This window comes from Methylobacter tundripaludum SV96 (assembly GCF_000190755.2).
Classification (GTDB): domain Bacteria; phylum Pseudomonadota; class Gammaproteobacteria; order Methylococcales; family Methylomonadaceae; genus Methylobacter_A; species Methylobacter_A tundripaludum.
In genome coordinates this window covers 2,515,636-2,573,306 of record NZ_JH109152.1, presented here as the reverse complement: position 1 = coordinate 2,573,306, position 57,671 = coordinate 2,515,636, and the positions used below count along the sequence as shown (strand labels likewise).

Here is a 57,671-nt window from a genome sequence, read left to right as displayed (position 1 = left end):
AACAGCTCGCCATAACTTTCAAGAGTAGCGCGGAACGCAACACCCGCTTGCTCGCTCATCCCGGCCTTGGTATAAAAAACGGCAATAAATATCCAGATGAGACTCGCCGCAAACACCATCGGCTTGGATTTTTTTAACTCAGTCACTTCCTCGGTCATGGCAAGGATGTAGGCAACGGCAAAAACTGTCAAAGCCAAATAACCGGCCCAATGCTGAGTCAAATCTAATGGCTGTACTTGGCTAATAGCGCCTGCTTCATCGGCAGCCATTGATAAGAAAGGAAAAAACAGGGCAAGTAGGATCGGAATATATTTTGAGCAAAACGGCATTTTTATACCTTAAATGACTGGCAAAATTTGAACAAAAGCTGTTGATTTTTCACGCATCGCGAAGTCGTTTTCACCGAATGCGTTTAAATTTCAATAAGCGATAACGCATTGCTTAATGCAACAAAATGGGTAAAAAAGCTTCAAAAGGCAGGATTCGCATAGGGCTTTTCGAACAAAAGGGCTAAAAGTTAATCGCTTAATATACACTGATCTAGGGGATCGACACCACAGCCCCCATACGCACCGAATAAAATTAGACTGAAAGCCGTCCTTAATCAATGAGTTAATTTGTATACAAAGTGTATATAAATTATTAACAAACCACGAAGAATACGGATTTTCACGGAGGCTTCCTCCCGTTTCTTCGTGGCTTTATGTCTTAAGTTACTGCGGGGAAATTGACTACTGTTTCTCAGTCACGAACGCTATTTTAGCAATCCCGGAATGTTGCACAGTCGCCATGACTTCGGCAACCTTCGAATAAACAACATCCTGATCGGCATATAAATGCAAGCCGATTTCAGGATTTTTTAAAAGCTCTGCCTTCAATGCGCTCTCCAATGCGGCATGGTCGGCGATTGGGAGCTTATTCAATGTGATAACCCCCTGCGCATCGATACCGAGCTGTAACGGTTGTTCTTTAATATCCGCGGTGGTCTCAGCGGTTTTCGGTAAAGTAACATGCACGGATTGCGTGAGTAACGGCGCGGTCACTAATAAAATAATCACCAGCACCAGCATTACATCGACGAGCGGCGTGACGTTAATGTCGCTCATAGCTCCTTCATCTTCCGATTGCGGTTTAAAAGCCATGTCTACTCCTTACCGTTGACATTCGCACTTGAGGCGATGTGCATAAAACTGACGACAAAGTTTTCCAATCCGGCACGTTGCTGTTTAACCCGGCGCAAAAAAAAGTTATAGGCTAATACCGCCGGCACCGCGACCGCGATACCGATTGCCGTAGCGACCAACGCGTCGCCGATAGGGCCTGCCACCACATCCAGACTGGTTGAACCGCTGGCAGTAATCTCATGCATCGCGTGCATAATACCCAACACCGTGCCGAACAAGCCGACGAACGGCGAGGTGCTGCCGATACTGGCAAGCATGGTCAGGCCGCTTTCCATTGCGTGTTGCTCTTGCTGCATTTGAACAAGTAGTGAATGTTCAAGTAATTCAGACGGAACGCCGCGATATTTAAGGCTCTGGCCCTCAGACTGCTGACTTTCGCTCATCCATGCAAAACCTTGCTGTGCAATCCGCGCTTGCGGCCCTCTGGCTATCTCGGCAGGCAACGTTTTCGCCTGCTCCAGATTGGCCGCATCCCAAAATACCTTGTTAAAAGCCCGGTTATAAAAGCTATTCTTGGTGAACTGCCAGATCTTGAAAAGAATCAATGTCCAGGTGACCACTGAGAAGGCCAGTAACGTGTATAAGGTACCGTCGATAATAACTTCTGGCGCAATATGATGGGGCATTAAGATCTCCTTTTTTAATTATTCAAATAAACACAGGGGCGCAATCATCTAACTGATCGCTATTTTTTAAGTTCATACCAAAACCGCTGAATATCAGTCCCGGTATGTCCAATGTAAGTCCGTAAAGCGTAAACCGATTATCTTGTTAATTTAAATTGCAACGTCTGAACAGCACGCTGCTCAACCGCTACACCGTCAACTATTTTTTCCTTGAAGATCCATTGATTAATCGCTTTCAACGCAGCCTCATCAAAGATTTCCTCGGGTTCCGCCTCAACAACTACGGCATTTTCAACGGTACCGCTCGTGGTAATAGTAAATTCGATTTTCACCCAACCTTCGATATGGCGGTTAGCCGCCCGCGCCGGGTACTTGGGAGGGATTCGTTCCAATGGAATCACGCCGGTGCTGATTCTCGGTTCGCTGCTGACTACAGCAGGAGGAGCAGGCCGACTGACCGCTTGTGGTGGCGCTGAGACTGGAGGTGTCGGCGCGGAATTGGACGGCACCGGCTTTTCTTCAGCAATGGTCTGCGGTTTCGGTAGCTCCGCCTGCTTGGGAATCACCGGCATTTTCTTCTTGACCGGCTGTTTGACGGGTTGTTTTTTCGGCGGTTCCGGTTTTGGCGGCACCGGTTTTGGGGGCGCCGGCGGTGTAATTTCGGCTTTTTGACTCGGCGTAGAAACTAGCGAGACCTCCATCACCATCAGCGATGGCGTTTTGGGTTTCTCGGTGGGTTTTAAAAGCCAAAGCCCCGCCCATACATGCAACAGCAGCACTAAAATCAACAGCAATCCACCCATAAAGCGCGGATGTTCTTCGCCGGTTAAGGCTGCAAATAATGATGGTTTTTTTTGCACTAACGAACTCGCCTCGTCACCCGAAGGCGTTAAATTCCGGTCGGCCACGCCGCCATCATGGCTGTTAAATAAAAACATAGAGGATATTACCTTTTAAACATCGATTGTGCGTTTGTTATGTTCAGATTCCGGACAACGAGGTCTTAGCTGTATTTTACTCTGTACGGTCACAGCCGTCGTTGCGGAAAATGAAACGCTTTAAATAGATTGAGCCTGTTTCAGCCATTTAACCCGTACAAACTGCCAAACCATCGGCATGAACGACACAAAGACAATACCCAAAACAATCTTCTCGAAATTGTGTTTAACCCATTCATTCGAGCCTAAGAAATATCCGGTTAAGGTGATACTGGAAACCCATAAGGTCGCACCGATAATGCAAAAAACAATGTATTTTGAGTATTTCATGCTGCCTGCACCGGCGACGAAAGGGGCAATGGTGCGAACGATCGGGACGAAACGGGCCATAATAACGGCTTTGCCACCGTGTTTTTCGTAGAACGCTTCGGTTTGGGTAATGTATTCCCGTTTAAAAAATAAAATCTGCTCACGGGATTTAACGAACTTACTAAAATGCTTGCCGACATAATGATTGACATTATCGCCCAGCAAAGCCGCGCCAATCAGCAACGGAATAATGATTTGAATATCCAGTTTCCCGGTCGATGACGCCAACAGCCCCACCGCAAACAATAGAGAATCGCCGGGCAGCAGCGGCATAACGATTAAGCCGGTTTCGACAAAAATTATCGCAACCAAAATCCCATAGGTAAGCATCTCGTAATGCGCCAGAAAATCTTGCAGCGTCGTCAGCGGGTCTTTGAGCAAGTGTAATAAAAAGTAAATAATTTCCATAAAAGTCAGTTGTTATCTCGTTAAAGTGGGGACATCATAAAGTATTGTTTTCATACCTTGACGACTATTTATTATCAATCGGTTTTAAACGCTATTTTACGGCCTTCCGAATTGCTTGCGTAAAATTATCAGCGCCAGTAGTAACAAAATTCCGCTCAGCGACTGTCTCAATATGACCGTCCACACTGTTTCAGCCGTCGGCAAAGGTTTCATTACCGGCAGTTGCTGATGATCCGACGACGGTATACCTTGCTGCGCCATGATTCCGGGAACAAAAAACACCCGCCACCGGTCTTCAAATTGATTGGCCGCTTCAATGTATTCGGCATAACGGGGCGCATCGATGCCCGCCAAACGGTCGGCCGCCAACACGGCGGACAGTCCGGGCGAAAGCGCGGACCATCGCTCCATAAACTCAAAATGCGCTTTCCGAACCTCATCGAAGCGATACATCAGCGGCCGCACCTTGCCATCAAGCTCCAGGTTAGCGGGCAGACCGGCAATCTCGCGGGACGGTTCTTTTACAAGCGCGACTTCAGGATGCGCCCGATACCAGGCCGACAGCAAGTCGGCTTGTTGTTTGGAAGTTTGCGCCTGAACACGGCGAATATCGACAATTGCCTCAAGCCGCGAGGGCATGGGTTGCATGCCGTCCGCCGCCCAGCTCAAACCCGCCGGGACCGCAAACGTCGTGACTAACCACACGCCTAACAAGCCCACCGCCGCTGCGCCCGATGAAACAGGCAACAACAGAAACAGCCCGGACATCGCAATCCATACCCCGGTGAACACGCCGACAAAAATCAGCCAGTGCGTTGTCGCGTAAAGGGTCGAACCGGAGTCCAGCATAAACGCAAGTAGCGATGCCGCAACGGCGGGCATCAACACCACCGCCAGACGCACGGCGAGCGCGGCAAATACCAACTGCCAGGGACGGGGCATTTGCGCGCACACCAAACGCCACACGCCCCGCTCCCGATCTTCCTGCACCAGACCGTAAGTCAGGGCTATCACGGTCAACGGCAACAATAACGCGAGTATGCTTGCAAAATCGAGCAAGCCCAGCTCGCGCAGCAACGGATTGAACAGCTGATCGCTGTTGCGGCCATCGGTATAGCGGCTGCGGGTCGAGATGCGCAGTTCGGAACCGAGCAGATCCATTTGCCGCACGCTCAATGCCAAACCGCCGAGCGCCGGAAGGCGCACGATTGTACTATCAGCCAACTTGGCTGTGTCGCCTGCTTTGCCGATAGCGGGCGCATCGTGCATTTCCGCCCGAACCTGACTGTTACCGGTTTGGTGTTGCGGCTGCAACGCTTTGGCACGAAACTCGCTGGCGGCCAGCCCCGACCATATCGCGCTGGCCGCCAGCAGGGCGAAGAATGCTGCAATAACCCACAGATTGACCGGGTTACGGATAAAGCGCAGCCACTCGGCTTGTAACAAACTCATATCAATTCGTCCACGAAAGGCACGAAAAACACGAAAGCCACCAAATAAATCGACAGCTTATATTGGTAAAGCCACTCACTCTTTGGTGAATAATTTACAGCTGCATAGTCCATTAAATATTTTCGTGCTTTTTGTGTTTTTCGTGGATCAATTGCTGTTTTTAGGATCATGGTTTCAGCCTCTTCGCGGAAAACAGCAACCACGTCAGCGCGGCAACCAACCAAGCCAGCAACACCAGCAGCTCGGCCAGCGCATGATGCAGCGCAAAGCCCACCGAAGGCGGCGCATAACTGAATGCCATAACGCTGCCCCAGTCGGTATCATGACCCTGTGCGCCGCGCTCCGTGCCGTGACTGCGTTCGCGATCCCAGTCGTCGGTCAGGCCGATAAAATAATGGCGGTAATGTTCGGCGGCATCCTCAAAATGCCGTTGATGCGCCAGATCCATGCCCGACAATGTCATCGACACCGAGCGCATCGCTATGCTCGGACCGAGCAGCGAGGCGATATGGATAAACCGGCCCTGACGCTCGAACGCATCCCGCAGCCTGTCGAAATGCAGGGCGTGGACTCGTTCGGAATAACCGTCGTTAAAATTGCGGTTGAGTGCGGCATAGCCTACCGGCAAGTCCTCAACCCGCGCCACGCCATACTGCTTTAACACCTGAGCCTTGAATAAGGCCTCTCGTGCATCATGATCGCCATCGTTATCCAAACCTTGCTGAATATCTTTTTTGATTCCCGCCCAAAACGCCGTAGCGCCGGGCGTCGGAACCATCATTTCTGCGGCTGCCGCGCCCAAGCGCGGGGCAATCAACACACTGCCCGACCAGAATGCCAGCAGGGTGAACAAAGCCAGGCGGCTGCTTTTGAAATGGATCGACGTGGACATTGCCAAGGCCGCGAATACCGCGTAATAGATAAAAAAAGTGCCGCTCAACGTAAACAGCCTGAGTATATCGTCACCGGCAAGATCGAAATTCTGATACAAAATAACGATCGCAACCGCCATTGCCGGCATCAACACCGCAACAAAAGCCAGTAACAAACCGATAAACTTGCCCAGCAACAGCTTGGTCGCCGACACCCCCAAACTGTGCAACATGCGCAAGGTGCCCTGCTCCCGTTCCTGGGTCACCGCATTGAAAGCCAGCGCAATAACCAATAGCGGAAGCAGCGCATATAACACAAAACCGGCGCTGGCCTGCCCGAAGCGGCTGGCTAAGCCCTGATCGGCCGCCGGGCTGAAACGCGCGCCGTTGCGCTTGTGCGGCTCCAGCCAGAGCGTCTGGCCGGTATATTGCCGCAATCCGGGATCTACCGCAGCCAGCGGCGAATCCGGCTTGAACACATAAATACCGAAATGCGCCGCCGCATGCGGATTCTTGACGCCTTGCGTATCCCATTGTTCCTTGGCGGTGGCGCCCACGGCTTGCTTTTCCTGCTGCACCTGTTGATGTTCGGCGACGGAAGCCAGAAAAAATCCGGTCAACACGGCGAATACCGAAAATGCCAACACCAGCAGTCTTCCGTCGCGCAGCACAGCCAGCAGCTCCTTGTGAACGATCGCAATAATCAAAGCAAGCCCCGCGCGTGCGCCAGATATTTGTGCTCCAGCTCATCATGCGCCACGGTGTGCGCATCGAACTCTTCAACGAGGCGACCGGCTTTCATGATACCGATACGGTCGGCGACCTGTTTGGCGTTAAACAGATCATGGGTCGCCATCAACACTGCCATGCCCAAATCGGCTGCTGCCCGTACCCGCTGGGCAAAATCATTGGCCGCACTGGGATCGAGCCCGGAGGTCGGCTCATCCAGCAGCATGACTTTCGCCTGTTTTGCCGAGGCAATAGCCAAACCGACTTTCTGGCGCATGCCCTTGGAATAAGTCGAGACTCGCCGGTCGTGGGCATCGGTTTGCAAGCCGGTATTCACCAGCAGGTCGTGCGCGTGTTGCCGGGATAAGCGAATATTAGCCAACGTACAGAAAAAGCGCAGGTTTTCCAGGCCGCTCATGTATTCGTAGAGCGCAACATTTTCCGGCAAGTACGCGACCTTGGCACGGACCACGGCTGGATTTTGCTCGGGCGACTCGCCGTCAATAAAGACATTGCCGCCGGTCGGCCTGTTGAAACCCAGAAAGGTGTTGATGGTCGAGGTTTTGCCCGCGCCATTGCCGCCCAACAAGGCATAGACGCAACCTGCCGGAACCGACAAATCGAGCCCATCGATCGCACGATGGTTTTTATAATTGACCACCAGTTGTCTGGCTTCAAGCAGAGTTTTATTTGGCAACATAATTAGTTTCGGCTTAAGGTGATTCCCGAGAAAGAAGAGCCCATCAAGAATCTGGTCCGTAGGAAAAAGCACAGTCCACGAAAAGCACGAAAGACACGAAATAATCGTGTTGGGGGATTTTCGTGCTTTTCGTGTCTTTCGTGGACAATGCTTTTGGCGGCTTCATTACCTGCCGGAACCGACAAATCGAGTCCGTCAATCGCCCGATGGTTTTTATAATTGACCACAAGTTGTCTGGCTTCAAGCAGAGTTTTATTTGGCAACATAATTAGTTTCGGCTTAAGGTGATTCCCGAGAAAGAAGAGCCCATCAAGAATTTGGTCCGTAGGAAAAAGCACAGTCCACGAAAAGCACGAAAGACACGAAATAATCGTGTTGGGGGATTTTCGTGCTTTTCGTGTCTTTCGTGGACAATGCTTTTGGCGGCTCGTGCTAGTTCCCAAGCTCCAGCTTGGGAATTCAGTACGGGAAGCTCCAGCTTCCAGTCTCGCGAAGCTACGACTGCATGGATGCAGGAGGTAGAGCAACGCAGGAGCGGTTGCCGAGAGCTTCGTCCTCTGGGTTCCCAAGCCGGAGCTTGGGAACCAGCGTAAAATCAACCATATTGCCCCTACTCAATAGGCCTTAATTGATAATCCTGCTGCTGGGTTTTCCAGGAAAGATAGATCTTCTGCCCGTCACTGACCAGAAATGGCTGATCGCCGGACTTGGCAGTTTGCGCAATCACTTCCGGCTTCGACCAGCTTTTGCCGTCGTCGGCGGATTTCATCAGCTTGATAATATTGTTAGTGCCGTTAAACTCCTGCCAAACCACATTGACCCGCGAACCTACAGCCAACACATGCGGATGGCCTGCTCCTTCTTTGCCGAAGTTAACCGGCGTGGAAAAATGCCGCCCGGCATCGGTCGAATAGGCATAAAACAAGCCTTGGTTGGTGGCGGAATTGCTAAACCATACCGTGTGATAAATGCCGGAATCGGAAATCGACAAGCCGGGGCCGTGATGCGGACAGGCATCGATTTTCCAGTCGTCCCGTCCTACGCGGTGGGTATCGCCGGGAGTTTTCCAGTCGACAAACTTAACCAGCGCATGATCGCGGATGCCGCCTTCGAAAACATGCCGCCAAGTCACGACCGGCGTATTGTCGGGCGCTATTGCGGTATCCAATCGGCAGCACTGGCAAGTATGGGTAGCGATTCTTTTATTGGGATAAAAATGCTGTCCGCCATCGTCCGACCAGCTGTAATACAGGGAAGAACCCTCAAATTGCTTGCCGGCTTTTTTTGCTTCTTCAACGTCGCGGGCATCCAGCCAGGCGATAAAGATTTCGCCGTTTTTGCCGATCGCCATGCTGTCGAAGCGATGGCTGATGATGTCCCGGTTATCGTTGACGGTAACCGGCGCGGAAAAATGCTGTCCGCCGTCAATCGAACGGCTAAAACGGATATGGCCGCTATGTTTAGCCTCCAGCTTTTGCGTCCAGGTTAAGTAAATAGCGCCCTTGGCATCCAGCTTTATTTTCGGGCGATATTCGCCTTTGGCTTCTATTTTTTCGGCGGCGGCATTGACCAGCACCGGCGCGGTAAAGCTTAAGCCCTTATCTTCCGATGATTGCACGTATACATGATCATTGTTTACCCAGGTAATCCATAGCACGCCCTTGCCGTCGAAAGTGGCGCTTATGGTTTCGGCGCATTGGTTTGAGGGCGACGCGCTGGCATCAGCGCAAGTGCCTGTTGCTTCCGCCGAATGATGATGAGCGTGCTGTTGAGTGGCATCGTCTGCGGCCTTTACAGTCGGGTCATTGGCGCAGCCGGAGACGGTCAGCGCGGCAAGAAATAGAAAAGAGATAAGGGATTTCATGAATTACACCGAATTAAAAAGTCGAGCTGAATTATAAAGAGAAAGCCGGACAGAGAAGAAAAATATCTTTTCAGCCTTTATGCAGTAAAGCCGGGCTCTTAAAAAGCCCGGCTTCATTGTTTTCTCTCTATAGTTAAGTTATTAATAATTATATTTTAACTCAGCAAAGTAAGTGCGCGATGGGAACGGATGAAATAACCAAACTTCCTGATTGTTGACGTTATCAATACCGGCCGAAGCACTGACTTGCTTGGTGATTTGATATTTTGCATGTAAATCGACAATAAAATAAGCGGTACCGCCCGCCCCATAGGTTGCGGCATTGATGTCGCTATTATTCAATTGGCTAAACTGCGGACTGCTGTAACGACCGCTTACCGAGGTAGTCAACTTGTCGGTCGGCCGATAACCAATGGTTGCGCTGGCGCGCCACTCTGGAACTCTAGGTTGGCGTTTGCCGGTCGATGGGACTAAAGCATTAGGATTGGTGGCGAGGGCGGTCGCTTTTTGGGCGGCGGTTTGAGCAGCAGTGGCGGCGTCAGCAGCAGAATTTTCGGTAATTTCGGAATTCGTCCAGGTCGTGTTACCGGAAAGATCTAGGCCCTGTATACCGACATCACTAGCTTCACCGGCAAATTCGATACCGTACGTTTGAATTTCCCCGACATTTGAAGGCGTACTGGAAATAGCTCCGGTGGATAAAAGGGTTTGCTGAGAAAAAATGGCATCCTTTACGCGCTCCTGGAATAAGCTAAGACGCAATTTGCCTTGATCCAGGAAATATTCCCCGGAAAGTTCGGAAGACAGCGCTTCTTCGGGTTTTAAGTTCGGATTGCCATTGACAATATTCGTTATCCCGCCCACAGTCGTCGTCGTCGTTTGAAACAGCTCCGTCACGGTAGCAAAGCGATAGGCTTGGCCGATGGATAAACCTGTTTGCACACGGTCTAAAGGCTTCCAGGTCAGCTTGGCCTTGGGCGAAAATTCCAGTTCATTGCGCTCCGCCTGATTGAGCGATTTGAGTACGCCGTTAGCTATAGCCTGATTAAGTCCATCGTAAGCGTGCCAGCTTTCCACGCGGCCACCCAGAGTCAGGTTCCAGTCTTTATTAAAGTCCCAAGCATCCTGCAACCAATAACCTTCGGTTTGGGTCTTGCCTTGCGAGTTGGAGCTAATGGCGCCGGTATCGTTCGATTGCCAGTTGGCAACGGTATAAACCGGGTTATCCAAATTATATAAATCGTGGTGAAAACCGAAACTAACCTCATGCTTACCCAATAAATCGGCGCCGGGACGCCAGATCCCCTTGGCATCGGCGGTATGCCAACCGGTTCCGGTCAAGCTGGTCACTGTGCCGGTGCCATTTCTGGCAGCGAGTGTAGGCGTTTGTGTCGATGTGCGGCTAAGATCCGTGCCGTATTCAACGACGCTGCCGGCCAAATCCCAGTCGAATACCCCACCGGTGTTGGATTTAAGATTCATGCCGTGCGACCAGTGCATTTGCTCGGCCCTGGTTTCTGCGAAATTAGCTGCGTAGCGCCTTCCACCAATATTAACGTTGCCGCTATTGACCACATTGCCCGCTCTATCACGCAAAAAACTGTTAAAACCGGCGTTGTTATCGTTCTGCCATAATCCCAGCGTGTACGCCGCATGGATAGTCGGGGTGATATCGTAGCCGAGTTTCCATTTGAAGTTGTCCTGCACCGTATGGTTAAGCGCCGACTCGCCCAGCACTTGAGCGCTAACCCCGTACGGGTTTGAGTTTGCAATAGCCCCCGTTACCACTGTGTCCGCACCTGTTGCATTACCCGTTGAAAGAGGATTCACAAAAGCTATAGGCTGGCTGTGGCTATCCAGGTGACTGACATCAAAACGGAATGACAAATCTTTGTAGCGATCGCCTACATTGAAAGAATATTCCTGGCTATCGAAGGTCTTTTTCTTGCCATAAAAGCTATAATCCTGCCAAGTCGATTTTATATCGCCGCCAGCCTCGAATTTCTCCGGCATACGCGTAGTGATGTCGATCACGCCGCCCATCGAATTTCCTGAATAGGCCGCTGAAAACGGCCCATACATTACATCGACCCGTTCAATTTCCGAAGGCGATACCATATTCCAGCGCGGCGAGCCGGTGTTGCCGTTGTTATTGCCCAGCAAGGAGGACAACAGGATGCCATCAGCATAAATCAAGCCTCGGGCACTCGCGCCTGTGCCTGAAGTACGCCAGCCCACCGGCGCATTGGTGTCTCCGATATAACGCTTGCGCACTTGAATACTGGGCAGGTATTTAATAGTATCCTCGGCAGTCATCGCGTTGACGGTATTGTCGAGTTTTTCGCGAGTGACGCTTTCCGTAGTCGTCGGAAGCTTGTATCTTTCCTTGGCGGTCGGCGCTATTTTTTCGGTTACCGTCATATCCGCCATCACCGCTTTGGATTTGTCCACGGGAGCTTTTTTTCCGTCAACGTTTTGCTTGGTTTCGGCTGCGGCGAGCGGCGTTGCTACTATCAGCAAGCAGATCAAAGCCCGTCGGGGGTTAAGCGGATAAGGCGGTTTTGAATGTGTCATGGAGTCCTCCTAAAAATTATTGTTATTAGATGTAGCATTGAAAGGCAGCACATCCTTGTGCCGCCAAAAAAACTATTTCATAGGTGCGGTTAATATTTCAGCGACGCACTAACAAAATAAGTGCGTTGCGGGTAAGGATGGTTTTCAAAGGCATTGGCGTCAAAAACGTTATCGATCCCCGCTGAGAGGGTGCTTTTCAGTTTTGGGTTAATCGGCAATTGATAAGAGGTTTTTAAATCGACAAAAGTAGATTCATCGGTGCCGCCCATAACATTGGCCGCAGTGTCGGTATTGGTCAAAGTTTGAAACGAATCGCTACGATAACGGACGCCCACTGACGCGGCCCATGGCTGCGTAATATGATAAGTTGCCGAGCCGTTGATTTGCAGTTGGGGCAAGCGATCCCACTCTTTGCCGGTGTAGTTGACGCTGTTAGTGCCGATAGGGTTATGTTTGGTGATCTGCTTATTCATTATGGTGGTATTAGCCATTAAATCTATCGGCAGATTAAACACCTCGTTCTGTTGATAAGTCAGATCCACGCCAATGGCTTCGGTTTGGTCAATCGGCTGAAAAGTCGTTGTCGTCTGGCCGTTGATGGTTACTTGGGTGCTGTTAATTTCATTGTTGATTTGATCAAAAAAGAAATTGGCGCGCAGATAACCTCTGGGAATATCGTACTGCGTCATGAAGTTATGGAAATAACCTGCCTCAGGCCCCAAACCGGGAGCAGAAAAAGTCGCGCTGTTAAGCCTGGATAAGCTGGCGAACATTTCTTCGGCAATCGGGAAGCGATAGGCTTTTGAAAACGAATAGCGGAAAGTCCAGTTGTCTGGCGAATATTCCAGCGACGCTTTAGGCGAAATACGGGATGCATCGCGATCGGCATAGTTTTGAATATTGTTTGTCGCGCCAAAAGTACGTACATGTCCGTCAATGGCTTGCCAGTAGTCAAACCGTCCCCCGGCCATTACGCTCCAGTCGGGCAAAAATCGCCATTCCAACTGCGAAAAAGCGCTGTTGGTTTGAGTTGCGCCGCCGCTGTCGTTGGTTTTAGCGCCGACAGCTCCAGTCTTATAATTATTGCTGTCATAGACATCCAGGTTCAGGCTGGCATGGTTAAACTGATAGCCGCCCATAAAAGACAAATCATCCCTGCCCATGAATTTGTCGGTCGCCAATTTCAGGTCGTAAGTGGCCCACCAGGGTTTTTCATCGGAAACCTGGCCTTTGTTTTGGTTTAACGGATGGTTGGGATTGAGGTTTGAACTGATGGTTCTGTCCTTGAATGCATCGTAGTAACTGGCGGTCGTATCGATGCTCCAGTTATCCGATATTTTGCCTTTTAAACCCAAGCCATAGTTTAACGCCTGACGCTCCGAGTCGCTGACCGAGAAAACCGAACCGGGAACGGCAAACCGTTTCCCGCCGGCTGTTCTGTAGTTTTGACTGGCTGACAGTCCTGCGGCGGTAGCTCCTCCCCATACTTTATTGCCAGCTGCGTCCCTTAATAAACTGTTTGGGTCGTCAACTTTCCCTACGCGATCTTCATAGGCAATGGTAAAGCGTCCTTGCAGCTCTTCGGTAAAGTCATAAGCGAATTTGGCCTTAAACAAATCCGTCGTTTGTTGGGCAACGCCGATGTCACCGTAGGCAATCGCCGGGGCTTCTGTCGTTGTCTGGTAACCCTCGCCTCCGGTCACTGCCGTTCCGCCTGCTGCCGTCGTTAGAGCGGCCGCATTGATGGTCTGCGGCTGCCCCTCGTTTTCGAAACGGTTATAAGAGGCCCAAACGCTGAACTTATCAATCCGGTCGCCTGCTGAAATAAAGGTTTTATAGCCCATTAACGTTTCATTGCGCCCTGACCTGTGCATATTCTGAAACATGCCGGTAGCATCCATTTGGGCTTCAAATTTTTCCGGCATTTTAGTGTTCAGGTTAATCACGCCGCCCATTGAGTTACCGCTATACTGCGATGAGAACGGCCCATAAAGCACTTCCGCCGAATCGATTTCGCTCGGTGATACCATCGACCATCTGGGCGCTCCGCTGAAACTGGTGCGCAAAGGATTGTGCAACGGCATTCCGTCAGCGTAAACCATGCTGTGTGCGGTTTGGAACGAATTTGAAGTACGTATGCCCAGGGTGCCGTTCGGATCGCCCATAAACCGTTTGCGGATCAGTACGCCTGGCGCATATCTAACAGTATCCTCAACCGTTGTCGCATTCACTTTTGTTTTAACGTCCGCCGCGTCAATAGTATAGGTAGGCGTTGCCTTGGCGGTATCCGGAAACTTTCTATCAGTCGCAGTGCCGTAGGTCACCATCTCCTCGCCTTGATATTTATCGGATTTTGTCTGGGCCTGTTTATCTGTCTTTTTAGCCTTGGCAGGTTCGGCAGCAACTCCGCAGCCTAAATAAGTTATTCCCAGCAATAGTAGATACTTTTTCATTATTTTAATTTTTATAGTCATGGGTGGCCTGTTCATGACAGCACATTGCATGCCAAGCCACCAAGCCCACGGTAATACCCGCTTTCAGCGGCTACCGTCGTTGATCTTTTAATTTATCGTAATCAATTACTTACTCGTTAGTTGTGAATCGATTTTGCTGTCTATTATTTTGATGCGCCTAGCCTGTGCAATCGATACGCTTTTATCGCGGGGCGGTGTTTCAATGGAAGTGCGTCATATAACCTGTTTTTAGTGTGTTAAATAACACAGTTTAATTAAATAACAGACTTAATCAGCCGCTCGCCAGACTCCACCTCCAAAAACAGGGCTCTATCTTAAAAGCCGCGGTTGGCCCACGAAAGACATTGGATAAATCGGTGGCTGCATGGCACCGTCATTCACTCTCTGGGTGGCGATCTATAACGGGGGTATCTCTTTTAAAGATTTTCGTGCTTTTGGTGTTTACCCTGGATTAAATAATTTTTCCAGGCTTATTTATATAACAGCGTCACGATACAGCGCTGTCCGCATAAGTTTCCTCAACACCCTATTTATTAGTAAATTTATCGGTTTAATTAAGCGAAATCTTGCAACGCTGATGTGGCCTACAGGCTTACGTATACAAATAACCCGGTTTATATCCTGAGCGGTCAATTTGATTTTGCTCGGGACCAATTGGCCGGACTTGGGGTAGCCGTGTTTAAGGCGGCAAGAACTCTAACAAAAGAACTTTAAAATCGGTTAAAATGACAAATTCTGACAATAATCCTGTGACGGGTTGATAGCTTTCATGCATACAAAATATAACACTGATGACTTGAGAATTTGCGGGACTAAGGAAGTTATTGCCCCTGTTCAAGTTCATACCGAAATGCCGATTAGCGAGGCGGCGGCACAAACGACTGCACTGGCCCGGCAGGACATCCACAAAATACTGACCGGTCTGGATGATCGACTGGTCGTGGTAGTGGGCCCTTGCTCCATTCATGACCCGATAGCGGCGCATGAATATGCCCGGCTTTTGAAGGCGGTTAAAGACGAGCTGGAAGATGATCTGGTAATCGTGATGCGGGTCTATTTTGAGAAACCGCGCACTACGGTCGGCTGGAAAGGCCTGATTAACGACCCTGACCTGGATTCCAGTTTTAATATCAACAAAGGCCTGCGCATCGCCAGGCGCTTGTTGCTGGATATTAATGAAGTGGGCGTTCCGGCTGCAACTGAATACCTGGATTTAATCACGCCGCAATATGTTTCGGACCTGATCGCGTGGGGCGCAATCGGTGCGAGAACCACCGAGAGTCAGGGACACCGCGAACTGGCGTCGGGCGTATCTTGTCCTATCGGCTTTAAAAATTCCACCGACGGTACGATAAAAATCGCCATTGATGCGATAGGCGCGGCGATGAGTCCGCATCACTTTATCTCGCTGAATAAAGCCGGTCATTCGGCTATTTTCTCAACCACCGGCAATGAAGACGTGCATATCATTTTAAGAGGCGGTAATGATCGCCCTAATTATGATGCGGTCAGTGTGGAGCAGGTCGCTGAGGGCTTGGTGAATGCGGAACTAAAGCCGAATATCATGATCGACTTCAGTCATGCCAATAGCTTGAAACAATGCCAGCGGCAGTTGATCGTCGGCGACGATGTCGCCCAACAAATCACCAACGGCGACCACCGGATTATGGGCGTGATGATCGAGAGCCATCTTAAGGCAGGCAGCCAAAAGGTTGTTGACGGTCAGCCGCTAGTCTACGGCCAAAGCATTACCGATGCCTGCTTGTCCTGGGATGATACCGTTCCGTTGTTAAGAGAGCTGGCGCAAGCGGTGCAAAAACGCAGAACCGTGGACACCAGCCGGAGTTTAAGCAGATGATGATTTATGTGAACGGCGAAACCCGCGACTGCGCTGAAAACAGCAAGGTTGCCGATGTGGTTGCCGAGTTGGGCTTAACCGGCAAAAAAATTGCGATTGAATTGAATAAGGAAATTTTGCCGTTCCAGCAATACGATACCCAAGTATTACAGACCGGAGATCGCCTGGAAATTGTCCATGCGATTGGCGGCGGACAGGATGATTCCTTTGTGCTAGCCGGGGTAAAGTATCATTCAAGATTGCTGGTCGGCACCGGCAAATACAAGGATATGGAAGAAACCCGTTTGGCCATCGAGGCCAGCGGCGCACAAATTGTGACAGTGGCGATTCGCCGCACCAATATCGGCCAGAATCCCGGCGAGCCTAATTTACTGGATGTCATTTCGCCGGATAAATACACCATCCTACCCAATACCGCCGGTTGCTATACCGCGGAAGATGCGGTAAGAACCTGCCGCCTGGGCCGGGAATTGCTCGGCGGACACAAGCTGGTCAAACTGGAAGTGTTGGCCGACCAAACCACCTTGTTTCCTGATGTGGCGGAAACCTATATCGCCGCCGAACTGCTGGTCAAAGACGGCTTTGATGTGATGGTGTACACCAATGACGACCCGATTGCCGCCAAACGGCTGGAAGAGATTGGCTGCATCGCGGTCATGCCGCTGGCCGCGCCAATTGGCTCCGGCTTGGGGATCCGTAATCCCTATAATATTCTGACCATTGTTGAAAATGCCAAGGTGCCCATTTTGGTTGATGCGGGTGTCGGCACGGCATCTGATGCTGCGATTGCGATGGAGCTGGGTTGCGACGGCGTATTGATGAATACCGCGATTGCCGCCGCTAAAAATCCGATACTGATGGCTTCGGCCATGCGCAAAGGCATCGAAGCGGGTAGGGAAGCGTTTTTAGCGGGACGTATGCCAAGAAAGCGTTTTGCTTCCGCCTCATCGCCGATAGACGGCTTGTTTTTTTAATTGCATAGAGGCTGCTCTCCTCATAAGCATCAACTTAACAAAACATATCACCACGAACGACTGCATGGATGCAGGAGGTAGAGCAATGCAGGAGCAATTGCCGAGACACGAAGTTTTTACTTTGATTTTTCTTCGTGAACTTCGTGTCTTCGTGGTGAATTATTCAATCTGTTTTTTATTGATTGAATATACGGACCTTCTGCTTAAGTTGATGTGTGTGGAGCTTCGAATCCATCCCTACCCCTGATCATAGTATTTTTATGCTTTCTACCGAACAATCTCCCACGCACAGAATCCGCAGCTTTATCCGTCGGCAAGGACGAATCACCCAAGGCCAACAATTGGCTCTGGATAATCATTGGGACAGGTATTGTCTCGATCCTGATGCCGACTATGATTTTAACCAGGTTTTCGGCCGTGCAGCGCCGTTGATTGTTGAAATAGGTTTCGGCACCGGCGACAGCCTGGCGAAGATGGCGGCAGCCAATCCTGATAATGATTATATCGGCATTGAAGTGCATAAACCGGGTGTCGGGCATTTAATGCTACTGTTGGATCAACAAGGCCTGACCAACGTCAGGATCTATTGTCACGATGCGATTGATATTATTGAACACAAGGTTGCCGATAACAGCTTAGCCGGCGTACATTTGTTCTTTCCCGACCCGTGGCCGAAAAAGAAGCATCATAAACGGCGTATCGTCCGCCCCAGTTTTGTTGAATTATTAGCCCGGAAATTGCAGCTAAACGGTTATTTTCATGCGGCAACCGATTGGCAAAATTATGCGGAACACATGCTGGAAATATTGTCGGCAGGAGCGGGTCTTGGCAATGCCAACCAAACCGGCGACTATTGCGAACGCCCTGAATACCGCCCGTTAACAAGATTCGAGCAGCGCGGTTTACGCTTGGGGCACGGCGTTTGGGATTTGATTTTTAGAAGAAAATGAACAGAACCAGGATGGGTTTCGGCTAACGCTTCTATCCATCCACAAGCTAACAGCTTGAACCTTATGCCCGTTTAGCTGCCGACATCCAGCTGCATCGCGTTAATGATGATAGCCAATTCCTCGCTTTGCCGTTTTAACGGCCCCAGCTCCGCTTCAAGGCTGGCAATGTTTTCTGTAATGCTGTCTTTCGATTCGTTGATTTTTCTCAACATTTGCAGACGGCCTTCAATTTGTTTTTTATGATCTTTAATTTGATGCATCAAAGGCGTTAAAACGCCGTTACTCCAGGTTGTAGCATCGGCATGCGCTTGTCTGAGTATGTTTCTGGCTTTAGCGATCAGGGTGCTGTAAAGCTTGTTGATAACAATGCTTTGTTCCGACATCGTGGTTTTGGCGCTGGAGCGGAAGGCCTCGCCTTCATCAAAGATTTGTTCCAGTTCAATCTGGTATTGCTTGATCGAAAACAGCTGCGGTTCGATCTCCTTAAAACCGTATTCATCCTTAAACTTTTTGTGTATCGCCTTGACCAGACGTCTAGTTTCGTTAGTAATATCGACAGAGTCCTGCAACAGATCGCGCAATTCATCAAACAATTTACGAATATTCTGCTTCATGCCGTAGGTTGTCAGGCTCTTTGCCATGTCATGTTTGGTGGTTTTGATGATGCCATCAATTTTTTCTTTGGCGAATGAATCAATCAGCATCTGGGCTTGAACGGCAAAAACCCGGCGACTGGCCTGAAAGTTTTCAACATTGGCCATGTAAAGATTTTGTCGATCCCGCGTCTCGGCCATCAATTTACCGGTCATATCCGCGTTTTGGAAATCGATTTTTTTGAATTCATCAAGCTGTGCAACAGCATTTGCGAATGAAGCGCCTGTTAAGTTGGACGATTCATTAACCAGAAAACCAATGTCGCGAGTAATGGTTCCCAGTAGAATGTTTTTGCGCTGTTTTAAAATATCGTTGGCCAGGTAGTTTTCCAATGCGGCCAGACGGCTTTTCTCAAGCAAAGACTCATCGGATTTAACCTTGGCAAGCAGGGCTTGTTTGGCTGAAACGGGAAAAATGACGTTCTCGTTTACTTTTAAAGTAGTCGCCGAGGTTTTTATTTGCGAGCGAATGGAATCGTCATAGCCGTTTTCATCGGCAAGATCATCCCACATCGCATCGATTTTATTCATCACTACGGCTAAACCCTGTTTACTGCCGCCACGATTATGACAAACATGGTTGTGCCACATTTCCAGGTCGCTTTTGGTAACGCCGGTATCGGCAGCCAGCACAAAAATAATGGCCTGAGCGTTGGGCAACATGCTTAAGGTCAGCTCCGGCTCAGTTCCAAGAGCATTTAAGCCGGGCGTATCAAGTATCGACAAGCCTTCTTTTAATAACGGATGGGGAAAGCTGATCAAGGCATGACGCCAGCAGGGGATTTCAATTTTCTCCGGATTGATGATGCCCTGCTCTGCCGCTTCACGCTCGTTCCACAGGCCCAACTTATCGGCGATGTCCCGATCGACCTGCTTGGTAGCGACCAATTCCTTAAACGCTTCCTGCATTTGCGTAGGCGAATCGCAGTCAAGGTCAATCTGGGTCCAGCGATCGGGGTTCTTCTTGAATTCAGCCAGTGAAATGTCTTCAAGGCGGCTTTCGATATTGAGCAAACGGATATAATTGCCGCCTTTTTCATCGTGAAAAAGTTCGGTAGGCGACATGGTGGTGCGCCCCGGCGAAGACGGGAGCAATCTGACGCCTGTTTCGGCAAAAAACAGGGCATTGATCAGCTCGGTTTTGCCGCGGGAAAATTCAGCAACAAAAGCCAGCGTGATCTTGTCCGATTGCAGGCCATCAAGAATATTTAAAATGGTATCGGCACTGTGAGGATCATTCATGCCATAGCGACTACGCCATTGGTGATACATTTCTACAGCTTGAACCAATTTTGCACGCCATACCGAATATTCGTGCATTTGTTCTTTAAATTCCATATTCCTCATGGTACGCCTTTTGTTACTAACATGATTTTATAAGTTAGTCGAAATATCAGATGACGGTAATTTTTGGATAATTGTAGTCTATATCTTAAGAACTGTTAGCTTAAGATGTTTATTTTTTGAGTGGACAGGTGCATTTATTAAATACCGTAAAGATGCTGATAAGCTTTTATCGCGTCGAGCAAAGATGCTTCTACATCGGCATCAGCCGTTAGATATTCAATAATATTTGCCAGGGTAATGATCGCAATCACCGGCATTGCAAATTGATCTTCAACTTCCGATATAGCGGAAACGTCATTTTGGCCTTTTTCCTGCCTGTCCAGGGCAATTAATACGCCCGCCGGTGTTGCATGGGCATTTTTTATGATGTCTACGGATTCCCTGACCGAAGTACCGGCCGTAATCACATCATCAAGGATAAGTACCTTGCCCTGTAGCGGCGCGCCCACCAGGCTACCGCCCTCGCCATGATCTTTTGCTTCTTTGCGGTTGAAGGCGAAGGGAATGTCTTCGCCGGTTAACCCGGCATAGGCAATCGATGTCGCACTGACCAGCGGGATGCCTTTATACGCAGGACCGTAAAGGATATCCGGCTTAATATCGGATTGAATTAATGCCTGAGCGTAAAACTGTCCCAGCTTGCCCAACTGGGCGCCGGTATTGAATAAACCGGTATTGAAGAAATAAGGACTGGTTCGGCCTGATTTTAACTGGAATTCGCCGAATTTTAGTACGCCGCAATCCAGCGCATAGGAAATAAAGTCTTTTTGATAATCAAGCATGATAGTTATGGGTAGTGAGTTTGCAGAGGGTTAAGGAATGAATTGTAACTACTCAACATCGTTAAATCCAATGGAACGCAGACGACGCAGATGAATATGATAAATACAGATTTTAAGAAAAATCTTATTTAATCATAACTATCAGCGTCATCTGCGTTCCATTTTTGTCGACTAAGTAGTAACGATGAATTTCTCTAAAATATTGTCCAGAAAGTTCCAGCCTTGTTCTGAGCAATAATAGTGATTGTTTTGCCGGATAAGCAAATTTTGCTTCACGCAGTCGGATAAGGCAGGCTCCAGTGTCGTTGCCGCAAGGCCGGTTGCCGCCTGATAGTCTTCCAGCATAAACCCCCGCTTCAGGCGTAAATGGTTCATGATAAATTCCAAAGGCAAATCCGCTACAGCAATAACGTCGGCCCCGCCGTTTTTATGCGAGTTGCTTAAATACTGCTCCGGGCTTTTGGGCTTAAAACTGCGAACAATGGATTGCGGCAAACTTTGGGTGATTTTCCCGTGTGCGCCCGCGCCTATACCCAAATAATCGCCAAACTGCCAATAATTTACATTATGGCGGCATTGCAAGCCTTGTTTACTGTAAGCCGAGACCTCATATTGTTGATAGCCGTGCTCCGCCAATAGCTGCTGACATTCCTTTTGCGTACGAAAGATTGTTTCATCATCGGGCAGTTTGGGCGGAAACTTGTGAAACCAGGTATTAGGCTCCAACGTTAGCTGGTAAAAGGAAATATGGGTAGGCTTGAGACTTACCGCCGTTTGTATGTCTATTTTACTGCTTTCAGGAGTTGCGCCCGGCAAGCCGAACATCAAATCCAGGTTGAAATTGTCAAAACCCGACTGGCGGGCAATATCGGCGGCATGAATGGCCTCCTGCGCCGAATGGACGCGACCCAGTTTTTTTAATAAGGGATCGTTAAAACTTTGTATGCCGATCGATAAGCGGTTGATACCCAACGCCCTGAACTCAGCGAATTTATGGCTTTCAAAAGTGCCTGGATTGGCTTCGAGGGTAATCTCCAGCCCCTCTTCAAGCCGCAGCTGTTGCTCTATGCCGCGTAATAACCGGTTAATCGCTTCAGGCGAAAACAAACTGGGCGTACCGCCGCCGATAAAAATGCTGCTTATCGGTCTGGTGATATTATAGCGCTCTATGTCGAGGGCTAAATCATCCAGCAATGCGGCTATATAGGCCGATTCAGGCAGTTCGGATTTAGCCGCGTGTGAATTAAAATCGCAATAAGGGCATTTTTTAATGCACCAGGGAATATGAATATAGAGACTAAGCGGCGGCAAGAGATTTTTGACTAAATGGTTTAAAATGGCTGTCAGTTTAACACGAGAGCCGCTGATGAATAAGACACCTTGTCGACTTTAAAGCCTGCACGAAGCTTAAGTAGAACTTAACTTTGCTTGATTACGCTTATACTTTTTTGTTGATAACTAACTACTTTTAAAGCGAGAGCATATGCGACTGTTACTGGTTGAAGACGACGAAATACTGGGCGAAGGACTGGTCGAAGGTTTAAAAATGGAAGGTTATGCGGTTGACTGGCTCACCAACGGCAAGCTGGCCGACGAGGCCCTGAAAATCAATAGCTATGAGCTGATCGTACTGGATCTTAACTTGCCGGACATGGAGGGTCTGGATATTTTGAAAGCGTTAAGAACGCGTAAAGATGAAACGCCGGTGATGGTATTGACCGCCAAGGATACCGTTCCCGATCGCGTACTGGGCTTGGATAGCGGCGCCGACGATTTTGTGATTAAACCGTTTGAACTGGATGAAGTTTGCGCCCGGTTAAGGGCATTGGCGAGAAGAAACGAAGGCCGTAGCGTTCCGAATATCGAGTATAAAGGTATTGTTTTGGACCCGGCCTCGCATCAAGTCACCTGGAACGATGAAAAGGTTGATCTGTCGCAAAAAGAATTCGAGATACTGAGTTTTTTAATGAGCAATATCGGCCGGGTTATTTCCCGCGCCCGACTTGAAGAAAGCTTGTATTCATGGGATTCCGATGTAGAAAGCAATACCGTGGAGGTTCATATTCACCATCTGAGAAAAAAGCTCGACCCGTCCATTATCCGTACCGTCCGAGGTGTGGGTTACATTATCGATGAAGATTAACTTTTTAATAATAGAACGCAGATGACGCTGATTATTTATGATGAATAAGATTTTTTTGAATTATCTGCGCTGATCATATTCATCCGCGTCATCCGCGTTCCATTTTCTACCTACTGAATAGTCCCGAGAATTAATGAATTATTCGCTACGCCAACTGCTGTTGTTTAGCCTGCTCTCCGCGTCCATGTTGATCTGGGGAGTGACGGCCTATATGAGCTACAAAGTCACCCGCGACGAAGTTGCCAGTCTGTTCGATGCAGAATTGGCACAATCGGCCAAAGTGCTGCATGTGTTTGTGGAAAGCCTGGTGCGGGAAGGTTCGCTATCCAAACATTGGGCGCAAACGCAGACCGATGAACGCCTACACCCCTATACCGGGCGCAAAAATAAAAGGCAAAGCGCCTTTCAACTCTGGGCTAAAGAGGACGACTTGTTACTGCGTTCAGTCAACCCACTTGAGTCTACAGCACACGGATTAAGCAAAAAAAATATTGACGATCAATTATGGGAAGTATTTGACGGGCTTTTGGAGGCCAGCGCTTTAGGCCATAAATACGAAAGAAAAGTCGCTTTCCAGCTATGGTCCAAAAACGACGGATTATTACTGCGTTCGGAAAGTGCGCCAACATTTGCCTTTTCCTCAGCGGCTAACGGCTTCAGTGAAACCAATATTGATAAACATGTGTGGCATGTCTTCAGTATTTCCAGCTCAAATGGCGAATATATTATTCATGTCGGCCAAAAGGAAGAGATCCGCGCCGAATTGACCGATGAAATATCGGCGCAATTGGTGATGCAATTTTTGGTCGGCTTGCCGATTTTAGGCATCGTTATCTGGATTATTGTCGGGCACTCCTTAAAACCGCTTAATCGGTTGGAAATAGCCTTATCCAGGCGGGAAGCCAGCTTTCTTAAGCCGCTATCCAGTAAAAAGCTCCCCAAGGAAATCATTCCGGTGGTCAATGAGATCAACAATCTGTTTGCCCAGCTTGAGCAGGCCTTTGAGCATGAGCGCCGCTTTACCGCCGACGCCTCGCACGAATTAAGAACGCCGTTGGCCGGACTGCTCACCCAGGCCCAGGTTGCCATGCGCACCAGTGACGAGACGGTTCGCCATCAGGCGCTCAAGCGAATCGAACAAGCCGTTAATCGCATGACCTATATGGTGCAACAATTATTGACCTTCTCACGCATCGAATCCGGCACCGAGTATTTAGCCAAAGAAACGACGGTGCTCAGTCGTGAAGTGATGCGAATTATTGCCGAGCTGGACCCCGAGGCGCATAAAAAACGGATTCACATGGAGTACGACGAAATCAATGCGGCACCCATCGTGGCCAACACCCTACTGATCAATATTTTGATCAGGAACATTATCGACAACGCCATTAAATATACCCCGGCTCACGGAATGGTCAGGGTTAGCCTGATAGGGACGGAACATCACTTACGACTGTGCGTTGAAGACTCGGGACCGGGCATCGCGCCCGATCAATACGAAAACTCGCTGAAACGCTTTCATCGCTGCGTTGAAACCGCCAACAAAGCGCAAGGCACCGGCCTGGGTTTTTCGATCGTGCAACGGATTGCAACAATACATGGCGCCGAGCTGGTCTTGGACGAGTCCGAATTTGGCGGTCTGAAAGTGACGGTTATATTTACCTTGCCGACCAGAGCCGTGGTTAAAAAGAATGTTGGTAAATTAAGTTTTTTTACCATTAAGAAAGGCACTTGAGCCTAGAAAAAATCGATTAATCCACGAAAGCCACAAAAAGCACGAAAATATTCTAAAAGATACCAAGGCTCTCCTGAGTTTAACGAAGGACCGTAGTTCGTCACCCAAAGAGTGAATGACTTAAACAAAATACCGTACTGACTTATTTCGTGTCTTTCGTGTCTTTCGTGTCTTTCGTGTCTTTCGTGTCTTTCGTGTCTTTCGTGTCTTTCGTGCTTTTCGTGGACAGTACGTAACGTAACATCAGTCAATACGTAGCCAACCATCCGGCTCCTCAATAACCGGATTAACCAGCGTGCCGATACCCTCAATTTCAATCCGGGCGGTTTGCCCCGGCAACATATAACCGCGCGGCTTCATTTTTACGCCGACACCGGCTGGAGTGCCTGTGGCAATCACATCGCCCGGCTCCAGCGTCATCGCTTGCGATAAATAGGCGATCATTTCATAGCAGTTAAAAATCATCTGCCGGGTATTGGAGCTTTGCCGCAGCTCATCGTCAATCCAGGTTTTAAGATCCAGATTATGCGGATCGCTGATTTCATCGGCGGTAACGATCCACGGCCCCAGCGGACCATGAGTATCGAATGATTTTCCCAGCGTAAACGTCGGCGAACGAAACTGCCAGTCGCGCACCGAAACGTCATTGGCAATGGTAAAACCGGCAATGACCTGGTGAGCTTTATCGACCGGGACATGGCGACAGCGGGTACCGATAACAAACGCCAGCTCGCCTTCATAATCCAGCTTATCGGACACTTTAGGCCGATGTATCGCATCGCCAGGCCCGATCACACAGGTGCCCTGTTTGGTGAAAAAACTGGGGTATTCCGGCTTGTCCAGTCCGATCTCTTCGATATGGTCGGCATAGTTCAGGCTGATCCCTAAATACTTACCCGGCCTCGGCACCGGCGCATGCAACTTGACCTGGTCCAGCGCGATACGGTCGTTGCCGCTGTCGATCTGCTGCCGCATGGCATCCAGCGCACTGGAGCCTGCGCTCAGAAATTCGAGCATGGTTACCGGGATTTTAGTATTATTTTTTCCGTCAACGACAAAGCCATCAACGACAGCGCCTACACGGGTTTCGTGATTATAAGTAAAGGTTACCAGTTTCATGAGTTAAGCTTGTTCGGATGATTTCAAGTGCGGCTATTATAAACACAAGCGTAAACATAAGAGTTTGTGCAAAAAAAAGATATAATTAATAATTTTTAATTCAAGAGGATCACAAAATGAACGAAAACTGGATTGCTCCCTCCATTCTGTCAGCCAATTTCGCAAAACTGGGTGAAGAAGTTGATAATGTTTTAAAAGCGGGCGCCGATGTTGTGCATTTTGATGTCATGGATAACCATTTCGTGCCCAATCTGACCATCGGGCCTTTGGTTTGCGAAGCGCTGAGAAAACACGGCGTTACCGCACCGATTGACGTTCATTTAATGGTTGAGCCTGTTGATCGTCTTATTCCCGACTTCGCCAAAGCCGGTGCCAGCATTATTACTTTCCATCCCGAAGCCTCTGTGCATATCGACCGCACCCTGCAATTGATTAAAGATTGCGGTTGCAAGGCGGGACTGGTATTTAACCCAGGCACACCGCTGCATTATCTGGATTATGTCATGGACAAACTGGATATGATTTTGTTGATGTCGGTTAACCCCGGCTTTGGCGGCCAGTCATTCATCCCTTCAGCGCTGGATAAATTGCGTGAAGTCAGAACAAGAATCGACAACAGCGGCCTGGATATTCGCCTGGAAATCGACGGCGGCGTTAAAGTCGATAATATCCGCGAAATTAAAGCCGCCGGTGCCGATACTTTCGTCGCAGGTTCAGCTATTTTCAGCCAACCGGATTACAAAAAAGTAATTGACGAAATGCGTGCTGAATTGGCTAAGGCAGTTTAAAGACCGACACCGTTCCCACGCCTGCCCTGAGTCTTGTAAGGGCTCCGGCGTGGGAACGCCGCTAGTGACGCGCCAGCGTCGCATTTGCATATACACATTGAATAGCAAAAATGACCCCAGAGCAATTCAATCACTATGCCCGACAGGGCTACAACCGCATCCCGATTTGCCGCGAAGTGTTGGCCGATTTGGATACGCCCTTGAGCGCCTACCTGAAACTGGCCGACGGCGCTTATTCCTATTTGTTTGAATCGGTACATGGCGGCGAGCAATGGGGTCGCTATTCGATCATCGGTCTACCCTGCCTTAGCGTCGTTAAAATTACCGGCAATCAAATCCGTCTGGAACAAAACGGCGAACTGCTGGAGTCGGTCACACACGACAATCCGCTAATCTGGATCGAGCAGTTTAAGTCGCGTTATAACGTTCCTGACATTAACACCCTGCCCCGCTTTAACGGCGGCTTGGAAGGGGAGCAATCATGAACGCCGTCAAAATCCCCCCTAGCCCCCCTAGCCCCCCTTTTACAAAGGGGGGGATAAAAGTCGTCATGATCGATAACTACGACTCGTTCACTTACAACCTGGTGCAATATTTCGGCGAACTGGGCGCCGATGTCACCGTCGTGCGTAACGATCAGGTCACCGTAGAAGATATAGAAAAACTGGCGCCCGACAAATTGGTGGTTTCACCCGGCCCCTGTACGCCAAAAGAAGCAGGCATATCCGTTGAGGCCATTTTAAAGTTTGCCGGAAAAACTCCTATCCTGGGCGTTTGCCTCGGGCATCAAAGCATCGGCTACGCGTTCGGCGGCAATATCGTCCATGCCAAAAGCATCATGCATGGTAAAACCTCGCTGGTTTATCATCATAATCAGGGCGTATTCAAAGGGCTTAACAACCCGTTCACCGCCACCCGTTATCATTCGCTGGTCATCGAACAGGAGTCCATACCCGATTGTCTGGAAATAACCGCCTGGACCCAGGACGAAACCGGCAAGCTGGATGAAATCATGGGCGTCAGGCACAAACAGCTGGATATTGAAGGCGTGCAATTTCATCCCGAGTCGATTCTGACCGAGCATGGGCATGATATGTTGCGGAATTTTTTGGAAAGGTAACCGCCTGCGCGCCGGCGTCATGGACCCCGACTCCACTATGCTGGAAATCACACTTTCCATTGCAGGTAAAAAACTGTAGGCCGGAATAAGCCTGTTTGAGTGAAAGCGAAAACAGGTGTTTCCGGCGCAGCACCGAGATTCGCCGGAAACGCCACCTCGCGCTACGCGCTTGGATGGCCTTATTCCGGCCTACGTCTGACATTAATCAGGAGTGCATCATGAGTCGTATCGTCTGGCTATTTCTAAGCGCCGTATTGTTTGCATCAGTCACTCAGGCAAAGCCGTTAACCCCGGAACAGGTACCGGAACCGCTCAAACCCTGGATAGCCTGGGTATTGCAGGACAGCCCTGAGCCCGCCTGCCCTTTCATCTACAACAGTTACGAGCAAAAGCGCTGTAGCTGGCCGACCCAAACCCAACTGGATTTAACCAGCGAAAAAGGCGTTTTTTCGATGAGCTGGACGGTGTATCAAGACAGCTGGATCAGCTTGCCGGGCGATAAAAAACACTGGCCGCTTAATGTGACGGTTGATAACAAAACCGCGCTGATCATGGATAAAGATGGCATACCGTCGATAAAACTGGTTGCCGGCTTGCAGCATCAAATCAAAGGCGGGTTCTTGTGGACGGCTATTCCTGATAACTTAAAGATACCCGACGACACCGGACTGATTGAGCTGCGCATTAACGGGGTCGAGATACCGACACCGGCCATTAAAGACGGACAGCTGTGGTTAAAGGAAAGCGAGATAGGCTTAAAAAAACCGGAAAACATCCAAAACAACCTGGATATTCAGGTCTTCCGAAAAATCACCGACGAAGTACCTGCACAGGTTTTAACCCGGCTGACACTGGAAGTCTCCGGCGAGCAACGCGAGGTCAAATTGCCCCGGCCTATCTTGGACGGCTTTATCCCGTTGAGCTTGGAAAGCCCATTGCCCGCACGACTGGAGCCCGACGGACAGTTATTGATCCAGCTGCGCCCCGGTCACTGGGAACTCGACATACTGGCCAGAAACAGCAAAGAACTGGCTGCGCTCCCGCTACCCAAACCGGAGCTGGTCGGCGAACAAGGCATCCAGTGGCCGGAATCGGAAATATGGTCATTTGAAGCCCGTCCCCAACTGCGCGTCGTTGAAATCGAACAGCTCAGCGCCATCGATCCCAGCCTGACCAACTTGCCGGACGACTGGAAAAACCTTCCGGCCTATAAAATCAACCAGGGCCAGGCGATGGGTTTTAAAACCATCCGCCGGGGCGACCCGGACCCCGAACCCAATCAACTCAATCTGACCAGAAAGCTATGGCTGGATTTCGACGGCAAAGGCTATACCGTCAATGACACGATTACCGGCAACATGACCCGCGGCTGGCGGCTGAATACCCTGCCGCAAACGCAACTGGGAAAAGTCACCCTAAACGGCGGCAACCAGTTTATTACCCAGGATAAATCGGGCAAGCAAGGCGTTGAAGTCAGAAGCGGCGCGATAATGCTGAATGCCGACAGCCGTATTGCCGGTGCAATCGGTTCAACCAGCGCCGTGGGCTGGGAGCAGGATTTTCACACAGTCCGCGCCGAACTGAACCTGCCGCCGGGCTGGCGTTTGCTGGCGGCCGGCGGCGTCGATAATGTACCGGACAGCTGGATTTCCCGTTGGACCTTGCTGGACTTGTTCCTGGTGTTAATCGCCGCGCTGGCAACCGGTAGACTATGGAATCCCTATTGGGGCGGCCTCGCCTTAGTAACCCTGGTATTGATCTGGCATGAACCGGGATCGCCCCATTTCGTCTGGCTGAATATTCTGGCCGCAACCGCCTTGATCAAGTTATTACCGCAAGGCCGGTTTTTAAAATTCATGACATGGTATCGCAATGCCTTCTGGCTGGCCTTAATCATGCTCACCTTGCCTTTTGTGGTGCAGCAGGTGCGCACCGGGCTGTATCCGCAACTGGAAAGACCCTGGCAAGCGGTCCCTATGCCCATCTTCCAAGACCGCGGCATGGTTGGAACAGCGGTTGAAATGACCGCCCCGGCACCCGTCTCCGAAGCGATCAGCGAGATGAAAGAAAAGGTGTTAAGAAAATCAATGTCATCAGATGCCTCTTCGTCTTATGGCTATACAGACCAGGCGGTCGATTTTGACCGCATCGACCCTAAAGCCAAAGTGCAGACCGGCCCCGGTTTGCCGCAATGGCAATGGCGCAAGGTGCTGTTGTCATGGAACGGTTCGGTTGACGCCCAGCAACAACTGCACTTATGGTATTTAACGCCGACGCTGACCCTACTGCTCAACTTCATCCGTGCGATTTTAGTCGCGGCGCTGGCCTTGCTGATGTTCGGCGTTGCGGAAAAGTTCAGCTTTAAACGTATTCGACCTTCGATGCCGTTGCTGCTGTGGTTTTTGCTGTTGCCGATGCTGTCCGTGCCGTCACCCAAGGCGTATGCCGAAATTCCGGACAAAGCCGTACTGGACGAACTGAGAAACAAGCTGCTGGAAAAGCCGGTGCCGCCCGATTGCTTACCGAGCTGCGCGCAAATTCAGCAGATGAAAATAACCATTACCGATAAGGAATTGGCAATCGCCTTACAGATTCACGCCCAACAATCCGTAGCGGTTCCTTTGCCCGCAGAATATGAACAATGGCTCCCTAATCACGTCTTTGTTGACGGCAAAATAGCGTCAGGGCTTTACCGCGATAACAACGGCTTGTGGCTTAACCTGGACGAAGGCGAGCATCAGGTTGTACTTGGCGGAGCCGTGCCCTTGTTAAGCAAATTCACCCTGCCTTTGCCGTTAAAACCGAACTGGGTCAGCATTCAAAATACCGGCTGGCAGGTCATAGGCCTACAGGAAAACGGCGAAGTTGACGATCAACTGCAATTTAGCCGCATAAACCAGACCGAACAGCAGCAAAGCGCAGCCGAACTGGAACCGGGCGCGTTGCCGCCATTTGTCAGGATTGAGCGCACCCTGCAACTGGGCCTGGACTGGCGGATTATCACCCGGATCATCCGCGTATCACCGGCCGATTCCGCCGTGGTATTGGCGGTGCCCTTGTTGCCGGGCGAGTCGGTTACCAGCACAGGCATCCGGGTTAAGGACGGCAAAGTCGAGGTGAATATTCCGGCCCAGCAAACCGAGCTGCAATGGGAATCCACGCTGGAAAAATCGGAAAAAATCGATTATGTCGCCACTCAAACCGAACAATGGATAGAGGTGTTGCAAGCCGATGTCAGCCCCATCTGGCATATTGAGACATCCGGCATCGCAATGATCCATCTGAATAACGACGGGCAATGGCTGCCAGAATGGCATCCCTGGCCGGGCGAAAAAATCACCCTGCAAATAACCCGGCCCGAAGCGGTGGAAGGACAAACCTTAACCATCGACAATAGCCGTTTGAGCATCAAACCGGGGCAACGCAATCAGGAAGCCGAATTAAGCATCAGCCTGAGAAGCTCGCAAGGATCGCAACACACAATCATCCTGCCGGAAAACGCCGTGTTGCAAAACGTCGCGATCAACGGCCAAACCCAACCCATCAGGCAGGAAGGCCGAAAGCTCACCGTGCCGGTCAATCCCGGCAAGCAGGAAGTCGCAATCGGCTGGCGGGAGGCGACCGGCATCAGCACTATTCTGACTACGCCGCAGGTGGACTTGGGAGCGCCGAGCGTCAACGCCAACCTGAGTATCGGCTTAGGATCCGACCGCTGGGTATTATTTGCAATGGGGCCGAAACTCGGGCCTGCGGTTTTATTTTGGGGCGTGCTGATTGTTATATTGATGTTGTCGCCGGGCCTCGGCAAAATCCCGCTGACGCCCTTAAAAGCCCGGCACTGGTTTTTGTTGTTGATAGGGCTTAGCCAGATCCCCCTTGCGTCGGCAGGCATTGTCATTGCATGGTTGATGCTGCTGGGCTGGCGCAAGACGCAACAGGCTTCGGGCGTTCGCTATTTTAATGCGCTGCAAGTTATGATCGGCCTATTAACCGTGGTATCGCTGGGCCTATTGTTTTTAGCGGTCGAGCACGGTTTACTGGGTTCGCCCGATATGCAGATCATCGGCAACCAGTCTTCAACATTCAACTTAAACTGGTATCAGGATAGAAGTTCGCCGACATTGCCCATAGCGACGCTGGTCTCAGTGCCGCTAATAGCCTACCGATTACTGATGCTGGTTTGGTCGCTCTGGCTGGCGGTGTCATTGCTCAACTGGCTGAAATGGGGCTGGGAGTGTTTCTCAACTAACGGCTTATGGCGTAAAAAAATAATTGAAAAGGGGACTGAAGCCAAAGAAACAGAGCAAGGCCCCAAGCACCCATAGCCAATGATGAGTAAAGAGAATTTATTCTTGAACATCGCCCAATTGCGTACCATTCGATTCAGGTCAAACGGATGGTACGCGAGAAGCATCCGTCCGCTTTAAGTTAAGCGGATAATCCCCTGCACGTTTTAAACAAAAATAGGCATTATTTTTATATACCTTGTTTTGAGACTTTTCTATTTGTTGAATAGCCGCAATTATGGCCCGGCCCCATGAATATTGATCATATAATTTAATCAAAAACGAGCCGGTGAGTTGTTCCCGGTTATTTATTGTGCACATAAATATATTTTTATTATTGCAAACTAAAACACCTGCATTCTTCCTAGAAGTTTATTGTAATCACTCGCTTATCGTTATTTATAAAAACACCTCATGCTCGGCTCTCAGCTAAGTGGCCTAGCCCAGCCTTTTACATCCAGTTATAGGCTCATATTGATGAGCCCCGTCTATCGTTGCATAGTCCCTGTGCATTGCGTATGATTTAATTGTAGGACTAATCCTACATGCATCAGCGATGTCATTTCCTTCTTCCAGCAGGCCGTATTAGAAGGCATATCTAAATACTATAAAAATGGCTGCTACCTTACATAAAAATAAACAATAAAAGCTTATTTATCAAATGTTTAAAAATATTTTCATCAGTTTCAAAAACCGTATTCTGCTGGGATTTTGCAGCCTCATTATTATGATGGCTGTCATTATTTATGTGAGTTTGGACCAGTTCTCAACAGTCCAGCAAAATACGGCTGAATTAAACAGCACGATTATGCCCTTTGCTATAGCAGTGGAAGGCATGGTGGTTGATGTGATTCAAGTTCAACAGTTTTTAACTGATGTTTCAGCAACCCACGATCCCGAAGGCTACAAGGATGCAGAGGACGCCGCCGCTGATTTCAAAAAGAGAGTGAAGGAAATTCTCGCATTTGAGTCCATTACTGCCTCGCAAAAGGACGAGTTGGCCAAGCTTGATGCCGCTTTTGACCCATTTTATAACCAAGGCAAGCTCATGGCTTCAGCCTACATCGGTCAGGGCATCCAAGCCGGTAATGCCATCATGGAAGATTTTGATGCCGCGTCGCTCAGCCTGGCTGACCTTACGAGAAAATTTAAGAGTGATGCGGTCAATAAACAGATTCAAACAACCACCGACCTAAGCAGTGCGACAAAGTATGCCTCCCGTCTGTTGCTTGGCATATCTATTCTGGTGGTCACGCTGAGTTTAGGCATCGCGTTTTACTTAGCGAATTACCTCTATAAACAATTGGGCATAGATCCGTTCTATGCGAAAGCCATCGCCAAAGAAATAGCTCAGGGTAATTTTAAGCGGGATATCAACTTGGATGAAGGCGATAAAAGCAGCTTATTGTATGCGATTAAAACCATACAAACATCGATCAATGCTTTCGTCGCCGCGCAAACTGTCATGTCGCAAAAGCATGCGGAAGGCTGGATCTGGGCAGAAATAGATGCTGCGCAGTTTCCCGGTACTTACGGCAAAATGGCACGCGACATCAATGCACTGACCAAGTCCCATATCGATGTAAAAATGCAGGTGGTTAAGGTTATCACCCAATATGCCAAAGGTGATTTCAGTCTCGATATGGATCGCTTGCCCGGCGATAAAGCTAAAATTACAGAAGCTGTCGATAACGTAAAGAAGACCCTGTTTGAAGTCAGCAGTGAAATAGACGCACTTGCTGAAGCCGGTTCAAAAGGTGACTTTTCCAAGCGCGCCGATACCTCCAGGTTCGAGTTCATGTTCAAAGACATACTGACCGATTTTAATACGCTGATAGAAACTTGCGACATTGGCTTTAAGGATATATTGACTGTTACCAACGCCATGGCTCAAGGCGATATGACGCAGGTTATCGACAAGCACTACCCCGGCACCTTCGGGGAAGTGATTACCGGCATGAACATAACAGGGGAACATCTCAAAAGCCTGGTCAGTGAAATTAAGGAAGCGACAGAAAATATCAACACGGCGGCTAAAGAAATCGCATCAGGCAATAATGACTTGTCGCATCGCACTGAAGAACAGGCGGCCAGCCTTGAAGAAACGGCTGCCAGCATGGAGGAGCTGACGTCCACTGTGCAAGCCAATAGCGAAAATGCTAAACAAGCTAATCAGCTTGCCAAGAGTGCCGAAGAAATAGCGGATAAAGGCGTCACCGTAGTCGGTAAAGTGGTTACGACGATGGACTCGATCAATGCGTCGTCACATAAAATCGTCGACATTATATCGGTGATAGACGGCATTGCGTTCCAAACTAACATTCTGGCCCTGAACGCTGCGGTAGAAGCCGCTCGCGCCGGCGAACAAGGTCGAGGGTTTGCTGTTGTCGCCAGTGAGGTTCGCAATCTTGCTCAGCGCGCCGCTACCGCGGCAGGAGAAATTAAAGGCTTGATCGCTGATTCGGTAGAAAAAATCGAAGACGGCAGCAAACTGGTCACACAGGCCGGACACACCATGAAAGAAATTGTCAGCTCCATTCACCATGTCACCGCTATCATGTCAGAGATTTCTGCCGCCTCAGTAGAGCAAAGCTCCGGCATCACGCAAGTCAATCAAGCCATCGCTCAAATGGATGACGTGACCCAGCAAAATGCCGCGCTAGTGGAACAAGCGGCTGCCGCTGCAGAATCAATGGAAGATCAAGCTCAAAATCTTTCCGCTACGGTAGCGGTTTTTAAAACGGGTGCCGACTCGCTCAGTCCTGCCATTAACCGTATAAAACAAAAAGCCATACCGGTAAAAATAGAAACCTATAAAGGCAAACACACGACGTCCGTTCCTGAAAATAAAAGTATCCATAACGTGAAAGAAATCAGCATGGATCTCGATGTAGCATTACATAAGCATGCCGAATGGAAAGTGAAATTCCGTACCGCCATATCCCATAACGAGAAACTGGATGTCGTCACTATCTCAAAAGATAATTGCTGCGATTTTGGAAAATGGCTACATGGCAATACCAAGCTTCATCTTGGCCACTTGGAGAGCTTTTCAGAATGTATTTCAAAACATGCCGCATTCCATGTCGAAGCGGGCAAAGTTGCACAAGCTATCAATGACAAGAGGCTTCAAGAAGCGAACACCATGCTCAACACCGACTCCGACTTCATTGCCGCATCAGGCGCAGTCGGCGTTGCCATTATGCGCTTGAAAAAGGATGTTGCTTTGTCAACAAAGCCTGTCGTTGCAAAACATCAGCCGATGGCTGTCGCTAATGGCGAATGGGAAGAATTTTAGACAATAACTGTCGAGATTCACAAGGTTATTGTCTAAAAGCATAAGCCCGCTTTAAACACACCGGGTGACATCCACGGCTCCGAAATGACAGGGACCTTACGTGCGATGTACCCCGACCTACCGTTAATATCAACAGCATCGACAAATCTGCTTAATGCCAACCTTCCACTTCCAACAGTTTTCAGTATTACAACAACACTCCGGCATGAGAATTTGCACCGATGCCGTTTTATTCGGCGCTATGGTGCCGGTCAATCCGGGCGACCGAGTGCTGGACATCGGCACCGGTACGGGCGTACTTGCGCTGATGGCAGCACAGCTCGGCGCAGCGAAAGTGACCGCAGTGGAATTGACGCAAGTAGCTTTTAAAGAAGCCGACATTAACTTCAACAACAGCCCGTGGGTGGATCGACTCGAGGCCGTGCATCAGGATATTCAAAGCTTCGCCTTAACCGCCAGCCGGCAATACGACCTCATCATCAGCAACCCGCCGTTTTTTGAAAATCACCTCAAGACCGTCGATACCCTTAGAAATAGCGCTAGGCACACCGACCAACTGCCTTTTGCCGATTTGATCGGTATTGCCGAACAATTATTATCCCCGCAGGGGTTGTTTTACCTGTTGCTTCCCGCTCATGCGGTAGCAAAGTTTTCCGCCCAGGCCTTAGCGGCGGGGTTTTATTTGATCAATCAAACCGATTTTCGCGGCTATACTCATAATGAAGCCAAAGTATCCACGCTGACATTCAGCCGCACAGCGGCTATGTTTACGGCAAGGTTGTTGACGATCTATGCATCCCACAATGTTTACAGCCAAGACAGTGAACGTTATCTGGCGGATTTTCTGTTGCGGTTTGCTAAAGCGACCCATTTAAAAACCTAATCAAAACCAGTATGCTCGTATTTTTTATTTAACAGCAGGTTGTGCAAGTTTCACCTCGTTCCCACAGAGTACGTCACTGCCATTAAGTTAAGAATTTTAGTGAACGCTAGTTCCCAAGCTCCTGCTTGGGAACTCAGTGAGGGAAGCTCTAGCTTCCTGTCTCACGAAGCTACCTGCATGGACAGATATTTGCTCATTCAAATCTGTCCATGCAGGAGCGGTTGCCGAGAGCTTCGTCATCTGGGTCCCAAGCTGAAGCGTATTTCTTAACTTAATGACAGTGACATAGCACGTGGGTGTGAAATCAGGCAGCGTTGCACCACAGTAGTGTCAGACGAAGACCGCCACGACTACACGGCGCAGCGCGCCGCACAATGCATTACCACGCGGCGCGTGGGAACGAGGAATCATGAATAATATTTTCAAAGGTAAATTAAATCGCTGGAACGATGATAAAGGATTCGGTTTTATCATCCCTGAAAACGGGAATAACGAAGTCTTCATCCATATTTCAGCATTGAAAAACATGAGTCGCCGCCCTGTTGTCGGCGATGTGATTTTGTATCAGTTACATGTTGGCAATGACGGAAAAAATAAGGCTATCAATGCCAAAATTGATGGTGTTTCTTTTACCAAAACAAGAAGCCCTTACAGAAATGACAAGGTTAAGCATAATGGGGTGACACAAATAATCTTTATTGCTGTTTTGGTTTTTGTCGGACTTTTTGCTTATAAAAAATTTACTGCAGCAAATCATCTATCCAATGAAAGTTATGGATTGGGTGACTCAATTAGGGGTATTGTTCAGGGCGTTACACGGAATGTAGAAAAATCCAAACCCAGTTATGAATGCGATGGCAGGACTTATTGCTCTCAAATGACGTCATGCGAAGAAGCGGAATTTTTTATAACCCATTGTCCTGATACGAAAATGGACGGAGATAATGACGACGAGCCCTGTGAAAGCCAATGGTGTGGTTAGATACTCTGCGGGCTCACACATCCTTGTGTAGGCCCCCACAGTTTTTGGCTGAGTTAACTTCGATTAGTTAACGATACGATGTCCGCGATTTCTCATGCAGTTGGAATAGGCTCTTTTGTATCCTGCTTCGCCCTCAAAACCCTGCTTGGCGCCGCCGCCGATACCGCCGACTGTCGCACCTATCGCTGCGCCTGTGCCTGGACTTCCTGTTATCGCACCTATAGCCGCACCGCCGGCCGCGCCGATTAAGCCGCCTACGCCTGTACCGATAGCGGTTTCTTTTGCAGTACCGCCGGAAGCATGGCTCGCAAGATCCTTACACTCGGCCATATCCTGGTTGATTCGATAGGCATTAGGATCATTGTAAGCATCAACGGTCGGCGTCCATCCGCCTTGGCTGTAGCAACCTGAGATTAATGCGCTGCCTATTAAAACGATGCTGGTTGTTAGTTTTTTCATTTTGATTACCTCTGGTAAAATTGTTTCCTTACAGAATACTTCGTTTTTCATGAATAAAGTATGAACACCATAACACTATAAGTCAGTCGGCGTTTTACAAATGCCTTTAGGATAAAGAATCCACCTTCTTCAATCAATAAGTAGTATCACTGACCGATAAAATCTTGGCGTTATAACTCCCTTAAAACCTGGAGCGGCGATTTATTAACCACATTTCTTACGCCCCAGCAGCCCGCCAAGCCCACGAATAACGCGCCGGTTGGCGGCACAATGCCCCATAAATAAAAATTAGCGCGGTACTCCATGTGCATGACATGGGTGTACAGCGCATAGAGCATGGCTTCCGAGATGACAACCGCTAACAGCCCGGAAATCAGTCCGAGCAGGCTAAACTCGATGATGTGGGTTTTCCTTAAAAATGCGCGATTTGCGCCCAGCGTTCGCATCAACGCGCCCTCATGGATACGGCTGTCCAACGTCGCATACACGGCGGCGAACAATACTGTGAATCCGGCCATCAGCGCAAAATATAACAGGTAGTTTATCGCTTCGGTCAATTGGCTCAGTATGGTTTTAAATTGGCGCAAGATTAAATCGACTTCCAATACGGTGGTACTGGGGTATTTTTTGACCAGCGCGTTTAAAAAGTCTTTTTGGCTCTCCGGCAAATAAAAGCTGGTGATAAACGTGCTGGGAAAGGCATCCAGCGTACCGGGCGAGAAAATCATGTAAAAATTCGGCTTCATGGTATCCCACTGAAGTTCGCGGATGCTGGCAACAGTCGATGTAAACTGCTGGCTGCCGACGGTAAAGGTCAACAGGTCGCCCAGCTTGATTTTCAGGCTTTTGGCTAATTTCTGTTCGACAGAAACCTGCCCGGTTTGCGCATCCTGCCACCAATTACCGGCGGTGATTTTATTATCCGCAGGCAGATCCTTGGTCCAGGTCAGGCTCAATTCGCGATGCGTGGCATTTTCGCCCGGTGAATCTTTGCTGACGATTTGTTGCACCGGCGTGTTGTTGATGGCGACCAGACGGCCCCTGATTACCGGATAAAACCGGCTTCCGTTGATTTGTTGCTGTTGCAGGTCTTGTTGAAAATTTTGTTGCTGCTCGGGGAAAATATTCAGCGCGAAATGATTCGGCGCATTAGTGGGCAGCTGTTTGTGCCAGTCATTGATTAAATCGGTACGCACGGTAAAACTGAGCACCATCGCCACCAACGTAATGGAAAAAGCCAGTATTTGACCGACGCTGCCCCGGCTGTTTTTTAATAAACCCTGCAAGCCGAAGCGCCAGGTCAGGCCAAGATGCGGCAACAGTCTCCGGCTAAACCTCAGCAAACCATAAACCAGCAAACCGAGCAGCAGCAAGGAACTCAAGCCGACGCCGATAATGGTCGCGGTCATTTTAAGATCATCGGTATAGCGCCAGATCAAAACGCCGATAATACCGATGGCCAAACCGTAAATCAGCCACGCGCTGCTCGGCAAAGGTTCCAGTTCGCGGCGCAATACCCGTAACGGCGAAACTTTTTTAAGGCGCAATAACGGCGGCAACGCGAACCCCAACAAAATAGCCATGCCGATGATAAAGCCGAAAAAAACCGCCAATAAACCGGGATTGGCGACCTGCTGAGGCAACAGCGATCTTAATAAATGGAACAACGCTTCCTGCGCAAACCAGCCCAACAGGCAACCTATGGCGCTGGCCAATAAACCCAACACGACAAACTGGCTGCCGAAAAGCCAGAGTATCTCGCTCTGTTTGCAGCCCAGACAGCGCAGGATGGCGGTGGCGTTAAAGTGCCGTTCGGTATAACGCCGCGTCGCCATCGCAATCGCCACGCCGGAAATCAAGATGACGATAATGCTGGATAAGCCCAGATAGCGTTCGGCGCGTTCCAACGCCGAGCCCAGCTCCGGGCGATCATCATGGATATCCATGATACGCTGGGACGGATTCAACTGCGGTTTGATCCAGCGATTGAATTCGCTTAACGCTTTGCTGTCGCCGCTGAATTGAAAGAAATAATGCACGCGGCTGCCCGGCTGCAAAATGCCGGTAGCCTTCAAATCGTCAGCATTAATCATCACCCGCGGCGAGAAGCTGTAAAAATCGCCGCGCTTGTCGGGTTCGTAAGTAATGATGTTACTGACGGTGAGTTTTTTTTCACCGACCGTTAACAGTTCGCCGAGATTAAGTTTAAGCGCCGACAGGATGCGTTTATCAACCCAGGCGGTTCCGGGTTTTGGGCCGGTGTGTTCGACGGTTTCAGCCGAATAATCCGAGGCGGTGGCTTTTAAAAAACCGCGCAACGGATAGGCGGAACTGACCGCTTTAATGCCCGCCAGTAATAGCTCGTCATGCTCAATCAACACACTGGAAAATTCAAGCGTTTGCGCTTGAGCGAGATTGAGTTGCGTTGCCTTGGACAGCCATTCGTCAGGAATCGCGGCCGGGCTTGTGATCACCAAATCGGCCGCCAAAAATTCCGCCGCTTGAGTGGTCATGGTCCGTTGCAGGCGGTCTGCAAACAGCGATATGGCGGTCGAGCTGGTGACTGCAATGATCAAAGCCAATATCAGTATGGTTAACTCGCCGGAACGGCTGTCGCGCCATAACAGTCGGAGAGCTAAATTAAAACGTGTCATAAATGTGTCCATAAAATTAGTGCTTGGAATTTACCACGAAGACACGAAGAGCACGAAGTTATTGAGCATTTCTTAATGACCACAAACTTCAACCACCTGTATGGATGACGACATCCAGAGTCTGTCAATGGCAATATTTAGAGTAGGGCGCGCCGTGCACGCCAGTGGGGGCAATGTATTTCAGCAAAGAAGGCGCGCACGGCGCGCCCTACTCAATGAAAGGTGTGCATCGTCAGGAAAGCGTTGCTCTTTAAACCTTCGTGCTCTTCGTGTCTCGGCAACTGCTCCATGCGTTACTCTACCTCCCGCATAATCCACAGGGATGTGGTGAATGCAGATATTGCAGGAGCAAATATCTGTCCATGCAGTCGTTCGTGGTGAAACTATATAACAATTCGCCCGGAATCCAGTTTAATGGTGCGCTGGCAGCGAGCCGCCAAGGCCTGGTCATGCGTCACCAAAATTAACGTAGTCTTGTTTTCCAGATTAAGCTCGAACAGCAAATCAATAATATGCGCACCGGTTTTGCTGTCCAGATTGCCGGTCGGCTCATCGGCAAACAAAATCGCGGGCTGGGTGACAAAGGCTCTGGCCAGGGCCACGCGCTGCTGCTCGCCGCCGGAAAGTTTCTGGGGGGTATGCGATAAACGGTGCGAAAGACCGACTCTAGCCAATAATGCGGCGGCCGAAACTTTGGCGTTTTTGTCGCCGCTTAATTCCAACGGCAGCATCACGTTTTCCAGCGCGGTCAATCCCGGCAGCAATTGAAAGGACTGGAAGACAAAACCTATCAGCTCATTGCGTATCGCCGCCCTGCCGTCCTCGTTCATCGCGGTTAATGATTTCCCGTTCAAACTGATAGTCCCGGAAGTCGGCGTGTCCAATCCGGCCAGCAGGCTGATTAAGGTCGATTTGCCTGAACCGGATTCGCCGACGATGGCAATACTCTCACCGGATTTGATTATCAAATCTATGGATGACAAGATATGCAATATTCCATCGGACGTGGCTACCGATTTACTCAGGTTTTCCGTTACTATAATACTAATGTTGTTTAATGATTGAGTTTGCATAATGACCCGTTTTTTATTTGCCGTGATTGTTTCATTAATGTCGATGGCCGCTACGGCCAAATCCATTGTTGTATTGGGAGATAGTATCAGTGCCGGTTACGGAATTGAAGTTTCGCAAGGCTGGGTGACGTTGTTGCAGCAAAAACTGAATGAAAAAGACAAGGGCCATATTATCTACAACGAAAGCATCAGCGGCGATACTACGGCTGGCGGCTTGGCGCGGATAAACCAGGCCTTAACGCTGGACAAGCCGGACATCGTCATCATTGAACTCGGCGCTAATGACGGCTTGCGCGGTTTGCCGCCGGAGTTGATCAAAAGCAATCTTGCCGAAATTGCCCATCGCGCACAGCAAGCCGGGGCAAAAGTTTTGTTGCTGAGCATGAAAATCCCGCCCAATTACGGCAAGCGCTATATCGATCTTTTTTATAATATTTACCCGCAATTAGCTACGGAGCTGGGCGTCCCGTATGTGCCTTTTATTATGGAAGATGTCGCCCTGACCAAGGATATGATGCAACAAGACGGACTGCATCCCAATGCCAACGGGCAGCCGGTCATTGCAGATAAAGTATGGCGGCAGCTGCTGCCGCTATTAAAATAATAAAACCTTCAACAAGAAGAGAACCATAGATGAAATCACTAACACTCGAAAAAGCCAACCTCATTATAAATACCGCAACCAACAAGGCCCGTAAACTCAACATGGAGCCGATTACCGTAGTCGTTCTGGATGCGGCGGGACATTTAAAAGCCATGCAACGGGAAGACGGCGCAACGATGATCAGGGAGCAGATTGCCACCGCAAAAGCCTGGGGCGCGGTCAGCATGGGCATATCATCACGCAGTCTGGCCAGCGTGGCGGAAAAGAGGCCCGACTTTATGAATGCCCTGTTAAACATGGCGGATGGGAAAATAATGCCGGTTCCGGGCGGCGTGCTGATTCGAGACACCAAAAACAACCTGATCGGCGCGGTCGGCATCAGCGGCGATATTTCCGATCAGGACGAGCGTTGCGCGATTGCGGGTATTGAGGCAGTGGGCTTTATTGCCGGTGTTTGAGTGGTCAAAATGCCAATACGCAATTATTGGCATGTGCGCAGCGAGCTTTGCTGGAAATATCTGAAAACATAATTACTTAGTACTAATGCAATGGAACGCAGATGACACAGATAATTATGATGAACGCAGCATTTTGTGTGTTGTGACTTGCTCTTAACCTTCGAAATAAAGCCGAAATTTAAACACAAGACGTTGTCAAATCAGAAAAAATCTTATCCAAGCATAAGCAATCAAGGCCATCAGCGTTCTATTTTTTATTGCTAAACAGGTATGTAGGCCGGAATAAGCCGGTTCGAGCATCGGCGAGAACTGGCGTTTCCGGCAAACGCCCCCGGATTCGCCGGAAACGCCACCTCGCGCTAAGCACTTGGATGGTCTTATTCCGGCCTACACAATCGGTAGCAAAAAAGCTTCGTCCTGCGCCTGTCTTCAACGTCTACTATCTTTTCCGGTTCCCAATCCGGTATCGGGAAGGATGAAGAGATAAACAGGCCGCCGGGACGCATTTCACGCCTGACTTTCTCGCCCAGCTCCGCCATGACCGCCGGGGAAAGAAAGGCAAACACCACCCCATAATGGGCAAGGTTGCAGTCCCATAAACTGGCGCGTTTTGCGGCCGCATTCGGCAGTGTGCGGCAGCGCCAGGCGGTAATGAGCCACGGTAGCGGCGCGCGTTCCCAGGCATCGACCTTGAGCGCAGGATGCTGCGCCAACGGTACGGCCACTGAGCCGATTCCGGCGCCAAGATCGGCAAAGCCATTGGCATTTTCCCGATCAACAATGGCCGCTACCGCATCCGCTACGGCGTTCGAGGACAGGAACAGCGGTACATCGCCCTTGACCGTACCCCAGAACACCAGCGCCAGCAGCAGTACGGTCAGCAGATACAACCAGGAAGGCAGCTGCAAGGTGAGCATGGCGATGGCCGTGGGCAAAAACAGTAAATGAATCGGCAGCCACCAGTACGGCTGGCGCAATGCGTTTGACCACAAGGCGGCGGCAACGCCTTGTACCAGCGCCAAACGCCATGCGCCGTGAAACAGCGCAGGCGACATCCAGGCCAGTGTGGCGGTAAGCGCCAGACCCAGCGCCTGTGCGGCAAAAGCTTTGAATAACGTTATCAGGCCTGTTGTTCCGGCGATTTTTATCACGCTGAGACCGGAAATATCCAATTCGTTGATGTACCGATATTACTTCTTCGGAGCAGTTGGTTTGGACGCGGGAACATCAGGCACTGGAACCGGCGCGGAAGACGGATCAAGGATTTTGGATACCGTTTCTTTAGAAGCCTTTTCCTCTAAAGCTCTTTGCCGGTTGCCTTCGCCATAAAGCGTAGCGGAAACCATAAACAAGACGGTCGATATAATCAGGACTAAAAAGCGGTCCGGCTTTTTCAAAAAGAATAACGGCCATTTCGGCTTAATCATTCCGACTATAAAAAAAAGCAGGGTCCAGATCCCGGTGTGAAAAGCGGCGGTTATCAGCATTATAATTACTCGTTAACTTACATTTAGATAGATTTATATTATTATTAGTTGAGCGGCCGTTTGCAACACGCACGCTGTTATTTTAACGGTTTTACTTTAATTGTTAGCATTGCTTTTTTAAGTCGGCTAATAAAACAAGATGTCTAAGCGGTTGAAGGTTGACACATCCCGTGTCAAAAAACTCTCATCTATAGAGTTTTTACAAAAAAATCAGGAGGTTCTATGGGTGGTTTCGTTTTAGCATTATTGATTTTCGCGGTCTTGATCGTTTTTATGAGCGTCAAGTCGGTTCCCCAGGGCATGGAATACACCGTCGAACGCTTCGGCAAATATACCAACACACTGACGCCCGGCTTGAATATTATCGTGCCGATTATCGATCGCATCGGCAAAAAGATGGTGATGATGGAACAGGTGATGGACGTGCCGTCACAGGAAGTTATCACCAAAGACAATGCGATGGTGACCGTGGATGGGGTGATTTTCTACCAGGTTATGGATGCCGCCAAAGCCGCTTATGAAGTCAGCCAGCTGGGTTGGGCGATTTTAAATCTGGTGATGACCAATATCCGTACCGTCATGGGTTCAATGGATCTGGACGAATTATTGTCGCGCCGTGATGACATCAATGCCCGACTGCTGTCCGTTGTCGACGATGCCACCACACCGTGGGGCATCAAAGTCACCCGTATCGAAATAAAAGACATTGCCCCGCCCAAAGACTTGGTTGAAGCGATGGGCCGACAAATGAAGGCCGAACGCTTGAAACGCGCCTCCATTCTTGAAGCCGAAGGATTAAGACAGTCCGAGATTTTACGTGCGGAAGGTGCGCAACAGGCGGCGATTCTGGAAGCGGAAGGCCGCAAAGAAGCCTCTTACCGCGATGCCGACGCCCGCGAACGCTTGGCGCAGGCTGAAGCCAGGGCGACGTTGATGGTGTCTGAAGCGATCGGCAAAGGTGATGTCCAGGCCATCAACTATTTTGTCGCGCAAAAATACATCGAAGCGTTAAAAGAAATTGGCGCCTCAAGCAACAGCAAACTGGTTTTCATGCCGTTGGATTCGTCCAGCGTGATTGGCGCGCTCGGCGGCATTGGCGAACTGGCGAAAGAAGCCATGGCTAAAAAGAGCTGACATGGCTGAACTAGAGATTGTTTTTTGGAACTGGTGGGTATTAGCCCTAGTTCTGTTGGTAGTCGAACTACTGGCTCCCGGATTTTTCTTCCTGTGGATGGCTGCATCAGGCTTTGTAACCGGATGCCTGCTATTACTGATACCTGCCATCGACATAAAATTGCAGATATCGATTTTTTCGGTGCTGTCTGTTGTAGCCATTACCGTATGGAAGCTTTACGGCAAAAAACACCCTATAACAACAGACCATCCCTTGTTGAACAAACGCGGCCAGCAATACATCGGCCGGATCTTTAGCCTGTACAAACCGATAGAAAACGGCGAGGGAAAAATCAAAGTAGACGATTCCATCTGGAAAGTTCACGGCGAAGATTGCGATATTAGCACCAAGGTAAAAGTCATTGCGGTTCGCGGCACGGTATTTGATGTGGAAAGGGTTGAGTAGCGGTAATCAGGCTTTAAATAAACCCACCAGCGTCTTGAGTTGCTGCAAACCTTTCGCCGGTTGCAGCCTGCCCGTAACGCGGCTTGATGAATACGGCGGTGATTTGATTGATGGCCGCTGCCTGCTCGGGCAGTTTTGTTTTGACCCTTTGAGCGGGTTCCCAAGCTCTCGAGGCTGTGAAAGCATTGTAAAAAACCGGCTTAAAAAACTTTTTTTCAAGTTATTGATTTTATAACTAAATGTTGGAGTGCAAACCTAGGTTTGCACTCCAAATTCTTAATACCTTCACAGTCTCTCCTGCTTGGGAACCAGCGTCAACCCTAAAACCCCATGCCCATTTCCAGCCATGCCCGCACCTCGTCGGTCTTGCCGACCAGTTCCGGCACCGGGCCGACCGGCGTGGCGACGAAAGCCCTGGCGCTCAATTGGCTCGCTCCCACCCAATTCAGCTTCGGCCCCAGCCAATTAAGCCCGGCGCCGGCGCCGCTCAGCGTGGCCCGGTTGCTGCCTGCCGACCATGGGCACTGTCGATGAAGCCGACCGCCTGGAATTGCCCGAAGCGCCCTGAGCCCAGGTCGTGCCTAAGCTCGGCGGTGCCGATATAGCCGGTGTCGCCGGACACCGCGCCCATGTCGTAGCCGCGCACGGTGTACGGGCCGCCGACGATCATTTTCTTCGACGAATCCAGGTTGTCCTGCGCCCATTGCCCGGCAAACGCCAGGTACAACGCATCCTTTTGGGTCAGGCTTTGCAGGCGCGACAGGTTGGCGTTCCATTTCGAGAACGTGCCCTGGGTTTTTGCGGTCGCCGCATCGGACGCCTGCGCATCCGGGTTGTCGAAGCCGACATGGCCGCCGGTCCAGCCCAGCATCCAGGTATTGATGCCGCCGGACAGCAGGGTGTCGCGCGCGTCGCCGGAAAGGCTGACGGTGCCGTTATCCAGGTGCCGGTAGGTCTTGATGCCGCTGACGTCGATGCGGTCGCGCAGGTCCATCCGGTCGTACTCGACCTGGGCGTACAGGTTGAAATCCCGGCTGCCCACCAGCGGGTGCCGTGCCCAGGCGCTGCCGACCTGGGCGGTGCCTTGCGCCTGCAAGGCCGACAGCGATCCGCTCAGGCTGTAGTCCAGCGCCGAGTAAGCCGCGCCGAGCCGGGTGCCGCGGCCGTTGACCAGCGTTTCGTAGGCCAGCCGCCCGTAGTTCAGGTCGCTGCCGGCCGTCAGTCCGCTCAGGCTCAGTACGTCGCCGTGGCGCAGCGGGTTCAGCCAGTTGACGGTGCCGCCGGCCCTGGGTCTTCCGGTATAGCGGTTGCCGTAGTCGTCGACCACGAGGTTGCCGGTGACCGCCTGGGTGGCATCGACGCCGACCTGCAGGTCGGAGGTGCCGACGGTCCCGCCCGGCTTCAAGGTCGAGTTGACCGCAAGGCCGGGGATGTCGGACATCAGCAGCAGGGCATGGTCGATCCCGGACTGGCCGATGGTCTGCCCGCTGTGCAGCGTGGTCAGGGTATCGTTCAGCAGCCCGTCGTCGACGCCGCTGCGGTTGTCGAGCTGGATCTTGTCGTATTGCGCTTCCATGACTTCGATGCGCACGACGCCGGACTGGATGGTCTGGGCCGGAATGAACGCCCGCGCCAGCGGATAGCCGTGGTCGTGGTAATAGGCGGTGATGCGGTCGGCCAGCTCGCCCAGCTGCGGCAGGGCGATGCTGCGGCCTTCGGTGTCCGCGATCAGGGCGTGCAAGTTCTTGGTATCGATCTTGGCGTTGCCGGCGATCTGGATGGACTTGACCTGAAACGGTGCGCTGGCCGGTAGTTTAGCCGCGCCTTGGCCTTCGATGGTCAGACCGGTGCCGGAAGGCGACGGTGCTGGCGGTGTGACCGGCTGGATCTGTTGCAGCATGGTGCCGGAATTGGGCGCGACCGGGGCGGCCTGTACGGCCAGCGGGGCTAGCAGGAGCATGGCCGCCAATAACGGCTTCACGGCATTCTCGTTGCCATGGGCTGAATGGGCAGAGCGGGATAAGGATGCTTGCTTGGTTTGAGGTTGGGTATTAAATGTCATCATGTTGTTTTAGTGTCCGGTATTCGCGCTAACGCCCGGCAGGTCAAGCGGTGCGCCGCTGGACCTGCCGATGAGGTTGTTAGTTCTGGGTGTCTTCTTACTATCGGGGCAGCTTCACGCCGCCGTTCACGACCTTTAGGGTCGAGCCGTTGTCGCCGATGGTCATCGTGGTGTTGCCGGACTGTGACGGGGAGGATTGCTCTCCTCCGTCCTGGCCGGAACCTTGCGACTCATTGTTAACCGGTGGCTGAGCTGAACCGGACATCTCTTTATTAAAAGAAGACTGGCCGTAGCTGACGGGCTGATTGCTCGTTGTGGTCGAGACCAGGGTCGCCGTCAGCTGCGAGGTGACATTACGCACCGGTTCCGGCGGCCTGCCCGAATCAGTTGTCGACGGCGCTGCGGTGATAGTAGCCGTCAGCCCGGCCGGTTGTACCACATTATAGTTACCGGCATCAGTGCCTTTCAGCGTGAAGTCGCTGACCGTAACGGCCTTATCGGTGCCGACATTGGCATCGGCAAATACGCCGCTGCCAGCGCTGTCCATGCTGACCTCATCGCCGCTCAGTGGCGCGACTGCGGCCGTACCGTCCAAGGTCGCAGTCGTGTTGGCGTCATAGACTTTGTCTTTGGCAGTCACGCCGGTCACAACGAGGTTGGCCTTGGTGATGTCGGCGGTCAAACCGGTTTGTTGCACCAGATTGTAATTGCCTGCATCAACACCGGCGATAGTGTTGCCGGTGACAGTCACGGCTTTGCCTTTGCCGACGTTCTTATCGGCAAAGGCGCCGTTAACGGTGCCGCCCAGCGCCACGGTATCGCCGCTGATCGCGCTGACGGCGGCGTTACCGGTCAAGGCCGCTGTGGCGGCGGCGTCGTAGGTCTTGTGGCTGGCGGTCAGGCCAGTCACGGCCAAGTCTTTCTTGCTGATATTCGCAACGGTCGATGCCTGATCGGTGATCGAGTAGTTACCCACATCGGCACCACTGTAGTGGCTGGCGAGCGTCACTGTCTTGCCGATGCCGACGTTCTTGTCGGCAAACGTGCCGGTGGCGGAAACAGCCAATGAGTCACCCTCAATAAGACCGGTGTAAGTTGCCCCCGCCGCGTTTACCGTGGCGGTTCCGGTGCCGTCGTATACTTTGTTACCGGCGGAGATGCCGCTAACGCTCAAGACGCGCGCGATGATATCGGCGACCAATCCCGGTTGCTGCACAACAGTGTAGTTGCCTGCATCGGCACCGCTCAAGGCAAGGCCGCTGACAGTGACGGCTTTGCCGGCGGCTACGTTCTTGTCGGCAAACGCACCGGTTGCCGTACCGCCCAAGGTGACAACATCGCTACCGAGCGCGCTAATCGCTGCGGTGCCGCCCAAGGTTGCAGTGGTGTTGCCGTCATATACTTTGTTGAGGGCAGTGAGACCGCTAACCGTCAGCGCCTTGGCAGTAATGATGCCTGTCAGACTGGCCGCCCCGTTCAGGGTGTAATTACCGGCATCGGTACCGCTCAAGGTCACGCCCGACAAACTCATGGCTTTACCGGCGCCCATATTTTTGTCCCCAAAGCTAGCGCTGATGATACCTGGAGCAATGGTCACCGCATCGGTTCCGATGATACCAGTGAGGGCCGCCGTACCAGCCAAGGTAGCGGTTGTAGTTCCGTCATATACTTTGTTATTTGCCGTGATGCCGTTCACCGTCAGCGCCTTCGCGGTGACATTCACCAGTCTACTACCTCCGGTGAAGGTGTAGTTGCTTGCCAGACCCGTGCCGTTGCCCAATGCCAACGTACCCAAGGTCAAGGTTTTGGCCGTACCGACATTCTTATTCGCCAACGAACCTGTACCCGTGAGTGCGAGCGTCTCGGTGCCGACCAGTCCGCCCAGCGTCAATGCTCCTGCCGCCACATTCGCCGTGCCGTCGTAAACGCGGCTGCCGGTTAGATTGACCGCCTTTTGATTTACGGTCAGCGCGCCGTTCGCGTAAGTGATGATATAGCCCTGCTGGTTGGAGTACAGCGCGCCCGGCGTGATGATATAGCTGCCCGCATTGGTCGCGCCCTGCGAAGTGCCGCTATAGCTTACCGTGCCAAGCAGGTTGCTATTATGCGCACCGGAATAGGTCACGTCGTTTCCGCCGGAATAGGCCTGCCCGTCGTAGGTCTTGCCGGCGTTGCGCGCCGTCACCGTCAACGCAGTCATGAAGGTGCGCAGCAGCGGGGAGGTATGGCCGTCGTACATCACCCAGGTGTTGGTTAAGTCCCAGGCCGGATTCTCGTTGCCGTTGGCAGTGGTGGCCGAACTGAAATTGGCCCGCGTCTGCATATCGGCGGTAGTCATGCCGATGGTGCCGGTTTGCGCCGCGCCGCTACCGCCGACGCCGACCGACTGTCCGGTTGTCGTGGTATCCCAAAAGTTGGCAGCGAACGTGCCGGAGGCATTGAGTCCCACCAGCCCGCCCAGATTGCCGGTTCCGCTCACACTGCCGGTGGCGTAGCTGTTGCTGATCGCACTTGTATTGTTATTCCCCACCAGTCCGCCCAGATTGCCGGTACCGGTCACGCTGCCGGTGGCGTAGCTTTTGTCGATGTCGCTGGCGGAGTTATGCCCCACCAACCCTCCGACATCCGTGGAAGAGGTACCAGTCACGCTGCCCGCAGCGTAACTGGTGCTGACGGTGCCACCGTTGTTCTTTCCCAACAGGCCGCCGACAACTGTCTGCCCAAGCACGCTGCCCCTGGCATAGCTTCTTACAGCCCCACTGCTGCTTCCTGCCAAGCCGCCAACCTCGGCGCCCGTGCCGGTCACATTACCGGTGGCGTAACTGTCAGTGATAGAAGTTGTACTACCTCCTATAAGACCGCCAACATATGAGCCACCATTAACACGTCCAGTAGCATAGTTGTTAGAAACCGTGCCAGTGTTATACCCCATCAGCCCGCCGACGTAGTTGCCCGTGCCGGTCACCGTGCCGGTAGCATAGTGGCCAGAAACCGCGCCAGTGTTATACCCCATCAGCCCGCCGACGTAGTTGCCCGTGCCAGTCACCGTGCCGGTAGCATGGTTGCTAAAAACCGTGCCAGTGTTATACCCCATCAGCCCGCCAATGTAATCGATCCCGCTGACGCTGCCAGAGGCGGTGCTGCTGCTGATCGTCCCGGTGTTAAGCCCCACCAGTCCGCCAAGCTCGCTATTCGCCCCGCTACCCGTTATGTTGCCGGAGGCATCGCTGCTGACGATTTTGCCATCGTTCTTCCCTACCAAGCCGCCGACTTTGTTTACCCCACTCACACTACCCGTAACGCGGCTACTGCTGATATTGGCGTTAGCGTTGTCGGTATTGGTGTTCCACCCCGCCAGCCCGCCGACGTAGTTGCGGCCAACCACACTGCCGCCGGACAAGCTCACGTTGCGAATAGCAGGGGACAAAGCGCCAGCTGAGGAGACGGCTCCAAACAGACCGACGTAATCGGTTGCAGGCCGGTTAATGGTAAGGCTGGTAATGGTGTGATTGAGACCGTCAAAGATGCCGGTGAATGGGGTAGCCAAAGTTCCGACCGGCGTGAAGCCCGCATTAGCGTTCCAGGTAGAAGTTCCTGAAGCATCAATGTCCTTGCCCTGCACATAGCTGCCCGCCAGATTGGTGTTCATCGCCTGCAACTGGAATACGTCGTTCACCAGCATGTAAGCGTTGAGCGTGCCGGTTACTTTGGTGGTGTAGTCGGTTGGCGAGGCATAACTCGGGGTCGATGCATTTGAACCGGTGGGGTTGTAATAGATAGTGGTGGTATCCGCCGTAACATGACCTGCGCCGGAAAACGCTACGGTGCTGCAAGTGGCAGCGTTTGTTACGCATGTCCTCAAGGAATCGACGAGCAAGGAAACCGTGCCGGTTCCCGCGTTAATATTGCCGGCCACGGATATGCCCTTGGAAGACTGATCCGTAAGATTGATTGCTCCACCGTTGGAGGTGATGCTGCCGCTGGACAGTGCAATGCCAAAATCCGAACTCGCAACGCCGTTAAAGTTCAAGCTGCCGCGATCATAAGCAGTGGACGTGCTTTGTACCACCCCGTTGCTGTTGATGCCGATGCCCCACACCGAAGTGCTCCCAGCGGTTGTGGTCCCGTTCAAGGTCAAACGTCCGGTGCCGGTCGTTTCTATCGTGGCGGCATCAACGGTCACGCCCTGTGAATAATTGCCTCCGCTCGACGAGCCGGTAACATTGACCGTGCCGTTGACCGTCGTTAAACGTGTGCCTGTATTCTGAAATCTGACGCCGGCGGTATTGTTTGCAGCACCGCTGCTGCCCGCTTTGGAAGTCTTGCCGTCGATAGTTACGGTGCCATTGCTGGAAAGCGTGCCGCCGGCAAAGGTAATGCCGTTGCCCAGCGCGCTTTGCCCGTGCATGGTGACGTCGCCCGCACCCGCGTTAATATCGCCAAGCACATGAATACCGCTATTGCTGGAACCCGCCGTTCCCATCGCATAGCCCGTCGTCGGATTCGTGCCGCCGCCCATCACGATATTGCCGCCATTGCTGTTGATGCTGGAACCGGTATTCAGCAAGATGCCGCCCGCGCCACTGGCATCGGAATCGGAATTCAGCACGACATTCAGCCTGCCTAACGAGGATGAAATACTTTTCCCTGCTGCAATGATGATGTTATTGGCCGCCTGCAAGGTCAGCGTGGTCGTCGAGCTTGTCGTCTTGGCGACGTTGTCATTGACGAAGATATCGCCCGCAGTGCCGCTCGTACCATAACGGCTGGTATCGGTATTGGTTCCAGTGTCCGTCTGGATATTTACGCTATTGGCATCCAAGAGTCCCGAGAGCGCCGCACCGGTGATGTCGCCGCCGCTAGCCGCAATGGTGAAGTTAACCGGGTCGATCAGCCAAGTACCGTTGTTGCCGTTGGCGGCCTGGGTGGTGATTTTGGCGTTGTCGTCCACATGCACATGCGCGGCGGAGGTTTCGATAAAGCCGCCGTTGCCGCCGTTCGGTGCGGAGGCATCCAGAGTGCCGCCGACATTGACCGTGCCTGCTTCCATACCGCCGAGCAAGACGATGGTGCCGTCATGGTTCTCGACGGTGCGTGCTTCGATGACGCCTTCGTTGTTGACCACGCTGGCGAGCAGGGCGTTTTGGGCGCCCGCGCTCATGATCACCTGGCCGCCGTCGGCCCGGATCAATTGTTTGTTTTCGGCCAGGCTGTTCAATACGCTTTGGTCGACCTGCATTTGCACCAGGTTGTTGCCGTTGAAGGTCAACGTCACGGCATTACCGGCACCGAGCGCGACGGTGCCGAGTTGCGCGGTGATGGTGCCCTGGTTGCTGACGGTGTTGCCGAGCAAGGCGACGGAGCCGCCGTCGGCGGCGGTGATGCTGCCTTTGTTGACGACGCTGCCGGTGCCGTTGCCGGAGAAGGTCCGGCTAGTGCTGTTCAGGCCGGCGTCGTTGACGTCCAGGGTCGAGGCGACCAAACCGCCGACGTTGACCTGGGCGCCCTGGCCGAACAGGATGCCGTTCGGGTTGATCAGGTACACTTGGCCGTTGGCGTTTAGGTGGCCGAGGATTTGCGTGCCGTTGGTGTCGGCGATGCGGTTGACCGCGATCGCGGCGGTATTGGGCTGCTGGAAGTTGACGGTTTCGCTCGGCGCGATGTTGAAACTCTGCCAGTTGGCCGACAGGTTCTGGCTGGTCTGGTTGATTGTGGTGGTGTCGCCTGACTGGCTGATACTGCCGGCACCGGAAACGATCTGTCCGCCTGTCGGTTCGGCATGTCCGGCCGCGGCAAAAAGGAATAACGGGGCCATCAGTAGCTTGCGGCTCGGACTTGAGCCTTTGCCGCGGCTTTTGCTGTTCTCGGCGACGGCGACAAAGGCTTGCTTTACATCGCTCCAGACCAGGCGATAAATATGGTTTAACGAGGCGCGGCGCATGAGGTTTTCCTTGAGTTCGATTCTGAGGGCGCAGATCATACACAATCGAAAATCGCAAACCTTACCGTTTCTTACAGCGCCGCAATATCGCGGGCGCGGCCCGCTCCTACGGTGTCATTCGTACGGGTTCCCAAGCGTCGGAGCGAGGGAACGATAAATAAAAGGTAGGGTACGCACCGCGTACCTTTTGCGGTCTTGGCAATTGGAACGCCCGACAAGGTACGCAATGCGTACCCTACGACTGTGAAAGTATTCTATTTAATCAGGCCGAGAAAATGATTCACCACAGAGAACACGGAGAACATAAATCTATGAACTCAACCTATTAGATTCTCCGTGTTCTCTGTGTCCTCCGTGGTTACTCTTGGATTTTTCTTAAACCGAATCCTTTCACAGCCTCAGGAGCTTGGGAGGAACCAGCGTATCGCAAACCTTACCGTTTCTTGCAGTGCCGCTAAATCATCTCGACCTGCACGCACAATTGATACCCCAGCAGGCGCAGGACCTTGATAGACTGGGTCTCCGCGCTTGCCTGAGCCAGCTTCTTGCGTAAACGGAAAATTTGTACTTCCAGGCTGGCTTTGCTGTAGTCGGCCTCAGTCTTTCCCAACAGTTCGATAAGTTGCCAGTTTTCCAGGCGCCGCCCCGGTGCGCGGGTAAATGCACCGAGCATGGCGGCTTCGTAAGCGGTGAGGCCTACCTCCCCTGTTTTTCCTGCCAAAGACAGCTTGTGAACGTCGAGCCGCAGAACCGGGGTGCCATATGCAGGGCGTTTGATACGGCGGGCCAAGGCATGGATGGCGGCGGTAAGTTCATCCAATGAGACGGGCTTGGTGAGGTAGATGTCGGCGCCGCTTTGGTAGCCGTCCATTTTTTCGGCAAGCTCGCCGCGGGCGGTGACCATGACGATACCGATGTCCGGTTGGCTCTGGCGGATGCGGCGGGTCAGGCTGATGCCGTCTTCGCCCGGCAAGTTAAGGTCTACCACCATCAGGTCTACCGGCATGACGCCCAATTGGTCTGCCAGCGCCTCGGCGCAATCTACTCCGATAACCTGGTGGCCTTCGCCGCGCAGGGCTTGGACAGTGACTTCGCGCAGGGCTTCGTGGTCTTCCACCACGATGATGTTTAGTAGGGTAGCCATAGGGAGAATCTGACTTTGTCTTGCGGCGCATCGTAAGCGATCACGCCGCCGAGCAGTTCGGTGATGCTGCGCACCAGGTAGAGACCCAGCCCCGAACCGGTTTTGACGTATGCGCCGGGGCTGCGTTAGTACTTCTGAAACACCCGCTCCGGATCCGGTAAACCGGCTGCACCGGGCTGGTTCAGGATGGTGATGAGAATGCCGAACCTTGCCTGTCTCTGCTTGAATATGGCCGTCATCTCTATGTCTGTGAGGGGCGCTGCGTATTTGATGGCATTGCTGGTGAGGTTGCCGAGGACGATGCGCAGCAACTGCGGGTCGGTGTTGATGTCAGGCAAGGGTTCTGTGTTGGTCAGAAGCCGATCGGGCGCCCAGCTGTTCTGTTTTAAATCGCTGAGGATGTCATCCATTCGGCAGGGCTGCGGCCGAATGATCAACCGGTGTTGCTCCAGCTGGTCTACCTGCTGGCAGCGCTCGACGATGTCGTTCATGTCTTCGAGCGCGCGATCGGCGTGGTTTTTGAGCGGCCCTTTCATTTTCATGGCGTCCAGCGACAGGCGCACGACGGACATGGGGGTTTTGAGCTCGTGGGTCAGCATGACCATGAAGCGCCCCTGCTCTTCTTTTTGCGAGCGCTCCAGGTGCAGATGCTGTTGCGCAAGTTCCAGGTCCAGGCTGGCTTTTTGGCCTTCCCTCAACAGTTGCCGCGAACGCAGGTTCAGGATCAGAAACATCAGCCCCCCGGAAAGCAGGCCATGCACCTGCGCGGCATACAGGGTCCAGGTGACGGCATCCACCCAACCGAGCATGGGCAGCACTGTGGGAAACGTCCCCATACAGTAAAAAGTACGTAATATGAACCGGCTTGGTACGGCCTCCTGACGCAAGGTAAACGCCAAGGCCAAAAACAAAGCAGGGAACACTACAACAACTACCGCGTTATTGGCCTGTAGGGCTGGACGCGGGTACCCGCCAGCGATGGCCGCCAGCTCCAGCAGGGACAGCCCTATCAGCACGTTCAGTACGAACATGAGTAGCTTCGGCGGCATGTACAAGCGCAACAGAGACCGATGAAACAACATGGCGGAAAGAAGCGCGCCAACGACCAGCAGGCTGGTTATCATGTCGCCCAGCGGCGCGGCTTGCGGCGGCAAAAAAGGCGCCAGGTAGCCCATGACGGCAAGGTTATGAAAAATATGAACCAGCAGGGACAACACAAACCAGCCGGTGATCGAGTCGCGCCGCATCGCGTAATCGTGTATCGCCCAGGACAGCAGCCAGAGCATCACCCCCAGGTAAACCACCTGAATACCGATAAGTTTCAAGTCCTCGCGCTGAGCAACGCGGGATGGCAGCGCCTCGACGTACAAGCGGGAGATGCCGGCGGTTTTGAGACGCAGGTAATAGACCGTTTGCGGCGCTTGCGGGCGGACGACAAAGGCCAGGGTGACGGCCGCGCGGTCGCGATCCTGGTAACTGTAGCGGTCGCCGGTAACGCGTGTTTTCCAGCCGCCGGGGCTGGCGGCGTCGGACTCGTAGAGGCGCACTTCGTCCAGGAAGGCGGGCCGGATGCGCAATTCGACGGTGTCGCCGTGGTCCGGCGCTTTGACGCTCAACCGTATCCAATGCACCGCCTCGGTGTAGCCTTGGGACAGCATGGGGCCGGCAGGCTGAAAATCCGCCAGGGTAACTTGGTCAATCGACAAGGCGCCGGCAGGGTCTACCAAAAAGGCGCGTGAAATAACAAGATCATTGCCCGAGGCGGCCGCGCTGAGCGACAAGCCAAATATCCAAAGCAATAATTGAAAACAAAAACGCATAGCGAATGGTAACCGGTAGAGTAGCGATGCGGCGCAGTGGTAGTTCTACTTTGTTAGATTGAACTTCAAACCTATGCGCCTGCAAATCGCCCTATTATAGGAGGGGGGATGCGTGTTTATCAGATATTTTTACATGGCGTGCCATTGGCAACTGTAGATGCGCTGCCGTTGCTTGGTCCGGCGCAATCAGACTTTAAACAAACCAACCAGCGTCTTGAGTTGCTGCAAATCCTCACCGGTTGCTATCCGCCCATAACGCAGCCTGATAAATACGTCAGTGAGTCGGTCTATGTCCGCAGCCTGCTCGGGCAATTTTATTTTCACTCTTTCGGCAAAATCTTTAACGCCTTCGCCCGCATTTCTGACCAGCCCGTGCTTGGCAAGCTTTGTACAAAACCGGTTATAGATCAACAGCACTTTATCGGCGCTTTTCGGCTTTTGATAGAGCAGAAACCAGCAAAGCACCGCCGTTATCGATGCGATGACGGCGATCATCCAATAAATCATGGTCTTGATGTCGTTGATGCCGAATGACGACAGGAAATTGGACTGACTCTTGTTGTCGTAATTGATGACCCAGCGTTGCCAGTTGTAATCGACGTTGCTCCACAGTTGCCTGGCCTGTTTTAGCCAGTTGTAAGCAGGTCCCGGCAAGTAATTATTTGCCGTTGCGATACCGTAGGCAAATTGCCGATCTACGTTAATCTCCCGTTCGATTCTCTCCGGTGCGATGGCCGCGGTGGGGTCAACCCGAACCCAGCCGCGGTTCTCCAGCCAGACTTCGGCCCAGGCATGGGCGTCGGCTTGCCTTATCTCCAAAAAATCGCCGACTTTGTTCAGTTCGCCGCCCTGATAGCCGGTCACGACGCGCGCCGGAATATGAGCGACGCGCATTAAATACACGAACGCTGAGGCGTAATGGCTGCAAAATCCGTAACGGGTTTTGAATAGAAAGCTTTCAACCGGGTTTTCTTCCATGACCGGCGGGGTTAGGGTGTAATGGAAGTCTTCCACCCGGAAATGCTTTAGCAGCCGGTTGATAAAGTCGTCGGGGGCGCTGTCAAAGCCGTGTAGCTGACCGACCAGCTGCTTGATTTTATCCGACGGTTCGCCGGGCAGCTGTGTTGCGGCTTTATACTCGCTAGGGCTGATCGGGCCGGTGTTGTAGTCGGCATAAGAGGTTACTTTATATTCGGCGCGTTTATCGGGGTTTTCTGAAGTAACAAGCTGGTAAGCGGCATTCTGGGTTAAAGGTGCGGAAAATCCTTGGGGCATGTCCAAC

The 57,671-nt window shown here is 51.5% G+C and carries 40 protein-coding genes and 1 pseudogene (2 of these 41 only partly in view); 16 read left to right on the top strand and 25 right to left on the bottom strand.

The window, feature by feature from the left end; genetic code table 11:
* From nhaD to METTU_RS11425, 11 genes are all read right to left on the bottom strand, one after another.
* Positions 1-269 carry the 5' portion of a sodium:proton antiporter NhaD gene (gene nhaD / locus METTU_RS11480; RefSeq protein ID WP_254257904.1) on the bottom strand. The gene continues 1,165 nt to the left of window position 1, outside the view, so the window shows 269 of its 1,434 coding nt (coding positions 1-269); its start codon is at positions 267-269; its stop codon lies beyond the left edge, outside the window.
* Between the two features lie 462 nt (positions 270-731).
* On the bottom strand, positions 732-1,142 hold the full coding sequence (locus METTU_RS11475; protein ID WP_006891753.1) for an ExbD/TolR family protein: 411 nt from the start codon (positions 1,140-1,142) through the stop codon (positions 732-734).
* Between the two features lie 2 nt (positions 1,143-1,144).
* Positions 1,145-1,810, bottom strand: a complete 666-nt coding sequence (locus tag METTU_RS11470; RefSeq protein ID WP_006891752.1) for a MotA/TolQ/ExbB proton channel family protein — start codon at positions 1,808-1,810, stop codon at positions 1,145-1,147.
* Positions 1,811-1,947: 137 nt separating this feature from the next.
* Positions 1,948-2,748: an energy transducer TonB gene (locus METTU_RS21780; RefSeq protein WP_006891751.1), complete on the bottom strand. Its 801-nt coding sequence runs from the start codon at positions 2,746-2,748 to the stop codon at positions 1,948-1,950.
* Positions 2,749-2,868: 120 nt separating this feature from the next.
* The gene (locus METTU_RS11460; RefSeq protein ID WP_006891750.1) at positions 2,869-3,525 is read right to left on the bottom strand and encodes a VTT domain-containing protein; all 657 of its coding nucleotides are present in this window, start codon (positions 3,523-3,525) and stop codon (positions 2,869-2,871) included.
* Positions 3,526-3,621: 96 nt separating this feature from the next.
* Positions 3,622-4,977 (bottom strand): DUF3526 domain-containing protein, encoded by a 1,356-nt coding sequence (locus tag METTU_RS11455; protein ID WP_006891749.1) that lies wholly within the window; start codon positions 4,975-4,977, stop codon positions 3,622-3,624.
* A gap of 166 nt (positions 4,978-5,143) precedes the next feature.
* The gene (locus tag METTU_RS11450) at positions 5,144-6,556 is read right to left on the bottom strand and encodes a DUF3526 domain-containing protein (protein WP_040579757.1); all 1,413 of its coding nucleotides are present in this window, start codon (positions 6,554-6,556) and stop codon (positions 5,144-5,146) included.
* Positions 6,553-7,278 (bottom strand): ABC transporter ATP-binding protein, encoded by a 726-nt coding sequence (locus METTU_RS11445; RefSeq protein WP_006891746.1) that lies wholly within the window; start codon positions 7,276-7,278, stop codon positions 6,553-6,555. Before METTU_RS11445 ends, METTU_RS11450 begins: the two co-directional genes overlap by 4 nt.
* 610 nt (positions 7,279-7,888) lie before the next feature.
* Positions 7,889-9,142: a sialidase family protein gene (locus tag METTU_RS11435; RefSeq protein WP_006891745.1), complete on the bottom strand. Its 1,254-nt coding sequence runs from the start codon at positions 9,140-9,142 to the stop codon at positions 7,889-7,891.
* A 141-nt stretch (positions 9,143-9,283) separates the two neighbouring features.
* The gene (locus tag METTU_RS11430) at positions 9,284-11,716 is read right to left on the bottom strand and encodes a TonB-dependent receptor (RefSeq protein ID WP_006891744.1); all 2,433 of its coding nucleotides are present in this window, start codon (positions 11,714-11,716) and stop codon (positions 9,284-9,286) included.
* Positions 11,717-11,805: 89 nt separating this feature from the next.
* Positions 11,806-14,169: a TonB-dependent receptor gene (locus METTU_RS11425; RefSeq protein WP_150107780.1), complete on the bottom strand. Its 2,364-nt coding sequence runs from the start codon at positions 14,167-14,169 to the stop codon at positions 11,806-11,808.
* Between the two features lie 790 nt (positions 14,170-14,959).
* Here METTU_RS11425 and METTU_RS11420 point away from each other — a divergent pair.
* The 3 genes from METTU_RS11420 to trmB all read left to right on the top strand — a co-directional run bounded on the left by METTU_RS11420 (position 14,960) and on the right by trmB (position 17,972).
* Entirely contained in the window at positions 14,960-16,048 is a 1,089-nt protein-coding gene (locus tag METTU_RS11420) for a 3-deoxy-7-phosphoheptulonate synthase (protein WP_006891741.1), read from the top strand.
* Complete coding sequence (gene thiS / locus METTU_RS11415; RefSeq protein WP_006891739.1) at positions 16,045-17,022, top strand: sulfur carrier protein ThiS; 978 nt, start codon at positions 16,045-16,047, stop codon at positions 17,020-17,022. Before METTU_RS11420 ends, thiS begins: the two co-directional genes overlap by 4 nt.
* Before the next feature lie 260 nt (positions 17,023-17,282).
* Positions 17,283-17,972, top strand: a complete 690-nt coding sequence (gene trmB, locus METTU_RS11410) for a tRNA (guanosine(46)-N7)-methyltransferase TrmB (protein WP_006891736.1) — start codon at positions 17,283-17,285, stop codon at positions 17,970-17,972.
* Between the two features lie 71 nt (positions 17,973-18,043).
* Here trmB and METTU_RS11405 read toward each other — a convergent pair whose 3' ends face one another.
* The 3 genes from METTU_RS11405 to hemW all read right to left on the bottom strand — a co-directional run bounded on the left by METTU_RS11405 (position 18,044) and on the right by hemW (position 22,065).
* Positions 18,044-19,972 (bottom strand): dynamin family protein, encoded by a 1,929-nt coding sequence (locus METTU_RS11405; RefSeq protein ID WP_006891734.1) that lies wholly within the window; start codon positions 19,970-19,972, stop codon positions 18,044-18,046.
* Between the two features lie 137 nt (positions 19,973-20,109).
* Entirely contained in the window at positions 20,110-20,754 is a 645-nt protein-coding gene (gene pyrE, locus METTU_RS11400; RefSeq protein WP_006891733.1) for an orotate phosphoribosyltransferase, read from the bottom strand.
* Positions 20,755-20,925: 171 nt separating this feature from the next.
* The gene (gene hemW / locus METTU_RS11395) at positions 20,926-22,065 is read right to left on the bottom strand and encodes a radical SAM family heme chaperone HemW (RefSeq protein WP_006891731.1); all 1,140 of its coding nucleotides are present in this window, start codon (positions 22,063-22,065) and stop codon (positions 20,926-20,928) included.
* A 172-nt stretch (positions 22,066-22,237) separates the two neighbouring features.
* Between hemW and METTU_RS11390 the strand changes: the two genes are divergently transcribed.
* The gene (locus METTU_RS11390) at positions 22,238-22,897 is read left to right on the top strand and encodes a response regulator (protein WP_006891726.1); all 660 of its coding nucleotides are present in this window, start codon (positions 22,238-22,240) and stop codon (positions 22,895-22,897) included.
* Between the two features lie 133 nt (positions 22,898-23,030).
* Complete coding sequence (locus tag METTU_RS11385; RefSeq protein ID WP_006891725.1) at positions 23,031-24,632, top strand: ATP-binding protein; 1,602 nt, start codon at positions 23,031-23,033, stop codon at positions 24,630-24,632.
* Positions 24,633-24,875: 243 nt separating this feature from the next.
* On the opposite strand, the gene METTU_RS11380 is transcribed toward METTU_RS11385, so the two are convergent.
* The gene (locus tag METTU_RS11380; RefSeq protein WP_006891723.1) at positions 24,876-25,751 is read right to left on the bottom strand and encodes a fumarylacetoacetate hydrolase family protein; all 876 of its coding nucleotides are present in this window, start codon (positions 25,749-25,751) and stop codon (positions 24,876-24,878) included.
* A gap of 116 nt (positions 25,752-25,867) precedes the next feature.
* On the opposite strand from METTU_RS11380, the gene rpe reads away from it, so the two are divergent.
* The 7 genes and pseudogenes from rpe to METTU_RS11340 all read left to right on the top strand — a co-directional run bounded on the left by rpe (position 25,868) and on the right by METTU_RS11340 (position 37,108).
* Positions 25,868-26,539 carry a ribulose-phosphate 3-epimerase gene (gene rpe / locus METTU_RS11375; protein WP_006891721.1) on the top strand — a complete coding sequence of 224 codons (672 nt, stop codon included), beginning with the start codon at positions 25,868-25,870 and terminating at the stop codon, positions 26,537-26,539.
* Between the two features lie 110 nt (positions 26,540-26,649).
* Positions 26,650-27,012: pseudogene (locus METTU_RS11370) on the top strand (anthranilate synthase component I); the annotation flags it as partial.
* Positions 27,013-27,020: 8 nt separating this feature from the next.
* Positions 27,021-27,659, top strand: coding sequence for an anthranilate synthase component II (locus METTU_RS11365; RefSeq protein ID WP_006891718.1), 639 nt, complete (start codon positions 27,021-27,023; stop codon positions 27,657-27,659).
* A 218-nt stretch (positions 27,660-27,877) separates the two neighbouring features.
* A complete protein-coding gene (locus tag METTU_RS11360; RefSeq protein WP_006891717.1) occupies positions 27,878-31,984 on the top strand; it encodes a hypothetical protein in 4,107 nt (1,368 codons plus the stop codon).
* Between the two features lie 622 nt (positions 31,985-32,606).
* Positions 32,607-35,243 (top strand): methyl-accepting chemotaxis protein, encoded by a 2,637-nt coding sequence (locus METTU_RS24830; protein ID WP_006891716.1) that lies wholly within the window; start codon positions 32,607-32,609, stop codon positions 35,241-35,243.
* A 205-nt stretch (positions 35,244-35,448) separates the two neighbouring features.
* The gene (locus METTU_RS11345) at positions 35,449-36,126 is read left to right on the top strand and encodes a tRNA1(Val) (adenine(37)-N6)-methyltransferase (protein WP_254257903.1); all 678 of its coding nucleotides are present in this window, start codon (positions 35,449-35,451) and stop codon (positions 36,124-36,126) included.
* A 409-nt stretch (positions 36,127-36,535) separates the two neighbouring features.
* The gene (locus METTU_RS11340) at positions 36,536-37,108 is read left to right on the top strand and encodes a cold shock domain-containing protein (protein WP_006891714.1); all 573 of its coding nucleotides are present in this window, start codon (positions 36,536-36,538) and stop codon (positions 37,106-37,108) included.
* A 63-nt stretch (positions 37,109-37,171) separates the two neighbouring features.
* Here METTU_RS11340 and METTU_RS11335 read toward each other — a convergent pair whose 3' ends face one another.
* From METTU_RS11335 to METTU_RS11325, 3 genes are all read right to left on the bottom strand, one after another.
* Positions 37,172-37,567, bottom strand: coding sequence for a glycine zipper family protein (locus METTU_RS11335; RefSeq protein ID WP_006891713.1), 396 nt, complete (start codon positions 37,565-37,567; stop codon positions 37,172-37,174).
* A gap of 170 nt (positions 37,568-37,737) precedes the next feature.
* The gene (locus METTU_RS11330; RefSeq protein WP_006891712.1) at positions 37,738-40,221 is read right to left on the bottom strand and encodes an ABC transporter permease; all 2,484 of its coding nucleotides are present in this window, start codon (positions 40,219-40,221) and stop codon (positions 37,738-37,740) included.
* A 383-nt stretch (positions 40,222-40,604) separates the two neighbouring features.
* A complete protein-coding gene (locus METTU_RS11325; protein WP_006891711.1) occupies positions 40,605-41,294 on the bottom strand; it encodes an ABC transporter ATP-binding protein in 690 nt (229 codons plus the stop codon).
* Between the two features lies 1 nt (position 41,295).
* Between METTU_RS11325 and METTU_RS11320 the strand changes: the two genes are divergently transcribed.
* Together METTU_RS11320 and METTU_RS11315 are read left to right on the top strand one after the other, a co-directional pair.
* The gene (locus METTU_RS11320; RefSeq protein WP_006891710.1) at positions 41,296-41,898 is read left to right on the top strand and encodes an arylesterase; all 603 of its coding nucleotides are present in this window, start codon (positions 41,296-41,298) and stop codon (positions 41,896-41,898) included.
* A 29-nt stretch (positions 41,899-41,927) separates the two neighbouring features.
* Positions 41,928-42,356 (top strand): GlcG/HbpS family heme-binding protein, encoded by a 429-nt coding sequence (locus METTU_RS11315; RefSeq protein ID WP_006891709.1) that lies wholly within the window; start codon positions 41,928-41,930, stop codon positions 42,354-42,356.
* Positions 42,357-42,733: 377 nt separating this feature from the next.
* On the opposite strand, the gene METTU_RS11310 is transcribed toward METTU_RS11315, so the two are convergent.
* Together METTU_RS11310 and METTU_RS11305 are read right to left on the bottom strand one after the other, a co-directional pair.
* Positions 42,734-43,528: a class I SAM-dependent methyltransferase gene (locus METTU_RS11310; RefSeq protein ID WP_150107779.1), complete on the bottom strand. Its 795-nt coding sequence runs from the start codon at positions 43,526-43,528 to the stop codon at positions 42,734-42,736.
* Positions 43,529-43,546: 18 nt separating this feature from the next.
* On the bottom strand, positions 43,547-43,783 hold the full coding sequence (locus tag METTU_RS11305) for a hypothetical protein (protein WP_254257902.1): 237 nt from the start codon (positions 43,781-43,783) through the stop codon (positions 43,547-43,549).
* A gap of 282 nt (positions 43,784-44,065) precedes the next feature.
* Here METTU_RS11305 and METTU_RS11300 point away from each other — a divergent pair, with 282 nt between their 5' ends.
* Both METTU_RS11300 and METTU_RS11295 read left to right on the top strand, forming a co-directional pair.
* Positions 44,066-44,977, top strand: coding sequence for an SPFH domain-containing protein (locus METTU_RS11300; RefSeq protein ID WP_006891705.1), 912 nt, complete (start codon positions 44,066-44,068; stop codon positions 44,975-44,977).
* A 1-nt stretch (position 44,978) separates the two neighbouring features.
* A complete protein-coding gene (locus tag METTU_RS11295; protein WP_006891704.1) occupies positions 44,979-45,422 on the top strand; it encodes an NfeD family protein in 444 nt (147 codons plus the stop codon).
* A 487-nt stretch (positions 45,423-45,909) separates the two neighbouring features.
* Here METTU_RS11295 and METTU_RS11285 read toward each other — a convergent pair whose 3' ends face one another.
* The 5 genes from METTU_RS11285 to METTU_RS11265 all read right to left on the bottom strand — a co-directional run.
* The gene (locus METTU_RS11285; protein ID WP_006891701.1) at positions 45,910-47,487 is read right to left on the bottom strand and encodes a ShlB/FhaC/HecB family hemolysin secretion/activation protein; all 1,578 of its coding nucleotides are present in this window, start codon (positions 47,485-47,487) and stop codon (positions 45,910-45,912) included.
* A 97-nt stretch (positions 47,488-47,584) separates the two neighbouring features.
* Positions 47,585-53,425: a YDG domain-containing protein gene (locus tag METTU_RS11280; protein WP_006891700.1), complete on the bottom strand. Its 5,841-nt coding sequence runs from the start codon at positions 53,423-53,425 to the stop codon at positions 47,585-47,587.
* A 454-nt stretch (positions 53,426-53,879) separates the two neighbouring features.
* Positions 53,880-54,569, bottom strand: coding sequence for a response regulator transcription factor (locus METTU_RS11275; RefSeq protein WP_006891699.1), 690 nt, complete (start codon positions 54,567-54,569; stop codon positions 53,880-53,882).
* 125 nt (positions 54,570-54,694) lie between these two features.
* Entirely contained in the window at positions 54,695-56,389 is a 1,695-nt protein-coding gene (locus tag METTU_RS11270; protein WP_006891698.1) for a sensor histidine kinase, read from the bottom strand.
* Between the two features lie 186 nt (positions 56,390-56,575).
* On the bottom strand, positions 56,576-57,671 hold the 3' portion of the coding sequence (locus tag METTU_RS11265) for a transglutaminase TgpA family protein (RefSeq protein WP_040579750.1). Its footprint extends 845 nt past the window's final position; the window shows 1,096 of its 1,941 coding nt (coding positions 846-1,941); the start codon falls outside the window, past its right edge; the stop codon is at positions 56,576-56,578.

Excerpts from the sequence above, each read along its gene's own strand:
- METTU_RS11430 (WP_006891744.1), bottom strand. The coding sequence starts at position 11,716 with ATGACACATTCAAAACCGCCTTATCCGCTTAACCCCCGACGGGCTTTG.
- METTU_RS11305 (WP_254257902.1), bottom strand. The coding sequence starts at position 43,783 with ATGATTAAGCCGAAATGGCCGTTATTCTTTTTGAAAAAGCCGGACCGC.
- METTU_RS11345 (WP_254257903.1), top strand. The coding sequence starts at position 35,449 with ATGAGAATTTGCACCGATGCCGTTTTATTCGGCGCTATGGTGCCGGTC.
- METTU_RS11380 (WP_006891723.1), bottom strand. The coding sequence starts at position 25,751 with ATGAAACTGGTAACCTTTACTTATAATCACGAAACCCGTGTAGGCGCT.
- METTU_RS11320 (WP_006891710.1), top strand. The coding sequence starts at position 41,296 with ATGACCCGTTTTTTATTTGCCGTGATTGTTTCATTAATGTCGATGGCC.
- pyrE (WP_006891733.1), bottom strand. The coding sequence starts at position 20,754 with ATGCTTGATTATCAAAAAGACTTTATTTCCTATGCGCTGGATTGCGGC.
- METTU_RS11330 (WP_006891712.1), bottom strand. The coding sequence starts at position 40,221 with ATGACACGTTTTAATTTAGCTCTCCGACTGTTATGGCGCGACAGCCGT.
- METTU_RS11300 (WP_006891705.1), top strand. The coding sequence starts at position 44,066 with ATGGGTGGTTTCGTTTTAGCATTATTGATTTTCGCGGTCTTGATCGTT.
- METTU_RS24830 (WP_006891716.1), top strand. The coding sequence starts at position 32,607 with ATGTTTAAAAATATTTTCATCAGTTTCAAAAACCGTATTCTGCTGGGA.
- METTU_RS11335 (WP_006891713.1), bottom strand. The coding sequence starts at position 37,567 with ATGAAAAAACTAACAACCAGCATCGTTTTAATAGGCAGCGCATTAATC.
- rpe (WP_006891721.1), top strand. The coding sequence starts at position 25,868 with ATGAACGAAAACTGGATTGCTCCCTCCATTCTGTCAGCCAATTTCGCA.
- METTU_RS11445 (WP_006891746.1), bottom strand. The coding sequence starts at position 7,278 with ATGTTGCCAAATAAAACTCTGCTTGAAGCCAGACAACTGGTGGTCAAT.
- METTU_RS11360 (WP_006891717.1), top strand. The coding sequence starts at position 27,878 with ATGAGTCGTATCGTCTGGCTATTTCTAAGCGCCGTATTGTTTGCATCA.
- thiS (WP_006891739.1), top strand. The coding sequence starts at position 16,045 with ATGATGATTTATGTGAACGGCGAAACCCGCGACTGCGCTGAAAACAGC.
- METTU_RS11275 (WP_006891699.1), bottom strand. The coding sequence starts at position 54,569 with ATGGCTACCCTACTAAACATCATCGTGGTGGAAGACCACGAAGCCCTG.
- METTU_RS11365 (WP_006891718.1), top strand. The coding sequence starts at position 27,021 with ATGAACGCCGTCAAAATCCCCCCTAGCCCCCCTAGCCCCCCTTTTACA.
- METTU_RS21780 (WP_006891751.1), bottom strand. The coding sequence starts at position 2,748 with ATGTTTTTATTTAACAGCCATGATGGCGGCGTGGCCGACCGGAATTTA.
- trmB (WP_006891736.1), top strand. The coding sequence starts at position 17,283 with ATGCTTTCTACCGAACAATCTCCCACGCACAGAATCCGCAGCTTTATC.
- METTU_RS11425 (WP_150107780.1), bottom strand. The coding sequence starts at position 14,169 with ATGAAAAAGTATCTACTATTGCTGGGAATAACTTATTTAGGCTGCGGA.
- METTU_RS11315 (WP_006891709.1), top strand. The coding sequence starts at position 41,928 with ATGAAATCACTAACACTCGAAAAAGCCAACCTCATTATAAATACCGCA.
- METTU_RS11285 (WP_006891701.1), bottom strand. The coding sequence starts at position 47,487 with ATGATGACATTTAATACCCAACCTCAAACCAAGCAAGCATCCTTATCC.
- METTU_RS11390 (WP_006891726.1), top strand. The coding sequence starts at position 22,238 with ATGCGACTGTTACTGGTTGAAGACGACGAAATACTGGGCGAAGGACTG.
- METTU_RS11270 (WP_006891698.1), bottom strand. The coding sequence starts at position 56,389 with ATGCGTTTTTGTTTTCAATTATTGCTTTGGATATTTGGCTTGTCGCTC.
- METTU_RS11325 (WP_006891711.1), bottom strand. The coding sequence starts at position 41,294 with ATGCAAACTCAATCATTAAACAACATTAGTATTATAGTAACGGAAAAC.
- METTU_RS11295 (WP_006891704.1), top strand. The coding sequence starts at position 44,979 with ATGGCTGAACTAGAGATTGTTTTTTGGAACTGGTGGGTATTAGCCCTA.
- METTU_RS11460 (WP_006891750.1), bottom strand. The coding sequence starts at position 3,525 with ATGGAAATTATTTACTTTTTATTACACTTGCTCAAAGACCCGCTGACG.
- METTU_RS11475 (WP_006891753.1), bottom strand. The coding sequence starts at position 1,142 with ATGGCTTTTAAACCGCAATCGGAAGATGAAGGAGCTATGAGCGACATT.
- METTU_RS11405 (WP_006891734.1), bottom strand. The coding sequence starts at position 19,972 with ATGAGGAATATGGAATTTAAAGAACAAATGCACGAATATTCGGTATGG.
- METTU_RS11470 (WP_006891752.1), bottom strand. The coding sequence starts at position 1,810 with ATGCCCCATCATATTGCGCCAGAAGTTATTATCGACGGTACCTTATAC.
- METTU_RS11340 (WP_006891714.1), top strand. The coding sequence starts at position 36,536 with ATGAATAATATTTTCAAAGGTAAATTAAATCGCTGGAACGATGATAAA.
- METTU_RS11420 (WP_006891741.1), top strand. The coding sequence starts at position 14,960 with ATGCATACAAAATATAACACTGATGACTTGAGAATTTGCGGGACTAAG.
- METTU_RS11455 (WP_006891749.1), bottom strand. The coding sequence starts at position 4,977 with ATGAGTTTGTTACAAGCCGAGTGGCTGCGCTTTATCCGTAACCCGGTC.
- METTU_RS11280 (WP_006891700.1), bottom strand. The coding sequence starts at position 53,425 with ATGCGCCGCGCCTCGTTAAACCATATTTATCGCCTGGTCTGGAGCGAT.
- METTU_RS11435 (WP_006891745.1), bottom strand. The coding sequence starts at position 9,142 with ATGAAATCCCTTATCTCTTTTCTATTTCTTGCCGCGCTGACCGTCTCC.
- METTU_RS11385 (WP_006891725.1), top strand. The coding sequence starts at position 23,031 with ATGAATTATTCGCTACGCCAACTGCTGTTGTTTAGCCTGCTCTCCGCG.